The organism is Marinococcus tarijensis (genome assembly GCF_054971385.1).
In genome coordinates this window covers 1-44,853 of the sequence record NZ_JBQOJA010000024.1, presented here as the reverse complement: position 1 = coordinate 44,853, position 44,853 = coordinate 1, and the positions used below count along the sequence as shown (strand labels likewise).

Annotated in this window: 45 protein-coding genes and 1 pseudogene; 34 read left to right on the top strand and 12 right to left on the bottom strand. The window is 47.3% G+C overall.

Features of this window, described 5'->3' with window-relative positions:
- Positions 1 to 110: 110 nt before the first annotated feature.
- Genes ACTTK7_RS13070 through mnmL form a run of 3 tightly spaced genes read right to left on the bottom strand, consistent with a single transcriptional unit; the run spans position 111 to position 2,281 of the window.
- Entirely contained in the window at positions 111 to 674 is a 564-nt protein-coding gene (locus ACTTK7_RS13070) for a beta-class carbonic anhydrase (RefSeq protein ID WP_462868516.1), read from the bottom strand.
- A 6-nt stretch (positions 675 to 680) separates the two neighbouring features.
- Complete coding sequence (mnmM, locus tag ACTTK7_RS13065; RefSeq protein ID WP_462868514.1) at positions 681 to 1,316, bottom strand: tRNA 5-(aminomethyl)-2-thiouridylate-methyltransferase MnmM; 636 nt, start codon at positions 1,314 to 1,316, stop codon at positions 681 to 683.
- Positions 1,313 to 2,281, bottom strand: a complete 969-nt coding sequence (gene mnmL / locus ACTTK7_RS13060) for a tRNA modification radical SAM protein MnmL/YtqA (protein WP_022795021.1) — start codon at positions 2,279 to 2,281, stop codon at positions 1,313 to 1,315. Before mnmL ends, mnmM begins: the two co-directional genes overlap by 4 nt.
- Before the next feature lie 366 nt (positions 2,282 to 2,647).
- On the opposite strand from mnmL, the gene leuS reads away from it, so the two are divergent.
- The gene (leuS, locus tag ACTTK7_RS13055) at positions 2,648 to 5,068 is read left to right on the top strand and encodes a leucine--tRNA ligase (RefSeq protein WP_462868512.1); all 2,421 of its coding nucleotides are present in this window, start codon (positions 2,648 to 2,650) and stop codon (positions 5,066 to 5,068) included.
- Between the two features lie 22 nt (positions 5,069 to 5,090).
- Here the strand turns inward: leuS and ACTTK7_RS13050 are convergent, their stop codons facing one another.
- Positions 5,091 to 6,386, bottom strand: coding sequence for a BaiN/RdsA family NAD(P)/FAD-dependent oxidoreductase (locus ACTTK7_RS13050; protein ID WP_462868510.1), 1,296 nt, complete (start codon positions 6,384 to 6,386; stop codon positions 5,091 to 5,093).
- A gap of 131 nt (positions 6,387 to 6,517) precedes the next feature.
- On the opposite strand from ACTTK7_RS13050, the gene ACTTK7_RS13045 reads away from it, so the two are divergent.
- The 7 genes from ACTTK7_RS13045 (at position 6,518) to ACTTK7_RS13015 (ending at position 12,905) form a co-directional block, all read left to right on the top strand.
- The gene (locus ACTTK7_RS13045) at positions 6,518 to 6,922 is read left to right on the top strand and encodes a secondary thiamine-phosphate synthase enzyme YjbQ (protein WP_462868509.1); all 405 of its coding nucleotides are present in this window, start codon (positions 6,518 to 6,520) and stop codon (positions 6,920 to 6,922) included.
- A gap of 147 nt (positions 6,923 to 7,069) precedes the next feature.
- Positions 7,070 to 8,674 (top strand): putative polysaccharide biosynthesis protein, encoded by a 1,605-nt coding sequence (locus tag ACTTK7_RS13040; protein WP_462868507.1) that lies wholly within the window; start codon positions 7,070 to 7,072, stop codon positions 8,672 to 8,674.
- 121 nt (positions 8,675 to 8,795) lie between these two features.
- Positions 8,796 to 9,947 (top strand): putative lipid II flippase FtsW, encoded by a 1,152-nt coding sequence (gene ftsW / locus ACTTK7_RS13035; RefSeq protein ID WP_462868505.1) that lies wholly within the window; start codon positions 8,796 to 8,798, stop codon positions 9,945 to 9,947.
- Positions 9,948 to 10,054: 107 nt separating this feature from the next.
- Complete coding sequence (locus ACTTK7_RS13030) at positions 10,055 to 10,732, top strand: hypothetical protein (protein ID WP_462868504.1); 678 nt, start codon at positions 10,055 to 10,057, stop codon at positions 10,730 to 10,732.
- Entirely contained in the window at positions 10,719 to 11,465 is a 747-nt protein-coding gene (locus tag ACTTK7_RS13025) for a pseudouridine synthase (protein ID WP_462868503.1), read from the top strand. Before ACTTK7_RS13030 ends, ACTTK7_RS13025 begins: the two co-directional genes overlap by 14 nt.
- Positions 11,455 to 12,081 carry an FGGY family carbohydrate kinase gene (locus tag ACTTK7_RS13020; RefSeq protein WP_462868502.1) on the top strand — a complete coding sequence of 209 codons (627 nt, stop codon included), beginning with the start codon at positions 11,455 to 11,457 and terminating at the stop codon, positions 12,079 to 12,081. Before ACTTK7_RS13025 ends, ACTTK7_RS13020 begins: the two co-directional genes overlap by 11 nt.
- A complete protein-coding gene (locus tag ACTTK7_RS13015; protein WP_462868501.1) occupies positions 12,006 to 12,905 on the top strand; it encodes an FGGY-family carbohydrate kinase in 900 nt (299 codons plus the stop codon). Before ACTTK7_RS13020 ends, ACTTK7_RS13015 begins: the two co-directional genes overlap by 76 nt.
- A gap of 48 nt (positions 12,906 to 12,953) precedes the next feature.
- Here ACTTK7_RS13015 and ACTTK7_RS13010 read toward each other — a convergent pair whose 3' ends face one another.
- Both ACTTK7_RS13010 and cysK read right to left on the bottom strand, forming a co-directional pair.
- Positions 12,954 to 13,172 (bottom strand): DeoR family transcriptional regulator, encoded by a 219-nt coding sequence (locus tag ACTTK7_RS13010; protein WP_091616630.1) that lies wholly within the window; start codon positions 13,170 to 13,172, stop codon positions 12,954 to 12,956.
- Positions 13,173 to 13,599: 427 nt separating this feature from the next.
- On the bottom strand, positions 13,600 to 14,535 hold the full coding sequence (cysK, locus tag ACTTK7_RS13005; protein ID WP_462868500.1) for a cysteine synthase A: 936 nt from the start codon (positions 14,533 to 14,535) through the stop codon (positions 13,600 to 13,602).
- 103 nt (positions 14,536 to 14,638) lie between these two features.
- On the opposite strand from cysK, the gene thpR reads away from it, so the two are divergent.
- The 4 genes from thpR (at position 14,639) to ACTTK7_RS12985 (ending at position 17,277) form a co-directional block, all read left to right on the top strand.
- Positions 14,639 to 15,181 carry an RNA 2',3'-cyclic phosphodiesterase gene (gene thpR, locus ACTTK7_RS13000; protein WP_462868499.1) on the top strand — a complete coding sequence of 181 codons (543 nt, stop codon included), beginning with the start codon at positions 14,639 to 14,641 and terminating at the stop codon, positions 15,179 to 15,181.
- A gap of 16 nt (positions 15,182 to 15,197) precedes the next feature.
- On the top strand, positions 15,198 to 15,566 hold the full coding sequence (locus ACTTK7_RS12995; protein ID WP_462868498.1) for a CidA/LrgA family protein: 369 nt from the start codon (positions 15,198 to 15,200) through the stop codon (positions 15,564 to 15,566).
- On the top strand, positions 15,559 to 16,248 hold the full coding sequence (locus ACTTK7_RS12990; RefSeq protein ID WP_462868496.1) for an LrgB family protein: 690 nt from the start codon (positions 15,559 to 15,561) through the stop codon (positions 16,246 to 16,248). Before ACTTK7_RS12995 ends, ACTTK7_RS12990 begins: the two co-directional genes overlap by 8 nt.
- A gap of 105 nt (positions 16,249 to 16,353) precedes the next feature.
- Positions 16,354 to 17,277, top strand: a complete 924-nt coding sequence (locus ACTTK7_RS12985; RefSeq protein ID WP_462868495.1) for a hypothetical protein — start codon at positions 16,354 to 16,356, stop codon at positions 17,275 to 17,277.
- A 7-nt stretch (positions 17,278 to 17,284) separates the two neighbouring features.
- On the opposite strand, the gene purU is transcribed toward ACTTK7_RS12985, so the two are convergent.
- The gene (purU, locus tag ACTTK7_RS12980; protein WP_462868494.1) at positions 17,285 to 18,154 is read right to left on the bottom strand and encodes a formyltetrahydrofolate deformylase; all 870 of its coding nucleotides are present in this window, start codon (positions 18,152 to 18,154) and stop codon (positions 17,285 to 17,287) included.
- A gap of 345 nt (positions 18,155 to 18,499) precedes the next feature.
- On the opposite strand from purU, the gene ACTTK7_RS12975 reads away from it, so the two are divergent.
- The 6 genes from ACTTK7_RS12975 (at position 18,500) to ACTTK7_RS12950 (ending at position 24,944) form a co-directional block, all read left to right on the top strand.
- The gene (locus ACTTK7_RS12975) at positions 18,500 to 19,336 is read left to right on the top strand and encodes a phosphotransferase (RefSeq protein WP_462868493.1); all 837 of its coding nucleotides are present in this window, start codon (positions 18,500 to 18,502) and stop codon (positions 19,334 to 19,336) included.
- An 85-nt stretch (positions 19,337 to 19,421) separates the two neighbouring features.
- Positions 19,422 to 20,063: a tRNA (guanosine(46)-N7)-methyltransferase TrmB gene (gene trmB / locus ACTTK7_RS12970; RefSeq protein ID WP_462868492.1), complete on the top strand. Its 642-nt coding sequence runs from the start codon at positions 19,422 to 19,424 to the stop codon at positions 20,061 to 20,063.
- Positions 20,064 to 20,109: 46 nt separating this feature from the next.
- Positions 20,110 to 20,964 (top strand): YtnP family quorum-quenching lactonase, encoded by an 855-nt coding sequence (locus tag ACTTK7_RS12965; RefSeq protein WP_462868491.1) that lies wholly within the window; start codon positions 20,110 to 20,112, stop codon positions 20,962 to 20,964.
- Positions 20,965 to 21,227: 263 nt separating this feature from the next.
- A complete protein-coding gene (locus ACTTK7_RS12960; protein WP_462868490.1) occupies positions 21,228 to 21,983 on the top strand; it encodes a DeoR/GlpR family DNA-binding transcription regulator in 756 nt (251 codons plus the stop codon).
- Positions 21,980 to 22,918, top strand: coding sequence for a 1-phosphofructokinase (gene pfkB / locus ACTTK7_RS12955; protein ID WP_462868489.1), 939 nt, complete (start codon positions 21,980 to 21,982; stop codon positions 22,916 to 22,918). The genes ACTTK7_RS12960 and pfkB overlap by 4 nt, the downstream gene beginning before the upstream one ends.
- Positions 22,919 to 22,931: 13 nt before the next feature.
- Positions 22,932 to 24,944, top strand: a complete 2,013-nt coding sequence (locus ACTTK7_RS12950) for a PTS fructose transporter subunit IIABC (protein WP_462868488.1) — start codon at positions 22,932 to 22,934, stop codon at positions 24,942 to 24,944.
- A 101-nt stretch (positions 24,945 to 25,045) separates the two neighbouring features.
- Here ACTTK7_RS12950 and ACTTK7_RS12945 read toward each other — a convergent pair whose 3' ends face one another.
- The gene (locus ACTTK7_RS12945) at positions 25,046 to 25,351 is read right to left on the bottom strand and encodes a PepSY domain-containing protein (protein ID WP_462868487.1); all 306 of its coding nucleotides are present in this window, start codon (positions 25,349 to 25,351) and stop codon (positions 25,046 to 25,048) included.
- A gap of 153 nt (positions 25,352 to 25,504) precedes the next feature.
- Here ACTTK7_RS12945 and ACTTK7_RS12940 point away from each other — a divergent pair, with 153 nt between their 5' ends.
- The 14 genes from ACTTK7_RS12940 (at position 25,505) to ccpA (ending at position 39,924) form a co-directional block, all read left to right on the top strand.
- The gene (locus tag ACTTK7_RS12940) at positions 25,505 to 26,578 is read left to right on the top strand and encodes a M42 family metallopeptidase (protein WP_462868486.1); all 1,074 of its coding nucleotides are present in this window, start codon (positions 25,505 to 25,507) and stop codon (positions 26,576 to 26,578) included.
- 2 nt (positions 26,579 to 26,580) lie between these two features.
- Positions 26,581 to 27,090 carry a DUF84 family protein gene (locus tag ACTTK7_RS12935; RefSeq protein ID WP_462868485.1) on the top strand — a complete coding sequence of 170 codons (510 nt, stop codon included), beginning with the start codon at positions 26,581 to 26,583 and terminating at the stop codon, positions 27,088 to 27,090.
- Positions 27,091 to 27,152: 62 nt separating this feature from the next.
- Positions 27,153 to 28,163 carry a PTS transporter subunit IIC gene (locus ACTTK7_RS12930; protein WP_462868483.1) on the top strand — a complete coding sequence of 337 codons (1,011 nt, stop codon included), beginning with the start codon at positions 27,153 to 27,155 and terminating at the stop codon, positions 28,161 to 28,163.
- 37 nt (positions 28,164 to 28,200) lie between these two features.
- Positions 28,201 to 28,536, top strand: coding sequence for a thioredoxin family protein (locus tag ACTTK7_RS12925; protein WP_091616835.1), 336 nt, complete (start codon positions 28,201 to 28,203; stop codon positions 28,534 to 28,536).
- Between the two features lie 122 nt (positions 28,537 to 28,658).
- On the top strand, positions 28,659 to 29,459 hold the full coding sequence (locus tag ACTTK7_RS12920) for a DUF1444 family protein (protein ID WP_462868482.1): 801 nt from the start codon (positions 28,659 to 28,661) through the stop codon (positions 29,457 to 29,459).
- Positions 29,460 to 29,522: 63 nt separating this feature from the next.
- Complete coding sequence (gene ytpR / locus ACTTK7_RS12915; protein WP_462868481.1) at positions 29,523 to 30,161, top strand: YtpR family tRNA-binding protein; 639 nt, start codon at positions 29,523 to 29,525, stop codon at positions 30,159 to 30,161.
- A 99-nt stretch (positions 30,162 to 30,260) separates the two neighbouring features.
- On the top strand, positions 30,261 to 32,852 hold the full coding sequence (locus tag ACTTK7_RS12910) for a DNA translocase FtsK (protein ID WP_462868480.1): 2,592 nt from the start codon (positions 30,261 to 30,263) through the stop codon (positions 32,850 to 32,852).
- Positions 32,853 to 32,958: 106 nt separating this feature from the next.
- The gene (locus ACTTK7_RS12905; RefSeq protein ID WP_462868478.1) at positions 32,959 to 34,059 is read left to right on the top strand and encodes a nicotinate phosphoribosyltransferase; all 1,101 of its coding nucleotides are present in this window, start codon (positions 32,959 to 32,961) and stop codon (positions 34,057 to 34,059) included.
- A 25-nt stretch (positions 34,060 to 34,084) separates the two neighbouring features.
- Positions 34,085 to 34,726, top strand: coding sequence for a hypothetical protein (locus tag ACTTK7_RS12900; protein WP_462868477.1), 642 nt, complete (start codon positions 34,085 to 34,087; stop codon positions 34,724 to 34,726).
- 180 nt (positions 34,727 to 34,906) lie between these two features.
- Positions 34,907 to 36,217, top strand: a complete 1,311-nt coding sequence (murC, locus tag ACTTK7_RS12895; RefSeq protein WP_462868476.1) for a UDP-N-acetylmuramate--L-alanine ligase — start codon at positions 34,907 to 34,909, stop codon at positions 36,215 to 36,217.
- A gap of 211 nt (positions 36,218 to 36,428) precedes the next feature.
- A complete protein-coding gene (locus ACTTK7_RS12890; protein WP_462868475.1) occupies positions 36,429 to 36,842 on the top strand; it encodes a DUF948 domain-containing protein in 414 nt (137 codons plus the stop codon).
- 16 nt (positions 36,843 to 36,858) lie between these two features.
- Complete coding sequence (locus tag ACTTK7_RS12885) at positions 36,859 to 37,290, top strand: YtxH domain-containing protein (RefSeq protein ID WP_462868474.1); 432 nt, start codon at positions 36,859 to 36,861, stop codon at positions 37,288 to 37,290.
- A 205-nt stretch (positions 37,291 to 37,495) separates the two neighbouring features.
- Entirely contained in the window at positions 37,496 to 38,572 is a 1,077-nt protein-coding gene (locus tag ACTTK7_RS12880) for a bifunctional 3-deoxy-7-phosphoheptulonate synthase/chorismate mutase (protein ID WP_462868472.1), read from the top strand.
- Positions 38,573 to 38,913: 341 nt separating this feature from the next.
- Positions 38,914 to 39,924 carry a catabolite control protein A gene (gene ccpA, locus ACTTK7_RS12875; RefSeq protein ID WP_462868471.1) on the top strand — a complete coding sequence of 337 codons (1,011 nt, stop codon included), beginning with the start codon at positions 38,914 to 38,916 and terminating at the stop codon, positions 39,922 to 39,924.
- Between the two features lie 38 nt (positions 39,925 to 39,962).
- Here ccpA and ACTTK7_RS12870 read toward each other — a convergent pair whose 3' ends face one another.
- The 3 genes from ACTTK7_RS12870 to ACTTK7_RS12860 are packed head-to-tail and all read right to left on the bottom strand — an operon-like array spanning position 39,963 to position 42,433.
- Positions 39,963 to 41,129 carry an acetoin utilization protein AcuC gene (locus ACTTK7_RS12870; RefSeq protein ID WP_462868519.1) on the bottom strand — a complete coding sequence of 389 codons (1,167 nt, stop codon included), beginning with the start codon at positions 41,127 to 41,129 and terminating at the stop codon, positions 39,963 to 39,965.
- On the bottom strand, positions 41,126 to 41,767 hold the full coding sequence (locus ACTTK7_RS12865; RefSeq protein WP_462868517.1) for an acetoin utilization AcuB family protein: 642 nt from the start codon (positions 41,765 to 41,767) through the stop codon (positions 41,126 to 41,128). The genes ACTTK7_RS12870 and ACTTK7_RS12865 overlap by 4 nt, the downstream gene beginning before the upstream one ends.
- A gap of 33 nt (positions 41,768 to 41,800) precedes the next feature.
- Positions 41,801 to 42,433, bottom strand: coding sequence for a GNAT family N-acetyltransferase (locus tag ACTTK7_RS12860; RefSeq protein WP_322526385.1), 633 nt, complete (start codon positions 42,431 to 42,433; stop codon positions 41,801 to 41,803).
- Between the two features lie 173 nt (positions 42,434 to 42,606).
- On the opposite strand from ACTTK7_RS12860, the gene acsA reads away from it, so the two are divergent.
- Positions 42,607 to 44,325: an acetate--CoA ligase gene (gene acsA, locus ACTTK7_RS12855; RefSeq protein ID WP_462868470.1), complete on the top strand. Its 1,719-nt coding sequence runs from the start codon at positions 42,607 to 42,609 to the stop codon at positions 44,323 to 44,325.
- A gap of 110 nt (positions 44,326 to 44,435) precedes the next feature.
- Complete coding sequence (locus ACTTK7_RS12850) at positions 44,436 to 44,594, top strand: hypothetical protein (RefSeq protein WP_176967740.1); 159 nt, start codon at positions 44,436 to 44,438, stop codon at positions 44,592 to 44,594.
- Between the two features lie 34 nt (positions 44,595 to 44,628).
- Here the strand turns inward: ACTTK7_RS12850 and ACTTK7_RS12845 are convergent.
- Positions 44,629 to 44,853, bottom strand: a pseudogene (locus tag ACTTK7_RS12845) (hypothetical protein); the annotation flags it as partial.

Genomic DNA, 44,853 nt, shown 5'->3' with positions numbered 1-44,853 from the left:
ATAAGAAAAACACCTCCATCTATCGATCCTACTACGAATACGACGTGAGAGGTGCTTTTATCTGTCTCATTTATTTAGGTCACTCCAAAAAAGAAAAGGCGGTTCTTTGTTTATATATCAGCCGTATCAAGCGACGTCAGTTCTCCGGTCTCCGGGGAAATAACAAGGCCGTGCACTGGGGTTCCCGGTGGAAGAAGCGGATGATTTCTCATAACCTGGACTGATTGATGCACATTGTCCTCCACATCCGAAAAGCCGCGCAGCCATTCGTGCACGGAGACCCCCTCAGCATGCATCACTGCCTCTGCATCGGATGAAACTCCGCGGTCGTACGCTTTTTCAAGTACCTGGCCGGCCTGAAGACCAGTCATGCCGCATCCGTAATGGCCGACAATCAGGACCTCTTCTGCTTTTAATTCGTATAGGGCAACCAGAATACTGCGGGTAATACTATCATATGGATCCGTAATCATTGCCCCGGCGTTACGGATCAGCTTTGCATCCCCATTCTGGATGCCCATAGCTTTAGGGAGCAGTTCAATGAGCCGGGTATCCATGCACGTTAAAACGACGATACGCTTATTTGGGAATTTATCCGTTTGAAAAGCTTCATATTCTTTGTTTTGAACAAACTGCTGATTGTGCTCTAAAATAGATTTCACCACTTCTGACATGATTCATCATCCCTTCGTAGATATATGTGAATAAGCTTGAACTAACCTGGATAAATAAGGAGTTTCTTCTGCTGTTTTTTCAAAGGTTAACACATAAGGGGGCGCCTTTTCCTGAAAGTCCAGGCTGTACCGCAGCACCCGTACTTCGTCTTCCGAAAATTCAGCAGCAAGGTTCTCAACGGCTGTACGTTCTGCATTTCCTCCCGGGTGGCCGTGATAAATGACCACGATAACCGGAACGCCTGACGGGAAGGTATGAAGATAAGAAAGCACCGCTGCAGTTGTAGAGGAAGCAGATGTCACAATCTGTTTATCGCTCCCCGGCAGATAACCGAGGTTAAAAATGGCTGCACGGATGCCGGTTTTTTCCTTATCAGTGAGCAGAGACGCTGCGTATTCATGACTGCAGTGGTGCAGCGTGACGTATGACTCCAGGCTTCTCTTTTGTAATCGTGCGTATGTAGCCTGGATGGCTTCGCTTTGAATGTCAAAGGCATGCACATGCCCGGAAGGGGACACCGCCTCTGCCAGAAAGGCGGTGTCTCCGCCATTTCCGCAGGTGGCATCAATCACGGTGTCTCCGGGACGGATATTTTGTGCAATCATCCAATGGGCGAAAGCCACGGCTTTCGGCAGAGTCATAGAGCTGCCGGGGCAGGCTGATAATATTTTCCCTGCCAGCTGTGTCTGCGAACCTGTTCTTTATGAATTTCATTTAGTACTTCGAACTTGTTCACGCTCCACATCGGTCCGATAAGAAGCTCGGTCGGGCCGTCACCGGTAATCCGGTGAATGAGCATGTCAGGCGGCAGAATTTCGAGCTGATCCACGACAAGACTGACGTACTCATCCCGGCCGAGAAACTCCACCATTCCTTTTTCATACTGCTTGACCATCGGTGTCTTTTTCAGCAGGTGGAGCAGATGAATTTTAATACCCTGAACGTCCAAATCAGCCACGGCCTGGGCCGTTTCCATCATCATTTGATGGTCCTCCTGTGGAAGGCCGTTAATGATATGGGAGCATACGCGGATGTTATGCTTGCGGAGCTTGTCCACGCCTTCTTTATAGCACTCAAAATCGTGTGCCCGGTTGATCGTTTCAGCAGTCGTTTCATGCACCGTCTGCAGCCCGAGCTCCACCCACAGATAGGTGCGTTCATTCAGCTCGGCCAGGTATTCGACTACATCGTCCGGGAGGCAGTCCGGGCGCGTCGCAATGGAAAGACCGACGACGTTATCCTGGGCGAGTACTGCTTCGTACATTTCCCGCAGTTCTTCCACGGGGGCGTAAGTATTGCTGAATGCCTGGAAATAGCCAATGTATTTTCCGTTTTTCCATTTTTTGTGCATGCGGTCCTTAATTTCATGAAACTGGGTGACCACATCGTCGGCCCGGTTGCCGGCAAAATCCCCTGAGCCTGCCGCAGAGCAGAACGTGCAGCCGCCGTGGGCGACGTTTCCGTCACGGTTCGGGCAATCAAACCCACCGTCGAGCGGCACCTTAAAGATTTTATGACCGAATGATTCCTTTAAGTGATGATTCCATGTATGGTACCGCTTCTCTCCCCAGACAAGCGGCTGTTCGTTAGATAATTCCGAGCTCATGAAGAGCCTCTCCTTCCATCGTGCGTAAAATATTCCTTCTCATTTTAGCATGTTTTGCCTGTATTCCCAAAGTGCAAAGGAAAAGAACCACGTAGAAAGGCTTGACAGCAGGGGGATAAATTCATAAAATATCAAGTATTGAATATCGGCGTACTTTGTTTATCGTTATGCACCCAGCAGACGCTTGACGAAAACGGGTGAGCGAAGCGTCAGAGTCGGAAACGCACTTGAGTGGCGTGTGCGCGTCCCGCCGTTTGTTTCGTGGAATTTAAGCCTCTCGTCCCTGCTTTCCAGCTGGGAGAGAGGCTTTTTTTACAGATAAAATCAGTACAGATGCTCCAACTATTTAAAGGAGGAACGACAATCATGGCATATCCCCACCAACAGATAGAACCTAAATGGCAGTCATACTGGGAGGAAAATGAAATCTTTGCCGTATCCAACGCAGATACCGGCGCCCCGAAATATTATGCACTGGATATGTTTCCTTATCCTTCCGGAGCCGGCCTGCACGTAGGCCACCCCGAAGGCTACACAGCAACAGACATCACCTCAAGAATGAAACGCATGCAGGGCTACGATGTGCTGCATCCGATGGGCTGGGACGCTTTTGGCCTTCCGGCGGAGCAATTTGCACTCGATACCGGGAAAAACCCGCGGGAATTCACCCAGGCAAACATTGCCAATTTCAAACGCCAAATTAAGGAACTGGGATTCTCCTATGACTGGGCGAGAGAAATTAACACGACAGACCCCGATTACTACAAATGGACCCAGTGGATTTTTACAAAGCTGTATGAACATGGTCTTGCGTACATTGACGAAGTGCCAGTCAACTGGTGCCCGGCGCTTGGAACAGTTCTCGCCAATGAAGAAGTGATCGATGGGAAAAGTGAGCGCGGCGGACATCCGGTGGAACGCCGGCCGATGAAGCAGTGGATGCTCAAGATTACAGCCTATGCTGATCGTCTGCTTGAAGACCTGGACGGCCTGGACTGGCCGGACAGCATTAAAGAAATGCAGCGCAACTGGATCGGCCGTTCGGAAGGAGCGGAGCTGACCTTTCACGTTGAAGGGAAGGATCTTTCGTTTGATGTATTTACGACCCGTCCGGATACATTGTTCGGTGCGACCTACTGTGTGTTTGCCCCGGAGCATGAGTATGTAGAGGAAATTACTGCGCCGGAGCAGAAGGAAGCTGTAGAGAAGTACCAGCACGAGGCAGCTATGAAAAGTGATCTTGAACGCACAGAGCTGCAAAAGGAAAAATCCGGCGTATTTACAGGCTCCTACGCGACCAACCCGGTGAATGGTGAACAAATGCCGATCTGGATTGCTGATTACGTTCTCGCTACATACGGCAGTGGAGCGATTATGGCTGTGCCAGCGCATGATGAGCGGGACTACGAATTTGCGAAAACATTTGATCTTCCGATTGTGGAAGTAGTTGAAGGCGGAGACACATCCAAAGAAGCGTATACTGAGGACGGACCGCACGTAAGGTCCGAGTTTCTGAACGGTTTATATAAAGACGCAGCTATTGGAAAAATGCTCGAATGGCTTGAAGAAAAAGATATTGGCCGGAAAAAAACAACCTACCGTCTGCGTGACTGGCTCTTCAGCCGCCAACGGTACTGGGGAGAGCCGATTCCGGTTATTCACTGGGAGGACGGTTCGATGACGACGCTTCCGAAAGAAGAACTGCCGCTCGAGCTTCCGGAAATGGATGAGTTCCGTCCTTCAGGCACCGGCGAATCGCCGCTTGCCACCAATACGGAATGGCTGGAGGTCACTGACCCGGAAACAGGCATGAAGGGACGCCGGGAAACAAACACTATGCCGCAGTGGGCCGGCAGCTGCTGGTACTTCCTGCGTTTTGCTGATCCGGATAACGATGAAGAGCTTGCTTCCAAAGAAGCGCTTGAGAAATGGCTGCCGGTTGATTTATATATCGGCGGCGCGGAACACGCAGTGCTTCATCTGCTGTACGCACGGTTTTGGCACAAGTTTTTATATGATATCGGAGTAGTACCTACAAAAGAGCCGTTCCAGCGGCTGTACAACCAGGGAATGATTCTCGGGGAAAACAATGAAAAAATGAGTAAATCAAAAGGGAATGTCGTGAACCCGGATGAAATTATTCGTACCCACGGGGCAGATACGCTGCGGTTATATGAAATGTTCATGGGCCCGCTTGACGCTTCAATTGCCTGGTCCAACAGCGGCCTGGACGGAGCGAGACGTTTCCTGGACCGGGTCTGGCGCTTAATTGTAACCGACGAAGGCTCTATCCGTCCGGAGATTCGGGAGGAGGAAGCATCGGAATCGTTTGCACGTACGTATCATCAGACAGTGAAAAAGGTCACCGAAGAATTCACTGAACTGCGGTTTAATACCGGTATCAGTCAGCTGATGGTCTTTGTCAACGAAGCGAACAAGCAGGAGACGCTGCCGAAACAGGAATTAAAAGGGTTTCTGCAGCTGTTGAGCGCTATCGCTCCTCACCTGTCCGAAGAGCTGTGGAGCCGTCTCGGGGAAGAGCGTTCGATTTCACGAAGCAGCTGGCCAGTACACGATGAGCAGATGCTTATTGAAGAGGAAATTGAAATTATCATTCAGGTTAACGGCAAGCTCCGGGCAAAAGCAGTTGTGCCAAGAGATGCTGATGAGAAGGATCTTGAATCAACGGCAATGGAACAGGAAAAGATTGTGCAGGAGCTTGAAGGCAAGACAGTGCGAAAGGTCATTGCCATTCCAGGGAAGCTTGTAAATATTGTAGCTAATTAAAAAAAGCTGGCCGCATAAGCGGTCAGCTTTTTGAATAGGAAGGGGGCGTTTCGGATTGCGCAGCAGACTGCTCAGATGCCGACTTTCCGGCGGTGTAGCCGGTGGAGAAGGCGCAGGTGATATTAAAGCCGCCGGTGTATCCGTGAATGTCCAAAATTTCACCGCAGAAAAATAATCCGCTTTTCAGCCTGGATTCAAGCCGTTTTGGAAACACTTCTTTGATGGATACCCCGCCGCCGGTTACAAATGCTTCTTCGATGGAAAGCGTTCCATCTGCCGGGAAACGAAAATCGGTAAAAAAGAGAGCGAGGGCACGCAGTTTTTTATTCGCAGCCTCACCGATGGTCATCGTGCTGGAAATGCCTGCTTCCTGCAGGAAAAACATCAGCAGTCGTTCCGTGGTAAGCCCCTTCAGGGCATTTTTAACCGTTTTTGCTTCATGTGTTTTTTTCAGCGAGACAAGGCGCTGAAACATGGATTCATGGTTTTCCTCGGGATAGAGGGAAAGGCCGAGCTCTATCTGGTCGGCTTTGTATTTTTTTAAGGCTTTCACTACATACTGGCTGCATCTCAGGCCGATTGGTCCGGAAACTCCAAAATGGGTGAAGATCATGTCACCGGTGTGGGTTTTAATAGCTTTGCCGCCCGGCCGGTAAACAGTAAGGGCAACGCCGGAAAGCGAAATTCCCTGAAGCGTACGGTCCTGGATATAAGCGGCGGGAGAAGTAATAGGCACCTCCGTTGGATACAGCTCCGTAATTGTATGCCCGGCCGCCTCCGCCCAGGGATAGCCGTCTCCGGTGGAACCGGTTTTTGGTACGGACTTACCCCCGGAGGCAATAATAACGCGGTCAGCCTGAAGGTAGGTGCCGTCCTCTAAATAAAGCCCCTGGACCTGGGCGCTGCCGTAATCGATGGAAGCGACTTTGGTGTTGGTCCGTGTCTGGACCCCGAGCCGTTCCATTTCGTCAAGCAGCGTATTCACGACAGTAACTGCTTTATCGTTAATAGGGAACATCCGGCCCATGTCTTCTTCCTTCAGGTCGATACCAAGATTTTCAAAAAAACGGATAATATTTTCATTATCAAAGATGGAAAATGGGCTGTGCATAAACTTGCCGTTGCCGGGAATGTGTTCGATCAGCTCTTTTCGTTCCATACGGTTAGTGACGTTGCAGCGGCCGCCGCCGGAAATGGCGAGCTTTCTTCCAAGCTTGGTTCCCTTATCTATTAATGTAACATCGGCGCCGTTCTCTGCAGCAGCAACCGAAGCCATTAAGCCTGCCGGGCCACCGCCGATAACAATGACATTCGTCATTTATTTATTCTCTCCTTACGACTGCGAAGCATAGCTTATGAAGATTAAAATGCTTCGTAATCGGTTATAATAGCTGTATTGTATCATAAGAGAAAATTTATTTTTACACAAGGATAAAGGAGGCGGCTCCAATGCTGCGAAAGCTTGAACTACCTACAAATGAACATGCAGAAATGATAGATGTTACTGAGAAGATCCGTACGTATGTGAAGGAGGAGGGACTCGACCACGGGGCGGTGATCGTCTATTCGCCGCATACGACGGCAGGAATTACTGTAAATGAAAACGCTGATCCAAACGTCCAGCGTGATATGCTTATGCGTCTCGATGAAGTGTATCCCTGGGAGCATGAAAAATACCGGCATGCCGAAGGGAACTCTGCTTCGCACTTAAAAGCAAGTACGATGGGGACGCAGCAGACAATCATTGTAGAGCAGGGAGAGCTCGTGCTGGGGACATGGCAGGGCATCTATTTTTGTGAATTTGACGGTCCGCGAAAGCGAACGTTTTATATTAAAGGATTAAGTGACGTATAATAAAAAGCACGCCCGTTTATCCAGAACGGGCGCTTTCTTTTGCCTCCGGTATTAATTTTCAGGCAAAGGGACGCCAGAATGGAAAATAGTATGGTAAAATTCGCATAGAGAGCAAAAGACGATTACACGATGGAGCTGAACATAAGAATGTCTGATTCAAAATTTTTGCGGGGAACGCTTCTCTTAAGCATAGCGACGTTTATTTCAAAATTTTTAGGAATGATTTACATATTTCCTTTCGCAGCCATGGTTGGCCAGCAGGGGATCGCACTTTATCAATACGGCTACCAGCCGTACACATTAATGCTTAGTGTAGCCACGCTCGGGATACCAATGGCTATGTCAAAGTTTGTATCCAAATATAACGCGATGGGGGATTTTGAAACAGGCCGAAGGTTGTTTAAGTCGGGTCTTTTTTTTATGACTCTTACCGGGATAGCCGCGTTCCTTATTTTATTTTTCGGTGCTCCGCTTATCGTAAATTTAATATCGTTTGACTCGAGTGAAGCTTTTACGTCAGATGATATTGTATTTACGATCCGCATGGTCAGCTTTGCTTTAATGATAATTCCAACGATGGCAATCATGAGAGGGTTTTTTCAGGGCCACCAGTCGATGGGACCGACAGCGGTCTCCCAGGTTATAGAGCAGGTTGTCCGGATAGTATTCATTTTGGCTATGGCTTTGTTTATTCTTTATGCTGTCGATGGAAATCTTGGAACAGCTATTGGCTTTGCCACCTTCGGAGCGTTTGTCGGGGGTCTGGCCAGCATGGCCGTGCTGATTTTTTACTGGAAAAAAAGACAGCGCTTTTTGCAGCGTGAACAGGCTGGGAGCACGGTATCGAGTGACCTTCCGTTAACAAGCATGTACAGTGAACTGATCCGATACGCGCTGCCGCTGTCCTTCGTCGGACTGGCCATTCCACTGTTTCAGATGGTGGACATGTTCACCTTCACCCGGGCGCTGGAGCAGACCGGGGAATGGACGTCCGGGCAGATTCAGACCGCCTACGGAGTGTTCGCAGGGTCTTCACATAAGCTGATTCTCATACCGGTAGCAATCGCCACCGCAATGTCAATCACCCTTATACCAACTATTACAAAATCCTTTACGGGCAATGACCAGGATCTGCTTCAGCGCCAGATTACGCAGACGTACCAGGTGATTTTGTTTTTGTCGGTGCCTGCCGCAGTCGGACTGTCGCTGCTTGCAAGACCAACATTTGGTGTGCTGTTTGGAACAGAATCACTGGAAATAGGCAGCTACGTGCTGCAGCATTATGCGTATGCGGCGATCGTTTTCTCCCTTTTCTCAGTGAGTGCGGCAGTGCTGCAGGGAATCAACCGCCAGAAATATGCCATTGCCTCCCTGCTGCTCGGTTTACTGGTGAAAATTATCAGTGCGTACGTCCTTCTTTTGCTTCTTGGACCCGTCGGCGGAATTTACAGCACGATTATTGGATTTACATGTGGAGTAATATTTAACGCCTGGGCGATTGCGAAGTTTACCGGTTTTCATTTCGGAGGGGTATCGCGCCGGGCAGGTACAGTAGTTCTTTTATCTGCAGTAATGGGCATTGGCGTCTTAATTACAAGAAACGGCATGGAGGTTTTATTTGCCGGAAGCGGCTGGCTGGATTTATTTATGGTGGAAATCATCAGTGTCGGTGTCGGCGGTGTGCTTTTTATGGCCCTTGCCATGAAGAGTGGCCTGGCGGAACAAGTACTTGGAAAACGCTTTTCGGCATAGAGAAAACTCCTGCTTTCTAATCTTTTGTTCAGGCAGGTATGGTGATATAATTAATACACTTTATGGAAATGAGACAAACGCATCAAGCCGCCCAAAAACAGCGCGGCATTAGAGGTGAAACATGAAAACGTGGAGATATAAAGATTACGACTGGCTCTTGATCGGTGCGGTCGCGCTCTTAACGCTGTTTGGCATTATTATGGTGTACAGCGCAAGCTTTCCGCTCGGAATGAGGGCTTATGATGATGCGGCCTTTTTTCTTAAGCGGCAGATAATGTTTTTTGTTATAGGAATAGGCGTGTTTGCTTTCATGATGCATGTGCCTTATGAAAAGTGGAAAAAGACAACGCCTTTATTGATAGGGTTATCCATTTTTTTACTTATGCTCGTGCTTGTCATAGGTAATGAAGTAAACGGGGCGAAAAGCTGGATCGGCTTTGGACCGATAAACATTCAGCCCGCGGAATTTGTAAAATTGAGTTTGATTATTTATCTGGCTCAGGTTTATTCCCAGAAACAAAAGTATATTGACTCGTTTATGAAGGGAGTCATGCCTCCGCTGGTCGTTGTTGCCGTGCTGCTTGGGTTTATTGTACTGCAGCCTGACGTTGGGACAGCTGCGGCCCTGATGATGACAACCATTGTAATTGTCTTTTTATCAGGAGCAAAGTTCCGGCATATGTTTATGCTCGGAGGAGTGGCTGCAGCATTGTTTGCTTACATTGCGCTGACAGAGCCGTACCGTCTGGCCCGGCTGGTATCCTTTATGGACCCCTTTGCGAATGCAGATGCTGTAGGCGGAGGGAGTTATCAGCTTATTCAGGGCTACATTGCGATTGCCCACGGCGGGCTGTTCGGTGTGGGTCTGGGAGAAAGTGTCCAGAAAATGAACTATCTTCCTGAGGCGCACACAGACTTTATTATTCCGATTATCGCCGAAGAGCTCGGAATTTTTGGGGTTCTGCTTGTAGTAGGGCTGCTTGGTGTTATCGCCTGGAGGGGCATAAAAATCGGGCTCAGCGCTAAAGGACAATTTGGCACTCTCCTTGCTTTTGGTATTGTTTTTCAGCTCCTCAGCCAGGCTGTCATTAATGCTGGAGCCGTAGCGGGCATGATGCCAATTACCGGCCTGCCATTTCCACTTCTGAGCTACGGAGGATCCTCTTTATTAATAACGCTGGCGATGCTTGGGCTTTTGGCAAACATCTCCAGAAATAACAACCGGCTTGCCCGGGTGCAGAATCAGGGGATCAATAAACCAACTTCCGCATAGTGTAAAGAGACGTTGTTAACAGCAACGTCTCTTTTTCAGACCGGTGGACGGGCACCTGCTTTAAGGTGTTAAAACGAAACTCATCGAAATGTATTGGAGGAACAAAAATGTTAGTAGTGGGAGCCGGGAGGCTGGCGAAGCTTGTAGCAGTGAAAAGTGAGCCTTCGTCTGTCTCTGTGATGTACCGGGGCGGGGAAAGGGCCTGGATGAGGGAAACAACAAAGCAGATTTTACGGGTGGATGAGCTGGAGCTCCCCCGTTATCCCTATATATTTTTAGCACTGCCCCCGGATGGAATTAAAGATTTTATCTACTGGCACGGACCGTATCTGGCTGAGGGAACTGTTATATATATACCGGCAACGTCGCTTTACACCGAACAGGTGGAAGTGCCTGCTCATGTAAAAAAGGCCGCAGCCAAATTTGCGGGGCATGCCGAAGGAGCCGGCGCCGGCGGGAAAGAAAATGTCTTTGTCGTTAACAGCCCCAGAAGCAGTGATCGCAAATATCTCCAAAGCTGGCTGGGGGATGCATTCACAGTCATAGAAGGAAGCGAACAAGAGGTGGAAACGGCAAATAAGGCAGCGGTGGAAGAGACGCTGCGGATGATAGTAAACCTTGAAAAACGGCTGCAGGAGCAGAACGTATCAAAAACAGTTCAGAAGGCTGTGCTCCGTCAGATCCCGGCCGGAGTTATTGAAGCACATATGAACGGGTCGCACGGGGAATTTGCTGCAGGAATTCTCGAACAGATGGAAAGAGGTGATCGGCATGAGAATGGATAAATTACTGGCGGAACTAGGCTATGGAACCCGCAAGGAAGTAAAAAAAATGCTGAAAAAAGGAGGCGTCTTTGTCGACGGGGAGCCTGTGAACAACGGGGCGGTCCAGGTGGATCCTGAAGAGCAGCGGGTTAGCGTATTCGGTGAGGACATTCACTACACCGAATTTGTTTATTTTCTGATGCATAAACCAGCAGGGGTTATCAGCGCCACAGAAGACAGCGTTCATGATACGGTTCTGGATATTTTGGAGCAGGAAGACGCAGTAAGAGAGCCTTTTCCAGTGGGCAGACTTGATATTGACACTGAAGGATTGCTTCTGCTGACTAACGACGGAAAGCTTAACCATTTTCTTACGTCACCGAAGCATGGGGTGGTAAAAATGTACCGGGCAGTACTCGAAAAGCCGATAGAAGAAAAGAATATTGAACATTTCAAAAAGGGTGTAAAGCTTGATGACGGCTATGTTTGTAAGCCTGCGGTTCTGCGAAGAGTGCCCGATACCCACCGGGAAGTATATGTGGAAGTAACCGAAGGGAAATTTCACCAGGTGAAACGGATGTTTGAGGCGGTGGGCAATGAAGTCGTTTATTTGAAAAGAGAATCATTCGGACAGCTGTCGCTCGACGAGGATCTACTGCCGGGGGAGTACCGGGAGTTAAATGATGATGAAATTCAGCTGCTCCGGGACAGCGTCGGGGAAAAATCAGAGGGAGCGGGCAGTGATGAGCTGTAGACTGCTGAGTGCAGATCTGGGAACAACGTCTTTAAAAGTAATGGTCCTGGACTGCGGAGGCCAGGTGGAGGGCAGTGCATCAGAGCCTGTCCATACATACACCGACGGAGAAAATCACGAACAGAAGCCCCCAGAATGGTGGCAGAGCTTTAGAAAAGCATGTAGTACTCTGCAGAGTAGGGGAATTGGCCTGGACGTTGATGGAGTCGTGTGCACCGGACAAATGGAGGATTTTATCCCTTTTAAAGATGGAAGAGCAGAAACAGCGGTCCTTTATTCTGATACCAGAGGAAGCAGAGGATTAACAAAAAGGCATTTGCCTCCGGATGTTGTGAGGGCATTTACAGGAAACGACTGGAAAGCAACGACTCCCCTAATGAAGTGGCTGGCGGACGAATCCCCAGAGCGGTGGGACCAGGTACTCTTTGGTTCTAAGGATTATTTAATCTACCGTTTAACGGGCGCATCGGTCTGCGATCCGGTAAACGGCACTGTGACAGGAATGATGAACATACATACAAGAGCGTGGGAAGAAAAGCTGTGGGAAGGGAGCGGAATTTCCCGGCACCAGCTCCCCGTCTTCTGGAGCCCGAGGAAACAGCAGGCTATGTATTAAAGGAAGCTGCCAGTCAGACGGGAATACCAGCTGGAACCCCTGTTTACTGCGGCCTCGGGGACGGAGGCGCGGTGACTCTTGCTGCCGGTGTCCACGCGGGTAGTGACCAGGGCTACGCGTATGCAGGAACAACAGGCTGGACGGCGGTAACTGCCGATACCCTGACCGTATCAGAGGAAGGCAGTGTATTTCATCTGGCTGCGCCTCAGCACGGCCGGTTTATTAAAATCATGCCCCTGCTGAACATGGGAAATGTTCATCAATGGGCGGTGCATACGTGGTGCGGAGGTGACTTTGAAGCCTTTGAACAGCTGATGGCCGAACAAACTTCTGTGCCCGGTCCGCTCTTGTTTATCCCGTATTTAAATGGTGAAAGAAACCCGGTAATTGATGAGAAAGCCAGGGGCGCATTTATTGGCATCGACGGCCAGGCGACGCAGGCACACATGGCCAGGGCGGTGCTTGAAGGTCTGGCTTTTTCCTTGAAGCAGACCTTTGTTCAGGCCGGGATTACTTCCTCCACGCTCTTTCTTGTTGGAGGCGGCACTAAAAGCGGAGCTTTTCGGCAGACAGTGGCAGATGTGTTTCAATGCAGGGTGCAGGTGAGTGCTGAACAGGAGCATCTGGCTTCATTTGGAGCGGCTGCATGCGGCTTTAGAGCGATTCATACATGCTCGTGGGACAAGGCTGCAAGAGCCGTGCAGAGTGTGGATGAAGAAGACATTATTGTCGCCCCTGATGTATCGAAAAAAGAAGAATTAGAGCGGAAGGAACGCCTTTTCACCGAAGCAGCCGGAAGGATGCGGGGGTTTTTTGATACGTGAAAAAGCGCCGGAAGTTTAATTCCGGCGCCGCACACAGATATAGTCATTTCAGGAAGCTTTTACTTTTCGGGCAGTCGTCGTCCAGGCCCCTCTGGAAGGGCTGCTGACCAATTCATTGTATTCGAGCACATTTAGGTCACGCTGAATAGTGCGCTGTGTAATTCCGAATTCGTCAACCAATTCCCCGGTGGTCACCGTTCCTCTCTTTTTAATATAGAGATAGATAGACTTAATACGGGTTATCATTCGGTCGGTGGACGTTCTCAAAAAACCACTCCTTAGCCAATGAATTTATGGCACTTAAAGACATGCCCGGGACTGCGCACGCAAGTAGGAATTATATTTGATGACTTCGACTGTTTCGGCGTCAACTGCTCTGTAAAAATTCTGAAAAGAAGCTCAGCAGCAAGTAGGATGAGAGTATTCGAAATATTTTGTAAGCGTCCCTGTAGTTAATAGTTTATACTATTTATTTATATATCGCAAAATTTTCGTCAAAAAACTGCTCAATTCATCTGCGAATGAAATTAAAAAGCGAATGAAATAACGAAAAATACGCAAAAACGTACGTAATTAAGCTTCAAAAAGCCGAATGATCTATGAAACGACCTGCTTTATTTCACAGAAAAGCAAATGTAAAAATTATGTAAAAAAAGACGCCTTTTTGTGTAAAGGCGCCTTAAGTAGAGGTATTTTAGTCATCAAACTGGAAAAGGTCAGTGGATAAATACCGTTCGCCGGTATCGCAGGCAATGGCAACGACCACTTGATCTGGTGACATCTGTTTGGCTGTTTCCATGGCAGCAAAGCAGGCAGCACCCGAGGAGGGCCCAACCAAAATACCTTCCTGGCCGGCGAGAGCTCTTGTAGTTTTATAGGCATCTTCATCGGTAATTTTGTAAATATGGTCGTATATATCCTGATTCAAAATTGGCGGTATAAACCCCGGGCTGGTGCCGACAAGCTTATGGGGCCCGGGCTTTCCGCCGGAGAGAACCGGAGAGCCAAATGGTTCCACGACGTGAATTTGAACGTTGGGGTACAGCTCTTTTAATTTTTCCCCGGTTCCTGTTACAGTACCTCCTGTGCCGGAGGCGGCAACGAAGCCAGCCAGCGGTTTGCCGATTTCTTTCATCGCTTCTGCAATTTCAAGTGCTGTACTTTCCCTGTGGGCATCCGAGTTGGCTTCGTTTTCAAACTGCATAGGCATGAAGCTGTCAGCAATTGTCTCTACAAGCTCATGAGCACGGGAAATGGCTCCAGGCATTTTCTTATCACCGGGCGTGAGTTCTACTTCTGCTCCGTAAGCCTTCAACAGGTTAATCCGTTCCTGGGACATCGTATCCGGCATAACCAGTATTGCCCGGTAGCCCCGCGCAGCGGCGTTCATGGCAAGGCCGATACCGGTATTGCCTGAAGTCGGTTCTATGATAGTAGTATTTTCGTTGATTTTCCCTTCTTCTTCGGCCTGCTTCAGCATATTTTTTGCGGCACGGTCCTTCACGCTTCCGCTCGGGTTTTGAAATTCAAGCTTCAGGTATACATCTGCTCCCCAGGAATCCGGAAGGCGGTTTAATTTAACTAAAGGCGTATCGCCGACTAGCTCTGACATATTATTTGCTACACGCATGATTGTTACACATCCTTTTTCTATCATTCATTCGTATATTCTAACACATTTACAGCGCTTGTTCGTTCATAACAGCTTTGACGCAAGGAAGGGAGAGAAATCAATGGATAATCATTATTTTCTTGGTCTGCCAGTTCCAAAAGAAGCGAGGTCTGCCTGGGCAGACTGGACTTCAAAGGTGAAAAATGATCTTCCTTTTAAGCAGTGGGTCCATCCTCAGGATTATCACATTACGCTCCATTTTTTTGGACAGCTCTCCCCGGAACAGGTGGGGATTATCGAAAAAAAGATGAATGAAGTGAAATTACCGTACCAGCCCGGACTCAGTCTCAACGGCATAGATTCCTTCGGTCCGAAAGGGCGTGAGAACGTTTTATATACAAGGGTAGAGGCAGAGGAGGGCCTGTTTTCTTTATATAAAGAATGGAAAGCCCAATTGAATGAATTGGGAATGAAGACCGGGCAGCGTCCGTACCGTCCTCATATGACTCTGGCCAAAAAGCGGATTAAAGAATTCGGATTCTCCTGGCCTGTAGTGCCGCTTCCGGAAACTATATTTTTCGAGGCTGCTCACCTGCGCTTTTATCGCATTCATCCAGGACGGAGTGTAAAATATGAAACAGTACATTGGACGGAATTGACTTAGTAAAAGAGGGGACCATATGCGTTTAGTTAGAATGGTGATTCACATAACAGTTTTATACGTATTTTACTGGATGGGCACCTGGGTCCAGGGTGTGCTGCAGCTTCCGATCCCGGGGAGTATTATTGGCATGCTGCTTTTGCTTGCGGTTTTTGTTTTTACGGCAGCCAACCCAAAGTGGCTTCAGGATGGGTCCGGGCTGCTGCTTGGGAATATGCCGCTGCTTTTTTTGCCGGTGACTGCCGGGCTGGTGGTGCATGGAGAACTGTTTTCGCTGCTTGGAGCCGGGCTGGTAACCGCTGTGTTTATCAGCACGCTTCTTGTGATGGGAACAGGCTCGTGGGTGACTCAGTATTTATTGAAAAAAGGAGAGAGGTACCGTGAGTGAATGGTGGACAGCCGCAGCGGCCATTGCGGGAACGATAGCAGTATATGCTGCTTCTAAAAGGACGTACCGGTGGTTTCCTGTTCCGATGATGCTTCCAATCGTTACCGGCACCGTTGTTATCATATTATTCTTATTGGTTACCAGAATCCCGTACAGTGTCTACATGAGCGGCGGCCAGTGGATAGAGTCACTGCTCGGACCGGCAGTAGTGGCGCTTGCCTGTCCGCTTTATGAACAAAGGCATCTGATAAAACGGTATCTGCTTCCGATTCTCAGTGGCATCGGCACGGGAGCAGTTATAGGTATTGTTTCCGGACTTGTGTTTACAGCGGCAGCTGGCGCGTCCAGAGAATGGGTGGCAGCGGTACTGCCTAAGTCGGTAACGACACCGGTAGCAATGGACATCACAACGACACTCGGTGGCGATGCACCTTTAGCGGCCATGTTTGTTATGGTGGCGGGTATTGGCGGGGTAGTTGTTCATGCGAGGGTGATGGATGCAATTGGCGTGACGGACCCGGTCGCCAAAGGAATAGGCATGGGCAGCGCCGCTCATGCAATAGGAACAGCCAAGTCGCTTGAAAACAGTGAAACGGAAGGATCTGTCAGCTCGGTAGCCATGACAGTCAGCGCTGTTATTGTTGCCTTTTTGGCTCCATTGGCAGGTAATTTATTCCTTTAGCATGAATAATATGCAGACAATGACGATATTATAATAAAAGCGGAGTTCCGCAGTTTTTTGCGCAAATGCCGTGAAAAGCTGCCACGGGGGAGAAGGGAGAGTTGAATGGCTCAATTAATAAAAATGAAAGATTACGCTTCGCGTTATGAACAACATTTTCTTCATCAAAATGCGGAATTTTTATCAGCGAAGCAGGCATACTGGAAGCGAATGAAAACAGACTGGATGATCGCAAACAAATCGGCCCCGAAGGCCCCGGGGGATGAGCCGCTGGAGAAAAACAACCGGATGGGAAAAGCAGTGAACCGGTTAAAGTGGTGGAAGCATGAAAATGAAGAAGAGGTGGAAATAAACGAGAGGGATGCCTATTTGTTTTTTAAAGGAAAAACGCTCGAGGAACTGAAGGATATTTTTTACGATAACTGGTTTTTGATCCAATTGGAATGGGCTTCCTCCACCATTTCTGAAATTTCGATGATGGATCCGAAATTGAAATATGACTATCGCCTGCGCACCCTGCTCCGGGAGCTCCCCGATACGTATTTTGTTATGTATTATCCAGTATTTCATACAAAGCAGACCACCATGGAGGGTGCTATTATCATCATCGGTCCTGTCGGAATAGACGTCATACACATTCTGGAAGGCACAATGTATAGTGTATTTGAGCCGGCAGACAGCAGATTCTGGAAGGAGTATGTGAACCAGAAGCAGCATACCTTTGTCAGCCCGGTGCTTGCATTGAAAAGAACTATGAATGTGGTGGAAGCCGTATTAAAACAAGCGGGGACCACCTTCCCCGCTCAGGCGACGGTTGTTTCTCCCGCTTCGATCATTGATAATCGTGAAATTTTATACGCTCATACAGCAGATAAACGTGAATACAAACGATGGATGGAAAAACGCATCACCAATCCGTCCCCGGTGAAAAACCGGCAGCTGTTTTCTGCTGAAGCACTGATGGAGCAGACGGCGACCGTTTCTGTACTGCGGAGCGAAATCTACTCTCCGGGCGAATATGACGGATAAGAAGGGACTACCGAAAAACAATCGTTTTATTGTCATCGACAATAACGCGGTCTTCTGCATGCCAGGTAACGGCTCTTGCCAGCGCAATTTTTTCAGCATTGCGCCCGGTAATTTTTAAGTCGCTGGTATTGTACTGGTGATTAACCCGAAGTACGTCCTGTTCAATAATCGGTCCTTCATCCAGGTCGTTGGTCACGTAATGGGCAGTAGCACCGATTAGCTTCACGCCACGCTCGAAAGCCTGTCTGTAAGGATTCGCTCCGATAAAGGCGGGAAGAAATGAGTGGTGGATATTAATTATTTTTGCCGGGTAGTGAGCGACAAAATCCGGCGACAGTATTTGCATGTACCGGGCCAGGACAAGGAAATCAATCGGATACTGCTCAAGTGTACGCAGTATTTTATTTTCTGCTTCCGGCTTGGCATTTTTCTCTATGGGTATGTGATAAAAAGGAATTTCATAGCTTTCAACCACATTTTTCAGCGTCGTATGATTACTGATAACGCAGCTGATATGAATGGGCAGTTCTCCGGAGCGCCATCTCCACAGCAATTCTGTTAAACAATGGTCTTCTTTTGAGATGAAAATCGCAACACTTTTTTTGCGGTCTTCGCGCTCTAAAGACCATTCCATGCCAAAATGCTCAGCAATAGGAAGAAACTCTTCTTTTATCTGGTAAAATTTGTCCGGGTACGGAGAGATGGAGAAGACAATTCTCATAAAAAAACGTCCGCCCTCCGGATCATTTGTATGCTGGGCAGAGTGAATAATATTGGCACCATGCTGGTGCAGAAAATCAGATATAGCGGCTACAATCCCCGGCTGGTCCGGGCAGGTAATCAGCAGCCGGCCATTACCGAATGAGTGGTCTGACATAGTAACGTCCTCCTTCAGATAAGCAGTGGTCATGTAATAATGAACGGAATTACTATACCACTCTGAATGATGGAAAAAAAGGGGAAGTTACGAAGAGAGATTAAATAGAAGATATTCAGAAGAAGAGCAGCTGAGAGGTCGCTCACAAGTATTTTGGTCGATTGACTTATAAATTCAATGTTTGCTATTATTAAGAACGATTCGCTGTAAAATTAAAAACGTAAACAGAAACACTTTTACCCGCACGAGAAGTAGAGTAGATCATTTCATAGAGGGTATTTTATACATACAATTAAATAAAATAAGACAAGCATGGAAATAAAATATTGTTAAAAAGGATCGGCTATGAAATATTCAGACCACTATGATAGATCGAAGGTGAAAGTATTGGAACTGCTGATGGGAGACGGATGGACGATTGAACCAGCCGGTGGCTCTTCAGGAGAAGCGTACCTCGCGCGTGCCGGGGAACAAGTGTTATTTCTGAAAAGAAATTCTTCTCCATTTCTTGCTGTGCTTTCGGCAGAAGGAATAGTGCCTAAGCTGCTTTGGACAAAGCGCCAGGCCAACGGTGATGTAATTACTGCTCAGCGCTGGGTTGACGGCCGCGAATTAACAGGCGGCGATATGGATAATACACGCGTGGCTCAGCTGTTATCCAAAATTCATTCGTCGAGCGAACTGCTGGACATGTTTATGAGAATAGGAAACCATGCCCGTACGCCGGAAGCAACAATCGCTGTATTAAGAGAGCAGCAGGAGCAGCTCCCCTATATTACGACTTCAATGGCAGGTGCTCTCGAAGAACTTGCCGGTACCTCGGGTGAAGTCCAGCCTCCCCGTCTCGTGGTTTGTCACGGTGACATGAACCATAATAACTGGATGTTTGATGCCAACGGGGATTTGTATTTGGTGGACTGGGACAATGCCACTGTCAGCGACCCGGCACTCGATTTGGCTCTGATCCTGTATGAATACATTCCAAAAGAGGAATGGGACAACTGGCTTCAGGGGTACGGTCTTCCTTTAACCTCCCATTTACAAAGACGGATGCGCTGGCAGATTATCAGCCATTTGCTTGACCACGCCCAGCAGGCAATACTTACGAACCGGTTAAAGGAAGCAGAGTTTTATAAAAAACAGCTTGAAGCAGTGTTGGACCGGGACTCATTGCAAATATAAAAATCCGCTGGAACGTCACTGCGTTTTCAGCGGATTTTGTATGTTAAATATATAGTTATTATATGAAGAAAGAGGGAAAAGTACGATGAGACTCCGTCATAAGCCGTGGGCTCACGAGTTTTTACAGGAACACCCGGAACTGGTGGTCACAAAAGCGGAACAGGTAAATAAAGACTGGCAAAAAAGATTTGGAAATGACCAGCCCATCCATTTAGAAGTAGGTACGGGCAAAGGGAAATACTTAAGCGACAACAGCATCAAGCATCCGGACATTAATTTTATCGGGATGGAAATGTATGAAAGTGTTCTTGCGACAGGGGTGCAGCGTGCTTTATTCAAGCAGCCGGAGAATCTTGCTTTTATTCACGGGGATGTGCGCCATTTAATGGATTACTTTGAGCCTTCATCAGTGGAGGTCCTTTATATTAACTTTACCGATCCCTGGCCGAAAAAGCGCCATGAAAAACGGCGGCTGACGCACCCTGATTTTCTGGAGCTGTATAAGCAGATCCTGGTGCCCGGGGGCACAGTCCAGATGAAAACTGACAATCAGGGACTGTTTGAATATTCTCTTTCCTCTCTTTCCACCTTTGGTTTTGGCCTGAGGAAAGTGCGTCTTCATCTCCATGAAAGTGAAGAAGCCGAAGGAAACGTGATGACAGAATACGAAGAGAAATTTTACGCGAAGGGAGAGCCTATTTACTTTACAGAAGCGGTGAGACCGTAATGTGTGCGATAGGCGCTTTCTTGTATGAAAAGGAGGCACTGCTGTCATGAATCAGTTAACCATAGGTAATTATACAATTACATGGCTTGAAGGCGGAGTGACTAACATGGATGGGGGCGCGATGTTCGGGGTGGTTCCAAAACCTCTCTGGTCCAAAAAATACCCCGTAAATGATAACAATCAGGTGCCGCTGCCGACCGACCCGCTGCTTATTCAAGGAGAGGGCAGAAACATACTGGTCGATGCAGGCCTTGGCAACGGCCGGCTCAACAAAAAGCAGCAGCGGAATTACGGCGTGACAGAAGAATCAAATGTCGAGCAGAGCCTGAGAGAGATGAATCTTTACGCCTCGGATATTGACGCTGTACTGATGACGCATATGCATTTTGACCATGCCTCAGGGCTTGCCCGGGAAGAACAGGGCCAGAGCGTTCCGGTATTTCGAAATGCGGTCATTCATGTCTCCGAAACGGAATGGGAGGAAATGAAAAATCCAAACATCCGTTCAGAAAACACGTACTGGGAAAAAAACTGGAAGCCAGTGGCGCACCAGGTGGAGACGTTCGAGTCAGAGCTGCAGCTTACCGAAAATATACGGATGGTTCATACAGGCGGACACAGTGCCGGAATGAGCATTATTCTGATTGAAGATGAAAGCAGTACGCTGATTCACATGGCTGACAATATGCCAACGCATGCCCACCAGAATGTTCTCTGGGTGACAGCTTATGATGACTATCCGATGGATTCCGTGTACATGAAAGAGCACTACATGAACTGGGGCTGTCAGCGCCATGCATGGTTTACGTTCTATCACGATGAACTATACCGCGCTTTAAAGTTTAATCCCTCGGGAGAGGTAATCGAAGCAGTGACCCGGGAAAAGCTGAATGGCAGCTGACAACATTTGTATACCTTCCAGCACGTCTCTGAAACAGGAGGCGTGCTTTTTTCGTTTGGAAATATGTGATGGTTTTAAAAGATGAAAATGTCATTTTCAATCAAAAAATAAAAATAATTGATTGTTTTTGAATAAAATTGATTGATTATGATTAAGTAAGCGTGTACAATAAAGTTAATCAAACAAGCAGACGCAGAAAACGATCAAAGCTCTCGCAGATGCCTGTTGCTTATAAGGCGGAGCCGGAAAGGAGAGAGAAAAGGATGCTTCACACGGAGCGCAGGGAAACGATCATCGAGATTTTAAAAACTAAAGATACTGCCTCCATTCATGAGCTGGTGGAATTAACAGGTGCTTCAGAAGCAACGGTTCGAAGAGACTTATCCAAACTGGAATCTGATGAGCAGATTAAACGTATCCACGGAGGAGCTTCTCTCTCCAGGCGCCGCCGAAATGAACCAACTATCGCAGAAAAGAGCAGCGTAAACCAATGGGAAAAGAAAAAGATTGCAGAAGCTGCTGCATCCCTGCTTGAACCTGGAGAGTGCCTTTTTTTAGACGCCGGGACGACGACCCTGGAGATGATTCCTTATTTGGCGGACCGGGATCTTGTCGTAGTGACCAATGGCATTCCACATGTGCCGCTTTTGCTTGAAAGAGGCATTGAAACGTATGTCATCGGAGGTAAAGGCAAGCAGGGAACAGGAGCACTGGTAGGAATTAAAGCTATAGAGGCATTGAGGGAATTTTGTTTTGATGCCTGCTTTCTCGGCATTAACGGCGTTCATCCTGTCCACGGGTATACAACCCCGGATCCGGATGAAGCAGTGGTTAAGCGGACAGCGCTCGACCTTGCGGAAAGGAGCTATGTGCTGGCGGATCATTCGAAGGTTGGTTCCATCACGTTTGCAAACATTGGTGAACTCGCTTTAGCGGAAATTATTACGTCGGACAGGCTGCGGGACGATGAACGGACAAACTTAAAGAAATATACAGATGTGAAGGTCGTGAGTACATGATATACACAGTAACGCTGAACCCGGCGATCGATTATGTAATAGAGCTGGAAGAGTTCATTCCAGGAAGTATCCACCGCTCGAAAAATGATTTGAAGTATCCAGGCGGCAAAGGCATTAACGTTTCGAGAGTGCTGCAAAGACTCGGCCAGCAGTCCACTGCGCTCGGTTTTGTAGGCGGCTTTACCGGTCGATATATTGAAGAAACCCTGGAAAAAGAAAAGATTCAGACGGATTTTGTACAGGTGGAAGAGGACACAAGAATTAACGTGAAAATCCGGGGCGGTCAGGAATCAGAAATTAATGGAGCTTCCCCGGGAGTCACACGCGGGGATGTGGAAGCGCTGTACCAGAAGCTGGATGTGCTTACGAAGGAGGATGAATTAATACTCGCGGGAAGCGTTCCTTCCTCTCTTCCTCACACGATCTATCTGGATATGATGGAACGGGTGAAAGAGAAAGGAGTCCGGGTGTATTTGGACACGAGCGGAGAAGCGCTCGGCGAGGCGTTGAAAGGCCGACCTTATTTCGTTAAGCCGAATCATCTTGAACTGGCAGAATTGTACGAAGTGGAAGTAAACAGCGTAAAAGATGCTGCAGTGTATGGCCGAAAGCTTCTGGAGGATTTTGATATTGAGCACGTCGTTATATCGATGGCAGGAGAAGGCGCTGTCTATATTAATAAATCACAGACTCTCCATGCTTCCGTGCCGAAACAGAAAGCCGTGAACTCCGTAGGGGCAGGGGATTCCCTGGTGGCTGGCTTCGCTGCCGGAATCACGGAACGTCTGGCTCCGGACCAGGTGCTGAACAAAGCAGTCGCTTCCGGAAGTGCTACAGCTTTTTCTGAAACATTCTGTACGAAAGAAGAAGTAGAAGAACTAAGCCAAAAAATAACGATTCGTTCGCTGGAAAGCGAAGAAACTAATCAAGCTTAAAGGGGTGAGCAGAATGAAAATTACTGATCTATTAAAAAGAGATACCGTGCTTTTGTCTCTCTCTTCGACAGACAAAGCCGGAGTGATTGATGAACTGGTAAACAAGCTTGACACTGCCGGCCGTTTAAATGACCGGCATGCTTTTAAAGAAGCGATTGAAAAGAGGGAATCAGAGAGCTCCACCGGTATTGGCGAAGGAATTGCCATTCCTCACGCAAAAACAAGTGCTGTGGATACGCCGGCTATCGCATTCGGACGTTCTCAGGCAGGCGCGGATTACGAATCACTGGACGGCCAGCCGGCGCATCTGTTTTTCATGATTGCAGCAACAGAAGGGGCAAACGAAGCGCATTTAACTACGCTTTCCCGGTTGTCTACACTGCTGATGGATGAAAACTTTCGCCAGGATCTGCTGAATGCAGAATCTGAAGACGAGATCATGGCGGCTGTGGATGCAAAAGAAAGAGACAAGCTTGGAAGCGATGAGGAGGAAGAATCAGAAGCTTCTTCAGCTCAGGCTTCCGGAGACAGCAGTACGCCGAGAATTCTTGCAGTGACCGGCTGCCCGACTGGTATCGCTCACACGTATATGGCAGCAGATGCGCTTAAGGACAAGGCAAAGGAGCTCGGTGTCTCCATTAAAGTGGAAACAAACGGTTCCGGTGGGGTTAAAAACCGTCTCACCTCTGAAGAAATCGCAAATGCGGAAGCGATTATCGTAGCTTCGGACACGAAAATTGAAATGGACCGCTTTGATGGCAAACCGCTTTTATCCACGAAAGTTACGGACGGAATCCGTAAACCGGAACAGTTAATTAACCAGGCCGTAAACGGAGAATTTTCGAAATACCGGGGCTCCGGAAGAAGCTCTTCGTCGGATGAAGAACCGGCTTCTACCGGTGGCGGAGGCGGTGCAAGAGCAGTTGGTAATGCTATTTACCGCCACCTGATGAACGGGGTTTCGAACATGCTGCCATTTGTTATCGGCGGCGGGATTCTTATCGCTATTTCGTTCTTCTGGGGAATTAACTCAGCAGATCCAGAAAGTGACCAGTTTAATGGATTTGCCCAGGCCTTGAACGCGATCGGCGGTCAATATGCGTTTGGATTATTCGTAGCAGTGCTTGCCGGCTTTATCGGCATGAGCATCGCAGATCGTCCTGGTTTCATGCCGGCTATGGTCGGTGGCTTTATGGCCACCCAGGGTATCCCGGGGTCTGAAGACGCAACAGCCGGCTTCCTTGGCGGTATTATTGCCGGTTTCCTCGGCGGGTACGTTGCCCTCGGTGTTAAGAAAGCACTGTCAGGGCTCCCGCAGGTGCTTGATGGCATTAAAACGATTTTGTTCTATCCAGTTATTAATATTTTAATCACCGGTCTCTTAATGTACTACGTGTTTATTACACCAATCGCGTTTCTTAACACGGGTCTTCAAAACTGGATTACCGGTCTTGGTACAAGTAACTTAGTACTTCTTGGGATTCTGCTTGGCGGTATGATGGCAATCGATATGGGCGGACCGTTCAACAAAGCAGCCTTCACCGTCGGTGTTGCCTTAATCGGTCAGGGTATTTACGCGCCGCATGCAGCTGTAATGGCTGGCGGAATGGTTCCGCCGCTTGGGATCGCACTTGCGGTTACGTTCTTTAAGAACCGTTTTCCAAAAGAGCAGCGTTCAGCCGGGTATACAAACTATGCCCTTGGGTCGTTCTTCATTACTGAAGGCGCTATTCCATTTGCAGCATCGGATCCGCTCCGGGTTATTCCTTCCATCGTTACTGGCTCTGCAGTAGCAGGCGGTCTGGCTATGCTGTTCAACGTAGAACTGCTTGCCCCGCACGGAGGATTTCTCGTGTTCTTCCTGAACGCTGTACAGGGCGGAGGAGTTTTCCTATACTTCCTGGCGATTTTGATCGGATCACTCGTGACGATGATTATGCTGGCTATTTTGAAGAAGCCGCTGGAGCAGTCGAAAAACGAAGTGCAGGATTACAAGGACTCCAAAGAGAAAAAAGAAGCATCGTAACTAATACAAAAGAGAGACCGCTCGAGGGCGGCCTCTCTTTTTTTGTTCAGGCGGAAATAAAAAGCCCCCGGGCCTTTTAGAGAGCCGGAGGCTATGTTGAGTTAAGAGCTTAGCTCCAAAATAGTGCCAGTTTCAGCATCTACAATAAAGTCTAATTGACGGGTCTCTCCCTGATTGGTGCTCGAAAGGCCGCCGCGGTAAACTTTGTATTCCAGGTCGTCTTTTTTGTACGTTTCCGGCGTCATGTGAATCCAGGAGCCGTTAACTGGAAGATGATCCTGCACGTTTTCTTTTACTGTCTTCAGCGCTTTTTCCGGGGAAATTTCATCCTTCTTTGTGAACTGCTTAACCGAAATCCCCAAAGCAACACCAAGACCTACTCCAATAAGAATATTCTTTGTACTCATTATTATGTCCCTGCCTTTCCATTTCTTATTTAATCAGTATACCGCAAATATTGCGTATATCCAAATACATACCCGTTTTCAATAGTGGTAAAAACGTGACTCGTCCGATAAAATGAAAATTAGGCAAAGCCTGATAATCGAAAGGGGTATTTTATGAAGCAGGAAACACTCGACATGTTTAAGTATCTAACAGAGACACCGGCGGTTCCGGGATTTGAACATCAGATTCGTACATATATGAAAAAAGAGCTTGAACCGGTAAGTGACGAAATCGTGCAGGACCGGCTCGGCAGTTTGTTTGGAGTGAAGCGCAGCAGCCAGGAAGGACCGAAGGTTATGGTAGCCGGTCACATGGATGAAGTTGGTTTTATGGTCAAATCCATTGACGAAAATGGAATGATCCAATTTCAGACGCTTGGCGGCTGGTGGAGCCAGGTTCTGCTGGCACAGCGTGTACAGATTTATACAGAGGAAGGTAGTGTGCCGGGAGTGATCGGCTCCACACCCCCGCACCTGCTTGAACCAGCGCAGCGCGAAAAGCCTATGCCATTAAATAAAATGTTTATTGATATTGGGGCCGACAGCCGTGAGCATGCAGAACAGCTGGGCGTACGCCCGGGAATGCCAGTATCTCCGGTGTGTCCATTCACTCCAATGGCGGATGAGAAAAAAATTATGGCGAAGGCCTGGGACAATCGGTACGGAGTGGGACTGGCACTCGAACTGATGAAAGAAGTCCAGGATGAAAACCTTCCGAACACGCTGTATGCAGGTGCTACTGTGCAGGAAGAAGTAGGGCTGCGCGGAGGACAGACGGCTGCTCAAATGATTCAGCCGGATATTTTTTACGCGCTGGATGCAAGCCCGGCGAACGACTCCACAGGTGGCAAGGATGCCTTTGGACAGCTGGGTAAAGGTGCGCTGCTGCGCATATTTGACCAGACGATGATTACGCACCGCGGCATGAGGGATTTTGTTCTCGATACAGCAGAAAGTAACAGCATTCCTTACCAGTACTTTATTTCCCAGGGAGGGACAGACGCCGGCCGGGTGCATATGGCCAATGAAGGTATTCCATCTGCTGTTATCGGTGTATGCTCCCGTTATATCCACACGTCTGCTTCACTGCTGCATGTAGATGATTACGCTGCTGCGAAGGAACTGCTGACGAAGCTTGTGCGAACCACAGACCAACAGGCCCTCGATATGATTCATAAAGGAGTCTGAAGTTGAAAAAGGCTATGGTGGGATCAGAAAATGCTGTAAAGGTGGCGGCTGTACGCCAGGTATTGAGCCCGGACTTTTCTGTGGCGGGCATGTCTGCTGCTTCAGGAGTGAGTGCCCAGCCATTTTCTGATCAGGAAACAAGAGAAGGAGCTGTGAACCGGGCATGGCACGCACAAAAATCTGCTGATATTGGCATAGGTCTTGAAGGCGGCGTTCAGCCCGAAGGAAAGGATATATATTTGTGCAGCTGGGGAGCACTCACGGATGGAGCCGCTGTATGGACGGCGGGCGGGGCTCGTGTGCTGCTTCCGGAACGTATTGCTGCTATGCTTTATAATGGAGTGGAATTAAAAACGGCAGTGGACCACTATACACAGCTTGAAAATGTCCATCAAAATGAAGGTGCGATCGGTATTTTAACCGCGGGGCAGGTGGACCGGACTGCTTTATTTCATCATATAGTCTCTCTGCTTTACGGGCAGTGGATATATCAAACTGGGCGCCGGATTTAGACGGCGCCTTCTCATTAAGCTACATTATGGTTACAATGAGAAAAAAGAAAAGGAGAGAGTGGATGCGTTCATTTTTTTTGAAAAAGGGTGTAAATTTAAGTGTAAAGACATATGGAGTTACAGCTTTGAGCTATATGGCGCTTGGTCTGTTTGCGTCGTTAATTATCGGTTTAATCATTCAAACAATCGGTCAGCAGCTCGGTATTGCTTTTTTTGAGAACATGGGTGCGCTTGCGATATCATTAATGGGGCCCGCGATCGGTGTAGCAGTGGCATATGGCCTGCAGGCACCACCGCTGGTTGTTTTTTCCGCAGTAGCTACGGGTGCTGCCGGAGCGGAGCTCGGGGGACCGGCAGGGGCTTTTATCGCAGCTCTCGTTTCAGTGGAGCTGGGCAAGCTGATATCTAAAGAAACACGTCTGGACATTATAGTAACGCCGCTTGTGACGATTATTGCCGGCTATGGAATAGCGCAGCTTCTCGGCCCCGGTATTCAGTCGTTTATGACAGGGTTTGGAGATATAATCGTATGGGCGACGGAACGGCAGCCGCTTATTATGGGCATTTTAGTTGCCGGATTGATGGGTCTTGCGCTGACAGCGCCGATTTCAAGTGCCGCTATTGCCATTATTCTTGATTTGAACGGTATTGCAGCCGGAGCAGCTACTGTTGGGTGTGCAGCACAAATGGTTGGTTTTGCAGCCAGCAGCTTTCGGGAGAATAAATTTTCCGGCCTTGCCGCGCTGGGCATTGGTACATCCATGCTTCAGGTTCCAAACGTTGTGAGGCGGCCGTTCATTTTAATTCCGCCGACAGTTGCCGGTATGGCCGTTGCTCCTTTTTCCACAATGGTCTTTATGATGGAAAATAATGCAGCTGGTGCGGGCATGGGCACTAGTGGTCTGGTGGGCCAGATTATGACCTTTCAAACGATGGGTTTTTCTTTTGAAGTGCTTGGTGCAGTCCTGCTTCTTCATGTCGCTGCCCCCGCGTTAATCAGTCTCGGTTTGTCAGAGTGGATGCGCAAACGAAATTGGATTAGAATGGGGGATATGAAGATACGGGAAGGGTAACCTTCTCTGTATGCATTAATTTAAGGGAGGCAAAACCATGGAAAATTTAACTACACAGGAATCCTTCAATCAAGCTATTGATAATGGAAATACAGTAATTATGTTCTCCGCCGGCTGGTGCCCGGATTGCACGTATATTGACCCGGCGATGCCGGAAATCGAACAGCAGTATGATCAGTTTACATTCTACAAAGCGGACCGCGACGAGCTTATGGATGTATGCATTGATTACGGAGTGATGGGCATACCGAGTTTTCTTGCTTTTCATAACGGGGAAGAAGTCCACCGCTTCGTAAGCAAGCAGCGGAAGACGCCGGAAGAAGTACAGCATTTCCTGAATGAATCACTGGAAAAAGTCAACGCTGATTCATAAGGTGGAAAAGGGCTGTCCCTAAAAAAGGGGCAGTCTTTTTTTTGACAGTAAGCACGAGTGTGGGAGTACACCTTTGCACATGTTACGATAGAATTAAGAATGTTCAAGAGGAGCGATTAAGAATGGAAGTACGAAAGCTACAGCGCATACTGCGGGAACGACTGAAGGACGACAATTCCCGTACGTTTAAATATGATGATGAACAAAGCTCCCTGCGGGTCGAGCACAAGCAGCTGAAAACCGGAGTTGATCTGGATTTAAGCAAATGGGCAGCAAAATATGAACGTGAAGGGGAAAAGGCCGTGGAGGAGGTTGTGCATTATATCGATACCTCGTTTCGTGCCATGGAACGTGATGTCTCCCTTTCCGGCCAGGAACAATATATTTATCCGGTAATCCGTTCCACTTCTTTTCCGACCGAAACGAAGGACGGAAAGGAGCTCGTATGGGATGACCATACAGCGGAAACAAGAATTTTTTATGCCCTGGATATGGGAGAAGCGTATTCATTGATCGAACAGGAAACGCTTGAAGCTGAACAGATAGAAACGGAAAGTATCCGCCGGGCTGCCCGCAGTAATTTAAAAACACTGGAAGTGCCGATGAAAAAGGATACAGTGGCGGGAAACACATTTTATTTTATTAATACAAATGACGGCTATGATGCAAGCCGCATATTAAACGAAGCCTTACTGCAGAGTGTGGCTGAAGATGTGCAGGGGGATATGGCAGTAGCAGTTCCCCATAACGATGTCTTTATTATTGCAGATATCACAAACGATAACGGCTACGATGTACTCGGACAGATGGCTTTCCGCTTTTTTAATGATGGCCGGGTGCCGATTACGGCTCTACCGTTTATGTATGAAAATGGAGAATTCGAGCCGATCTTTATTTTAGCTAAAAAACGCCCTAAAACCTGATTCGCGGGAGTGTTCAAGCTGTGATACAATAAAAGTTAAGTTAGCGAAAAGGAGCCTCAACGAATGAATATTTTTTATAATCCAAAAGGAATCGGGAATGTACTTCTCCTCTCTTTAAAACCAATAAACTCAAAACAGCGTGAAACAGTAAGGCATGGCGATGTGGCGGTGCTCACGCACGCCACCACGAAGGAAATAGTAGGCTATCACATTTTTAATGCCTCCTCCTACGGAGAAATTACAGGAACAGGCCGGATCGCGGCGGACGAAGACCATATCCAACTCGTTAATAGAGCCTTAAAAGAAAATAATATAGACGGTTCGCTTAAGGTAGCGGCCGAGTCCGAATTTGTGGTGGGCTATGTGACCGAGAAAAAACAGCATCCGGATGCAGATAAATTGAGCGTCTGCCAGGTGGATACAGGAGCGGACACGCTTCAGATCGTCTGCGGTGCCCCGAATGTAGATAAAGGCCAAAAGGTGGCTGTGGCAGTACCTGGGGCAGTAATGCCATCAGGAATGAAAATTAAAAAATCGAAGCTGCGCGGTGTGACTTCTACTGGTATGATCTGCTCGGTGTCTGAGCTTGCCCTGCCGGAAAAGCAGACGGAAAAAGGTATCCTCGTTCTCGGTGATGCGTATGAGACAGGAGAGGACTTTTATAAGCAGTATCACGAACGCCCGGTTTCGGCCTCCGTGTAGTAAGTGAATGAAAAACCGCTAGTCGTGCTAGGGGTTTTTCTTGTGCAGGTACAAAAAAATAAACTCAAAAAGGCCCGGTAAGAAAAGGAGGGGTTGAAAATGCCGTCATCCTTTCAACAATGGATGAAAAGAATGCAGCATTTTCTTTTTAACGATGAAGAACAACCAGAGGACAACAACCGTGAAAATCGTATAAAGCGCTCCGGAGAGGATCCTCCTCCATACATAGCGAGAATGACGTATCAGGAATCTGAGCCGGTGAAAATGTTTAACGTGTATCCTAAAAGCTATGAGGAAGCAAAACAGCAAAAAAACAGTGCCCGTGCCCCTGAACGGCCGAGTGCAGCAAAGCTCTCGGGAGCTTCTGCTGAACCTCGCACAGCTGGACAAGACCGCGGGGAAACCGAACAGGAACACAGCGGGAAAAGCTCTAAACGTTCTGAGTCCAGAGGAGAAAAAAAGGCGGGAACAGAGGATTCCGGCTATTTCCAGGGAAAAAACTTTGAAGCAGGCAGTATCCCTTCTCCGATATTTGGATATCAGCAGGCCGACCTGCATCCGGGTAATTTAAGAGATCCGGAGGCGGAAAACAGAAAGGAAACATCTGTACAGGAACAGATTCGTGAGGATATCGCTTTCCTGAATTCAATTCGCGCGGGAGACAGAAGGCCTTCCTCCGTAACGAAGCAGGTCGAAGAGAAAGAAGCGGGACGAAAACGGAGGGCACCTTCCATTCTGCAGGAAGATACCGACCGTTTTATGGAAATCAGCAGGGCACAGAGAAGCGGAAAATGGGACTCGGAAGCAAAAAGCCAGGAAACAGAGGACAGTATATCTGAGGATGAACCTGAATCAGAAGAAAAAAAAGACTTTGAGCTGTTTCCCTCAGGCACTGCGTTTGAAATAGTACCGGAGGAAGAAGCAGATAAAGAGCCCGTCGAAGAAGAGGTGCCGGAACAAGAGCAGACTCCTCAGACGGCCTCCATCCATTGGAAAGAAGAACGTACTCCGGAAAGTGTCGTAGAAGACGTGCAGGAAACAAAGCCGGCAGCAGTAGAAAACAAGCCTGTGCCAGCACCGGAAAAAAACGAACTGCCCGTGAATAATAAGGAACCGAAAACAGAAGAACTGAAAACTCCTTCGCCTTCATCAGTGAAAGAAAAGCCGGAAGCTCCGGCGAAGAAACAAAACGGCAGCAAGCGGACGTCCACATCTACCCCGTTTAATGTCATGATGTACCCTAAAGATAAGCGCTCCGTTCAGCAGCAGCCAAAACAACAGGGATACCGGCTGCCATCACTTCAACTGCTCAATATTCCTCCTAAAAAAGAAGATGAGGATGAGAGTGAGCTTGAAGAGCAGAAAGAACAGCTTGAAACGACGTTGAAAAACTTTCATGTGGATGCAAAGGTTTCCCAGATTACAAAAGGACCGTCGGTTACAAGATTCGAAGTCCAGCCGGCGCCGGGGGTAAAAGTGACGAAAGTGACTAACCTGACAGATGATATTAAAATGGCGCTCGCGGCGAAGGATTTAAGAATGGAAGCCCCTATCCCGGGGAAGAATGCTATTGGTATTGAAGTGCCCAATCCGACATCTGCACCGGTGTTTTTACGGGAAATTCTCCGCCGGGATGTATTTAAAAATCATCAATCGCCACTCTCGGTAGCCATGGGTCTTGATATTGGCGGCAACCCTGTCATAGCCGATCTGCAAAACATGCCGCACGGATTGATTGCAGGTGCTACAGGATCAGGAAAGAGTGTCTGCATCAACTCCATTCTGCTGAGCCTGTTGTATAAATCTTCTCCGAAAGAGTGCAAATGGATGCTGATCGATCCTAAAATGGTGGAGCTTGCTTCGTACCGGGAGGTTCCTCATCTTATTACGCCGGTAATAAACGATGCCAAGGAAGCCACGGGAGCGTTGAAATGGGCGGTTCAGGAAATGGAGGCCCGCTACGAGCGACTGGCCCGCGAAGGCGTGCGCGATATGAAAAAATATAATGAGCGCATGGAAAAACAAGGGCGCTATGCTGATAAAATGCCGTACCTTGTTATTGTAATTGATGAATTGGCAGACCTGATGATGGTGTCGCCACAGGATGTGGAGGATGCGATCTGCCGTATTGCACAGAAAGCAAGAGCCTGCGGCATGCATCTGCTTGTGGCAACACAGCGTCCATCAGTAGACGTCATCACAGGTCTTATTAAAGCAAACATTCCAACCAGAATAGCATTTTCTGTCTCCTCCCAGGTCGACTCACGGACTATTCTGGACGGGGGAGGCGCTGAGCGGTTAATTGGCAAGGGCGACATGCTTTTCTATCCGAACGGGGCCTCCAAACCAACCCGTGTGCAGGGCACATTTGTGACAGATGAAGAAATAGATGCCGTGACAGACTTTGTAAAAGAACAGAAAAAGCCTGTTTATCAGTTCCAAAAAGAGGAGCTGCAGAAGCACCTCGAAAAGGAAGAGCACCAGGACCCCCTTTATGATAATGCGTGTGAATTCGTTATCGATCAGAAGCAGGCTTCCGCCTCCCAGCTGCAGCGCCGGTTTTCTTTAGGGTATAACCGCGCAGCCAAGCTGATCGATACGATGGAAAACCGCAGTATTGTTTCGGAGGCGAGAGGCAGCAAGCCGAGAAATGTATTAGTAACCCGGCAGGAGTGGGAACAGTCGGTATAGGCTTGCTTTCCCCTGAAAGGTTTTATATGATAAATAGAATAAAAACAAGCAGCCCGTGGAAAATCACGGGCTCTTATTCTGATACATAGGTTAAGGAGCAGCTATTATGAAAGAGATTGAACTCAAACTGCAAGGAAAACAAAAACGATTAACAAACGAAACCTTTAAATTCGACGAACGGGTAAAGGAAGGCTGGTTCTCCGCAGTATACTTTTTGAAGACCAAAAAAATCGCAGAGAAATATAAGCCGGAAGAACGTGTACTGATGCAGTTTTTTCAAAAGGATCAAGCCGTTTTATGCGGAGTGGATGAAGCAGTCGCTTTAGTGAAAACCTTCTCCTCCAATCCGGGAGAACTTGTTATCCATGCCCTTGAAGATGGCAACAAAATCGAACCGTATGAAACTGTAATGACCGTGGAAGGAAAGTACCAGGATTTCGGCTTCCTCGAAGGCCTGATCGACGGTATACTTGCGAGGCGTACATCTGTGGCTACAAATGTCTTTAATGTCGTTAATGCGGCAAAAATCTCCGGAAGAAAAAAGCCCGTAATTTTTATGGGAGACCGGGATGATCATTTCACGCAGCAGGCAGGAGACGGGTACAGCGCTTTTATTGGGGGTTCCAAGGCTCAGGCGACTCACGCGATGAGCGAATGGTGGGGGAAAAAGGGAATGGGAACGATGCCGCATGCCCTTCTCCAGCTCTTCGAGGGTGACATTATTCAGGCGACTCGCGCGTATAAAGAAACATTCCCTGAAGATGAACTCGTAGCACTGGTGGATTACAATAATGACGTTATTACCGACTCTTTGAAGGTGGCCAGGGAATTTGGCAATGAGCTCCAGACAGTGCGTCTCGATACGTCGGGCAGTATGGTGGATCAATATTTCTGCCGGCATCCGGAAGTGCTTGGCTCCTTCAATCCTACCGGCGCTAATCCCGAATTGATTTTTGCCTTACGGAGAGTGTTGGACGAAGAAGGATTTCAGCATGTTAAAATAATGGTAAGTGGTGGTTTCAACGCGGCCCGTATTGAGGAATATGAAGCTAAAGACGTTCCTGTTGATATTTATGGTATTGGCAGCAGCCTATTAAAAATCCATATCGGCTTTACGGGAGACAATGTATTGCTGAATGGAGAACATGAAGCTAAAGCGGGGCGGAAATACCGCCCGAATAATCGAATGGAGCTCGTTGAGTATTAATTTTCCCGGAAAGGAGTTCTTGGCCGTGCGTTCGGATATACAAAGGTACCGACAGCGCCGGCAGGCGGAAGCAGACCGGTGCCTCGAAAGCCTGCTCGAAGCATTTAAAGCCTGGAAAGAAGAAAATACGAACCTGCGTGAAAAGGTGCGTGCCAAGCATCTTTTTGCCGAACAGACCGGGATCACGGTGGACCAGGTGGAAAAGAAACCGTGGGACATGCTGTTTGAGGAATGGTTTTCATATGACTATGTAACTATTATCGGAACGCATTTATTTGATATGTTCTTAAAGCAGACGCTGACTGAGAGGACCCGCATGGATCTCCAGCTCGGGGGTCTGCTGTTAACAGCTTCCTGGATACCGGTGGAATTGAATGAAAAAAACTACTGGGTTAGAGCAGTAGGCGGGCAGGAATTTTCAAACCGGCTGCAGCAGGACACGGCTTTGGAGCCGGCTGTATCCTCCATCTGGCTTGTCCGGACAGCACGTGTGGGTTTTGAGGATACCCGTCTGGGACAGGCAGTACCGCTCCGGGTTAGTGTCGAAGGTTTTCAGGCACTTATGCTTGAGGCGGAAAAAGCTTACCAGAAGGAAGAACACATTAGGTGGCATAAAGAAAAAGGGGCCTCCTGGCTGCAGTTTGCGCTCCCGTCTGTTAGTTTTTAACCTTAAACGAAGACGGGAGTCAGGCTTTTCTGCCCAATTCAAGTCGTTCCATTGGAGGAACTAAAGGTTTTTGCTATAATAAGACAAGTATGTTTACATATGATACACACCATGAAAAACGATCTCTTTCACCTGTGCGTTTCGGCGGCAAGGTTTTTTGAAAGAACGGAGGAAGACAATATGTCTAATTATCATTTTATTGGAATTAAAGGATCCGGTATGAGTGCTCTTGCCCAGATTCTGCACGATATGAATCACACTGTACAGGGCTCAGATGTTGAAAAAACGTTTTTTACCCAGCAGCCTCTTGAAAAGAAAAATATCTCTATTCTTCCTTTTCAGGCTGATAACATCCAGGAAGGCCAGACAGTAGTTGCTTCAGCAGCTTATGGTGATACACACGAAGAAGTGAAAAAGGCAAAGCAGTCAGGACTGGAAGTTCATTCATACCCTCAGTTTTTAGGAGAATTTCTTCAGAATTTTACATCGATAGCAGTGGCAGGCTCTCACGGCAAAACGACCACCACCGGTCTTTTAGCCCATGTGCTCGAGGCGTATAAGCCAACCTCATACTTGATTGGAGACGGCACAGGAAAGGGCATGGAAAACAGCCGCTTTTTTACGTTTGAAGCCTGTGAATACCGGCGTCATTTTTTGAATTATGTACCTGATTACGCTATCATGACAAATATCGATTTTGATCACCCGGACTATTTTTCTGATGTGGACGATGTCGTGCAGGCGTTTAATGAAATGGCTCAAAAAGTAAAAAAGGGTATTGTAGCCTGCGGCGATGATGAGCATCTTCAAAAACTACACGCTCCGGTACCAATTGTTTATTACGGTATTGAAGGAAAGCATGATTTTAATGCAGAAAACATATTAGTAGACGAAAATGGCACCAGCTTCGATGTTCAAATCCGCGGGGACCGCTTCGGCCGTTTTACTATTCCGGGCTATGGCAACCATCATATTCTAAACGCGCTCGCCGTTATTGCCATCTGCCACTATGAAGAGGTTCCCGCTTCTATTATCCGTGAACAGCTGGCTTCTTTCAGCGGGGTAAAACGCCGGTTTACAGAAAAAATCTCAGGCTCGCAGGTGTTGATTGATGATTATGCTCATCACCCTACGGAGATCCGCGCCACCATTGAGTCAGCGAAACAAAAGTACCCGAGCCGTTCGGTAGCAGCTGTTTTTCAGCCGCATACGTTTTCAAGAACCAAGGCTTTTCTTGATGATTTCGCAGACAGTCTGCAGATGGCAGACTACGTTTACCTTTGCGATATTTTCGGATCAGCCAGGGAAAAGGATGGAAGCTTAAGCATCGATGATTTAAAGCAGCTTATTCCTGGAGCAAAAATAATTCAGGAGGATGGTATCCAGGTGCTTGAAACGCATAATGATGCTGTGCTTTTATTTATGGGAGCTGGAGATATTCAAAAGTTTCAAAGTGCCTATGAAGCTCACCTTGAATCCTCCAAACAGTAAAATCGAAAGGACGGGAAGCAGAAGCTTTCCGTTTTTTTGGTATCAATATCAAGAGAAGAGGATGAGCCGGCATCCAGGTGATTGTTTTTTCATTCAGGAAGCATACTTTTTGCGGGAAAAGGGAACAGGGAAATAGAAAGATCCTCTATGAAGAATGGAGTTTCAAACCAAACAAATAGTGGTAAAATGGCGACAGGAGGTGTATTGTGATATGGCTATTTTAGGGTACATAAGCGCGCTGATTGCAGCGATCGCTTTTGCCGTTCTAATTATTTTCCTCGTGAAAACGCTGAAGACAGCTACCACAATGATGGAACGCGTAGGGAATACAATGGAACAAGTAGAGCAGCAGGTACAGGGCATTACCAGGGAATCAGAGGCTATGCTTAACCGTTCTAATACTATTATGGAAGATGTGCAGGCTAAAACAGAAAGTATTAATGGTTTTGTAGGGTCGCTGCAAAATGTCGGGGAATCGGTGGACAATGTTAACCATTCATTCCGCCGTGTAGCCGATTCCGTTTCCAATTATTCTTCAAAACAATCAGAGCAGGTCACCCAGGTGATTCAGTGGGGGAATGCCTTTATTGATTTGTATGCCCGCTGGAAAAAACGGACAAAATAAAAGGGGACGATGAAGAATGGCTTCGTACAACACAAAAGACTTTATTATTGGCACGATTATAGGAAGTATTGTAGGGGCGTCGACAGCGCTGCTTCTTACTCCGAAGTCCGGGGAAGAATGGCGCCAGGATCTTTCTGAAGGCACCCAGTCAGTAAAACAGAAATCAAGCGGATTAACTTCCGAAGCGTACGAAAAAGGCAGTGATTGGGCAAATCGTGCTAAAGATAAATCCAGCGAGCTGGCCAAAAATGTTTCGGTCCAGTCTTCTCATTTATACGAACGCGTGAAAGGAAGCTCAGGAGAAGACGAGGAGAAGTCTGCTGAAGAGCTTGCAAAAGAACTCAATGAGCGGATTGATGAAAGTGAAGAAGCAGCGGCAGAGGATGTAAAAAAAGATGTACGTGATCTGCATAAGGGTTCAACAGAAAACAACAGCAATAATTCTTAAAAGCTAAGGCCGCTGTGTCAAACGCAGCGGTTTTTAATATGTTTTTTCAATTAAATATAGACGTAAAGCTTATTTTAAAGGTAAAAATACTTTAACACTTAAAAGCGTTTAAGAAATAAAGAAAAAAGGGCTGACAGAACAGAATTCTTCGTTTATAATGGGGCGTAATCGAAAAGATAAGTAATTGACTGAAGGAGTGGAGAGTATGAGTAACGAACAGTTAGATGGCCTGAGAGAACAATTGGATGATGTGAACGTAAAGCTGTTGGAGCTGATTAATGAACGTGGACGCCTGGTCCGGGAAATTGGGGACGTGAAAAGCAAGTCTGGACAGAAGCGATTCGATCCGGTACGCGAGCGCCATATGCTTGATCATATTGCAGAACATAACGAAGGGCCTTTCTACACTTCCACGGTCCAGCATATTTTCAAACAAATCTTCCAGGCAGGCCTTGAGCTTCAGGAAGACGATAATCGTAAAGAACTGCTGGTATCCCGGAAGAAAAAACCTGAAGATACAATTGTGGACCTGAAAGGCGAGAAAATCGGAGACGGTTCTCAGCGTCTTGTTGCAGGACCTTGTTCCGTGGAAAGCTACGAACAGGTGTATGAAGTAGCTAAATTCATGAAAAGCCAGGGCATTCGCCTTCTGCGCGGCGGGGCATTCAAGCCGAGAACTTCCCCGTACGATTTCCAGGGGCTTGGCAAAGAAGGCCTTGAAATTCTGCGCCGTGTAGCTGATGAGCTGGATATGGTAGTCATCAGCGAAATTGTGAGCCCGCAGGATGTAGAGATGTCACTGGATTACCTCGACGTTATTCAGGTCGGTGCGAGAAACTCTCAAAACTTTGAGCTATTAAAAGAAGTGGGTGGCGTAGACAAGCCTGTATTAATGAAACGCGGCATGTCTTCGACTATCGATGAATTGATTAAAGGTGCTGAATACATTCTGGCTAAAGGGAATGAAAATATTATCCTTTGCGAACGAGGTATCCGTACGTACGAAAAAGCAACGAGAAACACTCTCGATATTTCTGCAGTACCGATTCTGAAAAAAGAAACACACCTTCCAGTAATGGTGGACGTGACACATTCTACGGGCAGAAGGGATCTGCTTGAACCAACAGCACGTGCAGCATTTGCTATCGGTGCAGATGCAGTCATGGCCGAAGTACACCCTGATCCAGCTGTCGCTCTTTCTGATTCCGCTCAGCAAATGGATCTTGCTCAATTTGAATCATTCCTGGATTCTTTACGGGCTTCCGGACTATACAAATCATAATTCAGTACAAGAAAGCACAGGCCTCCCTGTGCTTTTTTATATGATAAGTCCTGCTGATTAATTTTAACTATTTGATAGCGTTTTCTTGAAAACGAGTATGAAAACATAGTAAAATGAAAACAATTGAAAACAAGCTAAATCAATAATGAAGACGTTTTGTGCTTAATATGGTATGATTGGAAAATCTGTGATTGTGAAGAAAAGAACAACCCTGAATGTACTTTGCTGAATAGGAAGTTATGAAAAGTTTTCATAAATGAATTGCAGAGGAGATAACCATTATTATATGATAGCATCATCTGTTAAGAAGTGGATGAAAGGGACTTGAAGGAGGATTACTAGTGAATACAACAATTTATGATGTAGCAAGAGAGGCTGGCGTTTCAATGGCGACCGTCTCGCGTGTGGTGAACGGCAATCCAAATGTGAAGCCAGCTACAAGAAAAAAGGTGCTGGATGCCATTGAAGGGCTCGGTTACCGGCCAAACGCTGTAGCGCGTGGTCTTGCAAGTAAAAAAACGACCACTGTCGGTGTAATTATTCCGGATATATCAAGCATTTTCTTTGCCGAACTGGCCCGGGGGATTGAAGATATTGCGATGATGTATAAATACAATATCATCCTGAGCAACTCCGACCAGAATAAAGACCGGGAAATTAATCTGATTAATACACTGCTTGAAAAGCAGGTGGATGGGATTGTATTTATGGGCGGCGAAATTACTGAGGAGCATGTGGAACAGTTCAAGCACTCCCCGGTACCGATCGTCCTGGCTGCGACAGTCGATGAAAATAAAGAAGTACCTTCAGTAAATATTGATTATGCAGATGCTGCTTTTGACGCAGTGGAAGAACTGATCGAAGGCGGCCACCAGAGGATCGGTATGGTTTCCGGCTCTATTGAAGACCCGGTAAATGGATATAAAAAATTCAGCGGATATAAAGAAGCTCTGAAAAAAAATAATATTACTTTTGAGGAAGAATTAGTAACAGTAGGAGATTATTCATATGATTCCGGACTCCGGGCTGCCCAGTCCCTGATGAAGCTCGAAAACCCTCCAACTGCTATTTTTGCTTCTACAGACGAAATGGCTCTCGGTGTTATTCACGGTCTGCAGGACGATGGCTTCAGCGTACCGGAGCAGGTGAATGTTATCGGTTTTGACAATACACGTCTTGCGACTATGGTGCGGCCGACATTAACGACCGTAGTACAGCCGATGTATGATATCGGGGCAGTTTCGATGCGCCTTTTGACCAAGTTTATGAACAAAGAGGAAGTGGATGAAAGCACTGTAGTCCTTCCACACCGTCTGGAGTACAGACAATCAACGACTATCCCCGAAAAGTAAGGGAAGCAGCCAGGCTGCTTCCCTTACTTTTTTAAAAATCACGGCCTTTTTTCATTTCTAATATGAAAAAGGGCTTTTTCTAATGAACGGTTATTTTTTTCTTCAATTTCCGGTCGTCTTGGGATCGGAGCATACATTTGCTCTGGATCCTGCCATTTGGTTGGAAGCTCGATAGGCGCATTTGTTCCCCAGCGGCTCCGCCATTCTTCTGGACAGTTTTGTTCGTATAATTGGGTCTGCTCACTCATTTCAAGCCACACGGCCGCCCAGGCTCTTGGTACGACTCTCCACATATCGTATCCACCGCCACCGACTGCAATCCATCTGCCACCGCAGTACTCGTGAGCTACTTGATGAGCGATAGCAGGAATGGCTTTGTATGACTCAATGCTTAAGGAGAGATGAGTGAGTGGGTCGAAATAGTGCGCGTCTGCCCCGTTAAGTGTAAAAATGACGTCCGGTTTGAAAAACTCGGCTGCTTCCCGCAGTGCTGTTTCGTAGCAATGCAGAAAAGAATCATCCTCTGTAAAGGCGTCCACTGGTATATTGATGGAAGTGCCGTAGCCCTGTCCTGCGCCTTTCTCACCAACGCTGCCAGTACCTGGAAACAGGTACCTCCCTGTTTCATGAATCGACAGTGTGCATACATCCGGTTCCTCGTAAAAAGAAAACTGGACTCCATCTCCGTGGTGGGCATCGGTATCAACATACAACACTCGTGCTCCGAAGTGTTTACGTGCGTATTCAATGGCGATGGAGCTGTCATTATATACACAAAAGCCCGAAGCCTTTCCCTGGAAGCCGTGATGCAGGCCTCCGCCAAGGTGGAAAGCATGAGTTGCTTTACCTGAGAGAACTGTTTCAACAGCCTGAAGAGTACCGCCGACAAGCGTGGCAGAAGCTTCATGCATATGGTCAAAAATAGGTGTATCTTCTGTTCCCAGGCCATAGTTATTTGCAACGCCAATACTAAGTTCGCCTTTTCCGGCCGCTTTAACTGCCTCCAAATAGTGCTGGTCGTGTACAAGCATTATTTCTTCATCTGTTGCCATCCGTGATGGAACAAGCTGATTATCATTGATTGCCCCTATTTCCAATAGCAGATCAAAGGTGATTTGCTGACGAAGGGGACTGAAAGGATGATCATCATTAAATTTGTACTGCGGCATATCCGGAGAATAAACGAGAGCGTGATTCATTGTCATGATCCCGGCTCCGGCATTCTCGGCCATTGTACAGTGTACCCTTTTTCTTCAATGGCGGCAATCAGCCTTCGGGGGTCCATTGTCTGCACCCGGAAGCTGAGCACCTGCTTATCAATTTCATTATGTGGAAAGAGCAGTACACTGATAACGTTTGTCTTTTTTTCTTTAAAAATCAATGATAATTCTGCCAGCTGCCCGGATAAATTAGGAACAACAACGTCTATCTGGGAAGACGGCTGATTGGCTCCTGTCATTTTTACTAACGTATGCAGAACGTTGGTTTCAGTCAGTATGCCGACCAGTTTATCATCTGAGGAAACGACAGGGAGAGCACTGATATCATTTTCGTATAAGACTACTGCAGCATCAGCCATCAGATCATAGGACATAATGGTGACAACGGGAGAAGTCATAATTGTAGAAACGGGCTGTTCCAATTCTTTTTTATCATCGCCGGGCTGAAAAATGGAAGGGCTGGCATCGCGTATATCCCTGTCCGCTACAATACCAACGACATAACGGTTTTCGTCAATCACAGGTATATGCCGGATGCGGTGTTTTTCCAAAAGCTCTAAAGCCGTGCGTATGAGCGTGGTTCGTTCAATTGTTATAACGTCTTTAACCATAATTTCTTCCACGAACAAGCAAACATTCCTCCTCTGTGCAGGCGGTTAAAACATAAATTTATTAGTAAAACGAACATTATCAAATTGTTGGATATCGGTATCTGATACACGTGAGCCAATTCTTACCATTAAACAATTTGCGGGGTGAGAGCAAATTTCAGGATCATCCGTGGCCATCCATTCGAGCCCGCCGGCATTCATCATTTTTTCCATGAGTTTTCTATATTCCCAGACGGTTAAGCCGCTTGATTTAAGATCCCAGTGCCAGTAGTATTCTGTAGTAATAATAATATAGTCTTCCATGGCATCATCGAGCACAGAGAACTCTAATAGGCGTTTGCCAATTTTAGCTCCTCTGTATTCTTTGGCTATTTCGATGGCCCCAAGCTCCAGGAGACTGTCCAACCGGGCTTCTGACCAGCGTTCTAATGGGTCCGGATATACAAATGTGACATAGCCGACAATCGTTTTGCCATCAGCCACGATATTAATCCGCCCTTCAGGAAGATCAGCAATGCCGATTAGTGCCTTTTTTTGTTCTTCATGGGAACGAAACGCTGTAAGGCCTGGATGAAAGTCGTAATCGTGAAGTGTTTTACCGGAAACAGGGCCTTCCATGAGCAAAGTGTGGTTGTTCCATGCGATTTCCCTGGAATAATAGGTCTTTTTGTGAATCATGTACACCATCCTTCATCCACCTATGGTACTGCTTACATTATTATCATATCAGAAAATTACTTCAGATTGGTGGAAGAAATGAGAATATTAAGAAATGAAAGAATTGAACAAAGTATGAACTTATATTATAATGAATTTGTGCAAATCAAGATCGACAGAAGGGAATGTTTCAAATGAAAGTGCAAACGCTTCCACCAATTAACGGAAATTACAACCTACAAGACTACGAAGAAGCAAAACAAAACTTTGACTGGTCGGAAATCGAAAAACAATTCTCTTGGCACGAAACAGGAAAGGTAAACATGGCTTATGAAGCAATTGATCGCCATGCTGAGAATCCTGATAAGCAAAACCAGGTAGCACTTCATTATTTAGATGGAAGCCGCAAAGAGGAGTATACATTTGCGGACATGAAAAAATACACAAACAAAGCAGCAAATGTAATGAAAGAAGCAGGTATTGAGAAGGGGGACCGCGTCTTCATTTTTATGTCCCGTTCTCCCGAACTTTATTTTGCTCTTCTCGGTGCAATTAAAGTGGGCGCTATCGTTGGCCCGTTGTTTGAAGCCTTCATGGAAGGAGCTGTCCGGGACCGTCTTGAAGACAGCGAAGCAAAAGCGCTCGTTACAACGCCTCAGTTAGTAGAACGGGTGCCGTTTGATGATCTTCCAAACCTGGAAACGGTGTTCATCCACGGAGGCGTAGATGATGAAAAAGGCGGATTTTTGGATTTTGATGCAAGACTCCAGCAGGCAGGAACCGATTTTGAACCAGAATGGGTAGACCGTGAAGACGGACTGATCCTGCATTATACTTCAGGCTCTACTGGAAAGCCCAAGGGTGTTTATCACGTACACAATGCCATGATACAGCACTATCAGACAGCGAAATGGGTACTGGATTTGAAAGACGGGGATGTATACTGGTGTACAGCCGACCCTGGCTGGGTAACAGGCACATCCTACGGCATATTCGGTCCATGGCTTGCCGGCGTAACAAACGTGGTGCGCGGCGGCCGCTTCAGCGCCCAGGACTGGTATGATACTTTGGATCGGTACAATGTATCCGTATGGTACAGTGCACCAACTGCTTTCCGGATGCTCATGAGCGCCGGGGACGAGCTTGTGAAAGAATATGATCTTTCTTCGCTGCGACACATTTTGAGTGTTGGGGAGCCGTTAAATCCAGAAGTGGTACGCTGGGGTGAAAAAGCATTTAATCTCCGCATCCATGACACATGGTGGATGACAGAGACAGGTGCGATGATGATATGTAACTATCCGGCAATGACAATTAAAGCCGGGTCCATGGGCAAACCAATTCCAGGCGTCTACGGAGCAATTGTTGATGATCAGGGAAATGAGCTTCCACCGAACCGGATGGGTAACCTGGCTATCAAGCCAACCTGGCCGGCAATGATGAGAGCCATTTGGAATAGAAAAGAAAAATTTGACAGCTATTTTGAATTAAACGGCTGGTACGTATCCGGTGACTCTGCGTACATGGATGAAGATGGCTATTTCTGGTTTCAGGGCCGTGTAGATGACGTTATCATGACCGCTGGTGAAAGAGTCGGACCATTTGAAGTAGAAAGCAAACTGGTTGAACACCCGGCTGTAGGTGAAGCAGGGGTTATTGGTAAGCCGGACCCGGTACGCGGGGAAATCATCAAAGCATTTGTAGCCCTGCGGGAAGGATATGAAGCTTCAGACGAGTTGAAGGAAGAAATTCAAAACTTCGTGAAAAAAGAACTTGCTGGTCACGTTGCGCCGAAAGAAATTGAATTCCGTAAATCACTTCCGAAAACAAGAAGTGGTAAGATTATGCGCCGTGTCTTGAAAGCATGGGAGCTTGATCTTCCTACTGGTGATCTTTCTACTATGGAAGACTAGAGTGTGAAAATGTAGGAAGCCTCCGTACTTATCATGTACGGAGGCTTCTTTATTTCTAATGACCCTTCAGGTATGATATACAGAAAGGATAGAAAGGGGGCGAGGCGGTCTTGGTTGCTTTAATTATCGGTATTATTATTTTACTGGAAAGTTTCTATTTAATATTTAAAGGAAGTAAAGAAAATCGACGTTTTCTGCGGACAGCAGGAATGGTTTCAGTGCCTATTGCAATATTGCTGGTGTGGATTGGACTGGCCCAAATGGCTTAATTCTTAATTTAAATACATAATGGCTTTTTGTTCCCTACTCTTCTTGTTCGGAAGAACTGCCTGCATCTGTTTCATTTTCAGTATCACTTGAAGCCTCTGGCGAAGAATTCTCGCCAGGGGCTTCTTCATTTGTGGAAGAGCCGTCAGACTCTTCAGTTTCCTCCGTTGCATTATCATCAGAGGGAGCAGAAGAGGAGTCCTCAGTGGAATCCTCTTCGTCGGTGGATGGCCCGCCGGAGTCTTCGGTCCCGTCAGTGCC

Excerpts from the sequence above, each read along its gene's own strand:
- ACTTK7_RS13070 (WP_462868516.1), bottom strand. The coding sequence starts at position 674 with ATGTCAGAAGTGGTGAAATCTATTTTAGAGCACAATCAGCAGTTTGTT.
- mnmM (WP_462868514.1), bottom strand. The coding sequence starts at position 1,316 with ATGACTCTGCCGAAAGCCGTGGCTTTCGCCCATTGGATGATTGCACAA.
- mnmL (WP_022795021.1), bottom strand. The coding sequence starts at position 2,281 with ATGAGCTCGGAATTATCTAACGAACAGCCGCTTGTCTGGGGAGAGAAG.
- leuS (WP_462868512.1), top strand. The coding sequence starts at position 2,648 with ATGGCATATCCCCACCAACAGATAGAACCTAAATGGCAGTCATACTGG.
- ACTTK7_RS13050 (WP_462868510.1), bottom strand. The coding sequence starts at position 6,386 with ATGACGAATGTCATTGTTATCGGCGGTGGCCCGGCAGGCTTAATGGCT.
- ACTTK7_RS13045 (WP_462868509.1), top strand. The coding sequence starts at position 6,518 with ATGCTGCGAAAGCTTGAACTACCTACAAATGAACATGCAGAAATGATA.
- ACTTK7_RS13040 (WP_462868507.1), top strand. The coding sequence starts at position 7,070 with ATGTCTGATTCAAAATTTTTGCGGGGAACGCTTCTCTTAAGCATAGCG.
- ftsW (WP_462868505.1), top strand. The coding sequence starts at position 8,796 with ATGAAAACGTGGAGATATAAAGATTACGACTGGCTCTTGATCGGTGCG.
- ACTTK7_RS13030 (WP_462868504.1), top strand. The coding sequence starts at position 10,055 with ATGTTAGTAGTGGGAGCCGGGAGGCTGGCGAAGCTTGTAGCAGTGAAA.
- ACTTK7_RS13025 (WP_462868503.1), top strand. The coding sequence starts at position 10,719 with ATGAGAATGGATAAATTACTGGCGGAACTAGGCTATGGAACCCGCAAG.
- ACTTK7_RS13020 (WP_462868502.1), top strand. The coding sequence starts at position 11,455 with ATGAGCTGTAGACTGCTGAGTGCAGATCTGGGAACAACGTCTTTAAAA.
- cysK (WP_462868500.1), bottom strand. The coding sequence starts at position 14,535 with ATGCGTGTAGCAAATAATATGTCAGAGCTAGTCGGCGATACGCCTTTA.
- thpR (WP_462868499.1), top strand. The coding sequence starts at position 14,639 with ATGGATAATCATTATTTTCTTGGTCTGCCAGTTCCAAAAGAAGCGAGG.
- ACTTK7_RS12995 (WP_462868498.1), top strand. The coding sequence starts at position 15,198 with ATGCGTTTAGTTAGAATGGTGATTCACATAACAGTTTTATACGTATTT.
- ACTTK7_RS12985 (WP_462868495.1), top strand. The coding sequence starts at position 16,354 with ATGGCTCAATTAATAAAAATGAAAGATTACGCTTCGCGTTATGAACAA.
- purU (WP_462868494.1), bottom strand. The coding sequence starts at position 18,154 with ATGTCAGACCACTCATTCGGTAATGGCCGGCTGCTGATTACCTGCCCG.
- ACTTK7_RS12975 (WP_462868493.1), top strand. The coding sequence starts at position 18,500 with ATGAAATATTCAGACCACTATGATAGATCGAAGGTGAAAGTATTGGAA.
- trmB (WP_462868492.1), top strand. The coding sequence starts at position 19,422 with ATGAGACTCCGTCATAAGCCGTGGGCTCACGAGTTTTTACAGGAACAC.
- ACTTK7_RS12965 (WP_462868491.1), top strand. The coding sequence starts at position 20,110 with ATGAATCAGTTAACCATAGGTAATTATACAATTACATGGCTTGAAGGC.
- ACTTK7_RS12960 (WP_462868490.1), top strand. The coding sequence starts at position 21,228 with ATGCTTCACACGGAGCGCAGGGAAACGATCATCGAGATTTTAAAAACT.
- pfkB (WP_462868489.1), top strand. The coding sequence starts at position 21,980 with ATGATATACACAGTAACGCTGAACCCGGCGATCGATTATGTAATAGAG.
- ACTTK7_RS12950 (WP_462868488.1), top strand. The coding sequence starts at position 22,932 with ATGAAAATTACTGATCTATTAAAAAGAGATACCGTGCTTTTGTCTCTC.
- ACTTK7_RS12945 (WP_462868487.1), bottom strand. The coding sequence starts at position 25,351 with ATGAGTACAAAGAATATTCTTATTGGAGTAGGTCTTGGTGTTGCTTTG.
- ACTTK7_RS12940 (WP_462868486.1), top strand. The coding sequence starts at position 25,505 with ATGAAGCAGGAAACACTCGACATGTTTAAGTATCTAACAGAGACACCG.
- ACTTK7_RS12930 (WP_462868483.1), top strand. The coding sequence starts at position 27,153 with ATGCGTTCATTTTTTTTGAAAAAGGGTGTAAATTTAAGTGTAAAGACA.
- ACTTK7_RS12925 (WP_091616835.1), top strand. The coding sequence starts at position 28,201 with ATGGAAAATTTAACTACACAGGAATCCTTCAATCAAGCTATTGATAAT.
- ACTTK7_RS12920 (WP_462868482.1), top strand. The coding sequence starts at position 28,659 with ATGGAAGTACGAAAGCTACAGCGCATACTGCGGGAACGACTGAAGGAC.
- ytpR (WP_462868481.1), top strand. The coding sequence starts at position 29,523 with ATGAATATTTTTTATAATCCAAAAGGAATCGGGAATGTACTTCTCCTC.
- ACTTK7_RS12910 (WP_462868480.1), top strand. The coding sequence starts at position 30,261 with ATGCCGTCATCCTTTCAACAATGGATGAAAAGAATGCAGCATTTTCTT.
- ACTTK7_RS12905 (WP_462868478.1), top strand. The coding sequence starts at position 32,959 with ATGAAAGAGATTGAACTCAAACTGCAAGGAAAACAAAAACGATTAACA.
- murC (WP_462868476.1), top strand. The coding sequence starts at position 34,907 with ATGTCTAATTATCATTTTATTGGAATTAAAGGATCCGGTATGAGTGCT.
- ACTTK7_RS12890 (WP_462868475.1), top strand. The coding sequence starts at position 36,429 with ATGGCTATTTTAGGGTACATAAGCGCGCTGATTGCAGCGATCGCTTTT.
- ACTTK7_RS12885 (WP_462868474.1), top strand. The coding sequence starts at position 36,859 with ATGGCTTCGTACAACACAAAAGACTTTATTATTGGCACGATTATAGGA.
- ACTTK7_RS12880 (WP_462868472.1), top strand. The coding sequence starts at position 37,496 with ATGAGTAACGAACAGTTAGATGGCCTGAGAGAACAATTGGATGATGTG.
- ACTTK7_RS12870 (WP_462868519.1), bottom strand. The coding sequence starts at position 41,129 with ATGACAATGAATCACGCTCTCGTTTATTCTCCGGATATGCCGCAGTAC.
- ACTTK7_RS12860 (WP_322526385.1), bottom strand. The coding sequence starts at position 42,433 with ATGATTCACAAAAAGACCTATTATTCCAGGGAAATCGCATGGAACAAC.
- acsA (WP_462868470.1), top strand. The coding sequence starts at position 42,607 with ATGAAAGTGCAAACGCTTCCACCAATTAACGGAAATTACAACCTACAA.